The organism is Flagellimonas pelagia (genome assembly GCF_003584135.1).
GTDB lineage: Bacteria > Bacteroidota > Bacteroidia > Flavobacteriales > Flavobacteriaceae > Flagellimonas > Flagellimonas pelagia.
Genome location: NZ_QXFI01000005.1, coordinates 1 through 50,204, shown reverse-complemented (window position 1 = coordinate 50,204; position 50,204 = coordinate 1). Strand labels below are relative to the sequence as shown.

Sequence of the window (50,204 nt, the reverse complement as noted above, 5' to 3'; positions counted from 1 at the left end):
TGTAGATACCCCGATCTTTAGGACAGTTTTTCTACAAAACCAATATAATTATCAAGCTGCTCTCTTGAATAGATCGATGGGTCTTTCATAGTCGATGGACTGATGTCTTCTTTCATGGTTGTAATAATCAAAGTACTCTGCCAATAACAGATAGAGTTCCATACCATCCTTTGGAGGGTTCAGATAGATTTTCTCATACTTTACATTCCTCCAAAGCCTTTCGATAAAGGCATTGTCGGTGGCCCTTCCCTTGCCGTCCATGCTCAGGCGTATTCCCTGACCCAAAACATAGTTGGCAAACTCCTCGGCAGTGAACTGGCTCCCCTGGTCCGTATTGAGGATCTCCGGTGTCCCGTGCTCACCTATGGTCTCTTCCAATGTTTCCCTGCACCATTGGGCATCCATGGAATTGGACACGCTCCAGTTCAGGACATAGCGGCTGTGCAGGTCGATGATGGCCACCAGATAGAGATATCCCTGTTGCATGGGGATATAGGTAATATCTGTGGCCCAGACCTGATTGGGCCTGTCAACGGTCAGGTTCCTCAGCAGGTACGGATACGTTCTGTGGTCCTTGCACCTTCGGGAGGTATGTTTTCCCGGAAGGACGGCCCTGAGGCCCATTACCTTGTAATAGAGCCGTTCGATACGGTTCCTGCTCACCTTGTACCCTCTGTCCCTGGTCAGCCAGATGTGCATCCGCTTGGCCCCTTTGAAGGGATGGTGGAGGTAATGCTCGTCCATCTCGCGCATGAGCCTCAGGTTCAGTTCGCTCTCGCCCCTTGGCCTGTAATAGAGCCCCGAGCGATGGACCGACAATGTTCTGCACTGCCTTGCAATGCTCATCTTGGAATGACCCTTGCGTATCATTTTTCTGCGTTCGGAGAGTGGTCTCAGCGCAAGGCGTCCTTTAAAAAATCGTTCTCGACCTTCAACTGGCCTATGGCCTTTAGAAGTTTGTCCTTCTCCCTTTCGGTCTCGCTGCGGGCATCCTTCTTGCCCGATTCGAACACCTGCTCGGCCCCATCAAGGAAATCGCGCTTCCAAGCGCTGATCTGGGTAGGGTGTATCTCGTACTTCTGGGCAAGTTCGGCAAGGCTATGCCGTTCCTTCAAGGCTTCCAGGACCACTTTGGTCTTGAACTTCGGGGTAAACTTTCTTCGTGTCATATTCAGTAAATTTAATGATTAAACTTACTGCCCTAGTTTTTGGGGTATCTACAATGTCAAATTTTAATGATATTCAAAGATTAATTTATACTTCAGTCTTAGAAAATAATCCGGAGATTATTGCTCAAAGAAAACAAATTAACGACCTGAAAAAGGGACTGAAAAAGTCACAAAATCACAAAGAACTGAATAAGTTAAAAGCAGCTGAAAAATCATTTGATAACATTATCGAGGAATATTCAGAAGCACAGTTGCTTGATGAAACTTTTGTAGAGAGGGTCAAAATATTTTTAGATACATTCTCACCAAATCGATTGAATTTTAGACTAGCACCGTTTGATGGCTTTCCTGAATTTCAAATTTTAGCGAATCTAAAAAGTCAATATTTAGTAAATGGAGACTTCGAAAATGTGATTTTTACATATGGTAGTAGGCCTAATATTAAATTGTCTGTTTTTGGTGTTATAACATCTTGTCCACAAGAACAAGATATTCGAGTAAATTTAAATGACGAATATCTTGCTTACGACGAAGATGAATTGACCGAAGAAGCTGTTTATGACAAGGTATTTCGAAATGTGTTTGCATCATTTGAAAACTTTGAGAAATTCTTCTTTGTACCAAGCTATCCGAAAATAGCAATAAGTCCAATAGGAATTTATAGAGAAGTAATTATGGAATAAAGAACGTTGCTCAAGAATTGCCCATACTCCAGACCATTAGTAAACAACCTCTGAATACCTCCATACCATGAAATTCGGTAAAGTAGACCATCCCGAACGTATTGATTTTATCATCCCGAAGGACCATCCGGATACGCCTGTGGTCCTTTCCAAATATAGGTCTGGAGGGAAAACCAATGTATATGTGGGCTGTGCCAAATGGAACCGACAAGACCTTAAGAATTTTTACCCAAGGGGCACCAAGGATGAATTGCAATACTACTCGTCCCAATTCAATTGCATAGAGCTTAATGCCACGTTCTACCGCATCTTTCCTTCGGATACCTATGAAAAATGGTACGACAAGACCCCGGAAGGTTTCAAGTTTTTCCCAAAAATGACAAACGAAGTAAGTCATCTCCGCCGATTGAACGAACAGGTATACCCCGTAGTCGACCGTTATCTGGAAGTGACCTCACTCCTCAAAGAAAAATTAGGGACCATCTTTTTGCAGATGCATAACAATTTTGACCCTAAAAATTGGGATAGGGTGGTGCGGTTTGTGGAATATTGGCCCAAGGAGTTTCCTTTGGCCATGGAGTTTCGCCATACGGATTGGTTCAACGATGAAACCGTGGCCCAAGAGCTGTATCATTTGCTCGAAGAAAACCAAATCACCAATGTGTTGGTGGATACGGCAGGCAGGAGGGACCTCATGCATATGCGGTTGACCAACAATGAGGCCTTTATCCGATATGTAGGCGCCAACCACCCATCCGATTATCCACGACTACAGGATTGGGTAAACCGATTGTCTACATGGAAAACTCTGGGATTGGGAAACATCCACTTTTTTGTGCACCAAAACTTGGAACTGGAATCACCTTTGTTGTCCGCCCATTTGATCAAGCAATTGAACCCTGCCTTGGGATCCTATCTTCACATTCCGGCAACTTTGAACGGCCCACAGAAGGGTCTTTTTGGTTAAAGCCCAAATTTTCATGGATTTAAAAATCCAGCCACTTCAAAATTAAATAGTCCGTAGTGCTTGGTAATGAATTGTTTGAAATTGATAATTACACAAAATTAGTAGGGTAGTGGAGCAACAATCTAGCGGGTATTGAAGTAACTTTGCCCTGTATTTTAAAAAGTTTCAATATGCGATTTCATACACGAAAATGGGTAAAGCCAGAAGATTTGAACGCCAATGGAACACTGTTTGGCGGGAAGGTCCTTTCCTGGATCGATGAGGAGGCTGTCCTGTATAGCATCATTCAGTTGGAGAACAAGAAAGTTGTTACTAAATATATGTCCGAAATCAATTTTATGAGTACCGCCATTGAAGGTGACATCATCGAAATTGGTATTGACGTTATCAAATTCGGGGTCACCTCCATTTCCCTCAATTGTGAGGTACGCAATAAGATGACCCACGAAAGTATTGTTACCGTGGACAATATCATCATGGTCAACCTTGATGATAAGGGCAATCCCAAGGCCCACGGTAAAACAAAAATTGAGTACGTTAAGGACCGTTTGGCCAAAAAGGAAAAGGAGGAAAACGCCTAGTTCAACGTTTTGGCTATGGCCTGGACTTCATCCAATACCCTTAGAAGATTGCCTCCCCAAATTTTGGCGATTTCTTCTTCGGTATAGCCGCGTTTTACCAGTTCCAAGGTTACGTTAAAGGTTTCAGAAGCATCCGACCAGCCTTCAATGCCACCACCTCCATCAAAATCGGAGCTGATGCCTACATGGTCTATTCCCATTATTTTCACCATATGGTCTATGTGATCCACAAAATCGGACACATTCACCGCTGGTGGGGCATTGGGGTCTTTTTTGGCAAGCTCTTCGGCAATGCCCATAACTTTTTGATAGTTTTCAAAAAAGGTTTCACGCTGCTCGGGGGTCAAACTTCTGAATTGGGACCTTTCGTACCATTCAATACCCAAAGAATCGGCCACTTTTTTATTGATTCCATTAAGATATTCGGAACGGGCCTCGCTTTTTTCCGCGTTTACATAGGAACCCAAGGCAACGGCCTGTACCACACCACCATTCTTCTTCATCATCAACAGTTGCTCATCATCCAAGTTACGACTATGATCACACAATGCTCTTGCGGAGGAGTGCGATGCAATGATGGGAGCTTTGGAAAGCTCTATCATTTGTACCATGGCTTCCCTTGATGGGTGGGAAATATCGATCATGATCCCCACACGGTTCAATTCTGCAATGGCCTGTTTGCCCAAATCACTTAGACCATGGTAAAGCCAAACACTGTCCCTTTCACCAGTATTGGAGTCACTGAATTGGCTGTGTCCATTATGGGCCAAGGACATGTAACGGGCACCCATTTTTTGGTACTCCTCTATTTTGGAAAGGTCCTCACCGATGGGATAAGCGTTTTCTACACCGATCATAGCAACTTTTCTTCCTGATGCGGCTATTTTCCTAACATCGTCCGAGGTAAGGGCCAACCCGATTTGATCAGGGGCAATCTCCTCACAAAGTCTGTGTATGGCATCAAATTTGGCCATGGCATTTTCCGATGCTTTGGCATAACCCTCGGTAGTGAGGGTATCTTGACCGGTATATACGATGAACCAGGCCACATCCAAACCGCCTTCTTTCATTTTGGGCAGGTTTACTTGTGTATTTAGTTTTTGGGTGTAGTTGATACTGTCGGTGAAATTGGTCACATTGATGTCGTCATGGGTATCGATCGTGATGACAGAATCATGGATCCTGTGTGCCAATTCTTCCAAAGTTTCAGTCTTTTTGGGTTCTTTTTCTCCGCAGGAAATAAAAAGGAGAACGCTACAGATGAGGTAGATATGTTTCATTGGTTGGTTTTTATACATACAAATAAAGCAATTTGACAACAAAAACCGAATCCTACGGAACAATAAATTGTAATCCCTCTTTTTATTGAACATTTTTAAAGAATTAACAATTATTGTACACTAAATTTGGGAACACGGGAATTACTCAACTATCTTGAAAAACTGGAAATCGGACTAAGTTCCTTCTCTTATGAGGAACTGGGAGTTGTAGAGGCAGGTGAACTTAAAAAATCGTTCGAGGTCTTCAAGCACGGACTCGAAGACAAAGTATTTGGCACATCGGAACTGAAGCAACTGGAGAATATATACAAAAGAGTAGGTATCTTGGAGCCTACCGGAAAAAAATCCGATGCCACAAAACCCAATAATCATCTTTTACAATTGTTGGATGCTTTGGAAAACACCCCTCTGAACAAAAAGCAACAAGATCTGACGGATACGTTGAGAACAGCGATCCAAGAACTGATCCATCCAAAAAAACATACCCCCGAAACTATGTCTACGAACTTTCAATATATCGAGAAAAGCCTAGTATCAGGCTATTCTGAACACAAAATCAACCTAAAACCAGTCCTTGAGGACTGCATGGGCCGTATGGAACTCTTGGAGGAAATGGTACGGATGTTCAAGCAAAATGTACTGGAATTCATTGGGAGTGCCAAAGTACATTTGATGAACGAGGATTTTGCTGCCTTGGAGCTGGCCTGCCAAAAAATAGGCCCCAACCTCAAGATGATGAAAACCTTTGATCTGTTGGAAACCATTCAACAGATGGCCCTGTTGAGCAAAACCGATAACGATGCCAAACACCTGGCCTTTCTCTACGAACAATTCGTGACCGAATACCCTTTGGTGCAAGAGCAGGTGGATTTTGAAATGGAACTTTTCAGAACGATGTAAAAAACCAATACCGTGACAAACGCCGGACTACCAACATACTTACAGAGCATATTTTATCCTTTGTTCCAACATGCCAAGGACTTGGAATGCAGATTGATGCTGTTGGACCAAATGTTGGAGGTAGGGGACAAGAAAGAGATTCCTTTCTTGGCGGAATTGGAGACACACGAAAACCCTAAAATCAGCAACAAGGCGTTCGAGATCAAAACAGCCTTGCAAAACAAACTTGGAGTAATAACGCCAAGCGAAAGGAGCAGGTTGCCGATGAAACTATGTTTCATTTATGATGAATTCAACATAAGGCCGAGCAAGAAGGACCCTGATCTGGACTTTGAGGTGGCCTTGGATATTTTGGATACCGATTGACATGTTCATTTCACAACTTATGGTAAGAATTTCACCACAAAAAATTGTATTGACATAATCTTTCCAATAGATTCACGTTATAGGAAATACCCAAACAACAAAACCCCGAAATTACAATGTTATACGACACCTACGGAGAAGAATATTTGGCATTTCTGCAGGAACTGAACGAAATCCTGAGCTTGAACGAACTTGCCGAACTTGATTACCTATAGTTGACCAAAACCCCAAATTTTGTTTCGATGAAAAATTTTAACCAAGAAAACACAGCGTACTTAAACTTTATTCAAGATTTGAACGAAATGCTCACAGATTTTGATATCAATCTGTTGAGTCACCCATAACTAATGTTTAAGTGAATATCATGGAAAAGGGGATGTCAAAAAACATCCCCTTTTCTATTTTTTGATTTCCCTATTTATCCCAGATAGGATTTCAGGATTTTGCTTTTTGAGGTATGCCGTAATTTTCTGATAGCCTTCTCCCTGATCTGCCGTACACGTTCCCTGGTAAGGTCAAAAGTGCTGCCAATCTCTTCCAGGGTCATGGAGGGTTGGTTGCCGATGCCATAATAAAGTCTTACCACATCAGCTTCACGTGGTGACAAAGTATCCAAGGCCCGGTTGATTTCCGTATAGAGGGATTGGTGCATCAATCCTTTATCGGGTTTTGGGGAGTCCCCGGCCCTGAGTACGTCATATAAATTAGAGGTTTCCCCTTCTTTTAAGGGTGCATCCATGGAAACATGTCTTCCCGTGTTCCGAAGTGATTGTTTAACCTCCGTAACCGTCATGTCCAGTTCTTTGGCAATTTCTTCCGCGGATGGTGGTCGCTCATGCGCTTGTTCCAAATAGGAAAAGGTCTTCTTTATTTTATTGATGGAACCAATTTTGTTCAAGGGTAAGCGTACAACACGTGATTGTTCCGCCAGTGCTTGAAGAATGGATTGCCTGATCCACCACACGGCATAGGAGATGAACTTGAATCCCCTGGTTTCATCAAACCGCTTGGCCGCCTTCACCAAACCAACATTACCCTCGTTGATCAAGTCTGGTAAGGTAAGTCCTTGGTTTTGATATTGTTTTGCCACGGACACCACAAACCTCAAATTGGCATTGGTGAGTTTTTCCAAGGCAGCTTGGTCACCGGCCCTGATCTTTTGCGCAAGTTCCACTTCCTCCTGAGCCGTGATCAAATCAATTTTACTGATGTCCTGAAGATACTTGTCAAGGGATTTGGATTCGCGATTGGTGACCTGCTTGATGATTTTTAACTGCCTCATTCGATAAATGGTTTCATAGTGTTACAAGCTTTCATTATACGTTTTTACGGGTAGAATTCCAAGTGGAAAATGTTATTCTTATCAAAATGTTATGAGCCAAAATGCATTATCCATAAAAATTTCTGTTAAACTCCAATTGTTGATAGTATCTTAATAGAAAACCATGGGCATCTCTTCCCACAAGCCCAAAAAACTCCTAATTTTGTAGGGTTTTTTAATTTGAAACCCATAACCATTTTCTTTTGGAGGTAAACAGAAAAAATCACAAGAAAACCCTATACGATTACCAGCAAGAAGACCTTAGAAAGATCTTTAAGCATTTGGACGACCTACCACAGGGCACCAATATCTTGTATCAATTACCGACAGGAGGAGGAAAGACCGTTGTGTTTTCCGAGATTACCCGTAGGTTCATCAACCAGACAGGGAAAAAGGTTATGGTTCTTACGCATCGCATAGAGTTGAGCAAACAGACATCCGATATGCTCCACGGGTTCGGGGTGCCCAACAAGGTCATCAACAGTGAGGTGAAGGAACTGTACGACCAGGATGATTATATGTGTTTTGTGGCCATGGTGGAAACCTTGAACAACCGATTGCAGGAGGAAAAGGTCAGCATCAAGAACATAGGGTTGGTCATTATAGATGAGGCCCACTACAACTCCTTCAGAAAACTGTTCAAATATTTTGAACATGCCACTATCTTGGGGGTCACGGCTACTCCGTTGAGTTCCAACATCAAACTTCCCATGAAGGATCACTATAAGCATCTGATTATTGGGGAGTCCATAAAATCCTTGATCGATAAGCAGTTTTTGGCCAAGGCCAATCTCTATAACTACGATGTAAGCCTCAAGACTCTAAAATTAGGGATCCATGGGGACTATACGGTAAAATCTTCGGATGAGTTTTATGGCAACCACAGTATGTTGGGCAAACTATTGTCCGCTTATGAGGAAATAGCGAAAGGAACCAAGACGTTGATCTTCAACAATGGTATCAATACGTCTTTATACGTGTATGAAACCTTCAAAAAGGCTGGGTACAATATCCGACACTTGGACAACAAGAACACGGCCACCGAACGAAGGGAAATCTTGGACTGGTTTGCAGAGACACCCGACGCCATTCTTACCTCGGTAAGTATCCTGACCACTGGTTTTGATGAGCCTTCGGTAAAATCCATTATCCTGAACAGAGCGACCAGATCGCTTACCTTGTATTTTCAAATGATCGGCCGGGGCTCTAGGGTCATTCCCGGAAAAGATGAATTCAACGTCATCGATTTGGGAAACAACCTTGCCCGTTTTGGTCCTTGGGATGCTGCCGTGGATTGGCAGGAGATTTTCCACTTCCCTGACTTTTATTTGGAGAACATCAAAAACGATGAGGAAATTGAACGGGACTTTGTGTATGAAATGCCCGAAGAACTTAAAGCCAAGTTCAGCAAATCTGACAACATTACCTTTGATGTCAAGGAAGAGTACAAAAAGATATTCGCCGAAGGAAAAAAATCCAAGCTGGTCTTGGAACGCAGCATAGAGCAACATGCCCAGATTTGTGTGGAAAACAGCGAGGATGTGTTCGATGCTCGGATCTTGGCCAAGGAACTCAAGGAAGAGATTGCCTATCGGGTAAAACAATATTCCTATTGCATCATGAACAACACCAAAAACTACAAAGAGTGGTTGGAAGAGGATTATGAACGTAAGCTCCGCTCCAGTATTTCCAAGAAATTTGCCATGCGGATGTAGCAGTCTGGACAATTAGCAATGGGCAATTTTCAATTAGCAATTGACAATGAGCAGTCACCAATGTCATTCTGAGTGTACGCTGTTAGGCAGGGAACGAAGAATCTCTTTTCGCGAACAGCCAAGGCCATGATTGTTGGATTGTTAGATTTTTGGATTGTTGGGCTCTTGTTCCCAATACTCGATTCCGAAAACCAGCGTCATGAGTCTTGACCCTTGTTTCTTGGCCCATGTGTTTGTTTCTTTTAACTTGTCCCACTTCTTCAAAGCGTACTAAAGTATGACCAAAACTGTACTTGTTATTGGCCATGTGTGGCCAGAACCCAGCACCACAGCTGCCGGAGGGCGAATGCTTCAATTGTTGGAAGCTTTTTTAGGCTTTGGTTACCAAGTATCCTTCGCTTGCAGTGCAAGCAAAACCGAGTATAGCAAGAGCCTTTCTGAGATAGGAGTAAAGGAAGAATTCATTGAGCTCAACAATCCTAGTTTTGATGCTTTTATTGAAAATTTGGGGCCGGATATAGTTCTTTTTGACCGTTTTATGGTGGAGGAGCAATTTGGTTGGAGAGTGGCTGAATTTGCCCCTCAAGCGATTCGAATATTGAATACCGAGGATTTACATTCCTTGCGAAAGGCTAGGGAAGAGGCAATAAAAGATGGTATCGAATTCAATTTAGGGCAATGGAAAACCCATCCTTTGACCTTGAGGGAAATTGCCAGTATCTATCGTTGCGATGTATCGTTGATGGTTTCCACTTTTGAGATGGATATTTTACTGGAGCAGCTACATATTCCCAAAAATCTTTTGTTCTGTTTGCCTTTGATGATGGAAGTGCCTTCGAATCCAAAGATTAATGACTGGCCCAGTTTTGAAGAAAGACAACATTTCATCACTTTTGGAAATGGAAAACATGCCCCAAATGTGGATTCCATCAAAATATTGAAGGAAGAAATCTGGCCTCTTATCAAAAAACTATTACCTGTAGCTGAGATACATATTTATGGAGCCTATTTACCTCAAATGGTGCAAGAAATGCACAATCCCAAGTTGGGATTTCATGTTGATGGATGGGAGGAAAATCTTGATAAAGCCTTGCGGAACTCCAGAGTTTTGTTGGCTCCTATACAGTTTGGGGCCGGAATAAAAGGAAAATTACTGGAAGCCATGAGAAATGGCACCCCCAGTGTTACCACATCTATTGGTGCAGAAGGAATGCACGGTAATTTTCCTTGGAATGGAAGTATTGAAAATGATCGGAAAGCTTTTGCCAATAAGGCGGTACAGCTTTATCAGAATAAATTGAAATGGGAGAAATCACAAACCCATGGAATTCAATTGTTACGTGCCTTTTTTGACAAGGAAAAACTTCAGAAAAGTTTAGTTGATCTAATTGATAATCTCGAAAAACAACTTGTTGAGCATCGAGAGCAAAACTTTATAGGAAGGTTATTGCAGCACCAAACCTTGAACAGTACCAAATACATGGCCAAATGGATCGAGGCCAAAAACAAGCACCAAGGCTGATTTTTTCCCTGGCTACCTTTCTTCCAGATAGGAGGTAACTTCTTTATGCCCGTCCCGTTTCGCAATGCTAAGGGCCGTATCGCCATTTTCCATTTTCAGGTTGATTTGGGCTCCATTTTCCACAAGTAAAGTTACCATTTCCAAATTCCCCCGATGCGCCGCAGAGTGTAGGGCCGTTACATTTTGCATTTGCGGGGCATTGACGTCTGCACCTTTTGCAATCAGCAATTGACACAACTCAATATTTCCCTTGGCCACTGCAGCATGCATGGCATTCACCTTGGAAGGATTGGTGGCATGTAAGTTGGGGTCGGCCCCTTGATCCAGAAGCCATTTGGTCATTTCTGATTTATCAAAAAACACGGCAAGGGAAACAGGAGTAAAGCCATCATTGGCATGTTGGTTGATCAATTCTGGATTTTTATCCAACAAGCTTTTGGCAAGTTCCAACAAACCACAAACTACTGCCTCGTGAAAGGAAAAGGATGGCTTCAAGTTTATTGCCATTTCCAATACTTCCGGCATTCCGGCATAGGCAATGACCAATAAACCAGAAGTGCCACTTTCGTCCTGTTGGCCCAAAACCTCAGGGGTTTCTCTGATCAAGTTCAGGATTTTGTCCGTTTCTTTATTCTTTATAAACTCCTTAAGCTTTTCAATCATCACTCAATTTGTTGATTTTGAATCCATTCGAATATAAGAAATACCAGCTTGATTTTATTTTCTAAATTTACTTGAAGGGAATCCTCTCCTTTGTTGATCAAAATAATTGTTCCTGTTTATGATTAGGAGTTTTTCTCCATGGTTAAGAAGAGATTCTTCGCTCCGCTCAGAATGACAATAGCAAATTGATTATTGTTAATTGTATATTGTTCAATTTGTTAATAAAGCTGGATCATAGGTTGCTCCCTTGGCCACCTGCACCATGGTAATCCGTACCTTGGTAGGAAAGAACTTTTCAAAATCTTCCCGTTTATGGGCATGCCCTTGTCCACCACTGTCATCCTTGATGACCAAATCCATCTGTTTGATGCCTTCCGTCCAGATAATGGATTCATTTTCCCAGAATTCCGTCATGGGGACATCTTTTTCATAAACCCCTTCATCCAAATAAAGATCCGTGGAAGTACAGCCATACCCATTACCCTGTCCATGGTTGGGAATATAGCAAAGCGTCCATTTTGTTGGTTCCTTGCCCGGTGGTTTTTCCAACACTTCAATGCGAATATGTACTGTTCCGTTCCGGTAATCCACAGGGGAGGTCCAATCATTGGGTCGGTTGGGGTTGAGCATGTCCCCGGTCACATAATAATGGGATTTACTGGGCGTAGCAGTGTCCGCATCCTGTTTCGTATAGGTGAAGGTAACATCAAACAATACAAATTGTGTGGGTTCCGAGAGCATTAAATAAGCATCGAGTTTGAGGTTGTTAAAAACTTAGGAAATGGCTAATTGAGAAATCAAGGCCATAATAATCCATAAAATACAAATTCCTATTGTTTCAGTTTAACAAATAATTTATATAGTCAGAAATATGAAAAAGAACATAAAAAAGCTGCAGTTTCAGGAAAATTAACCTTAACTACAGCTTAATATATGGCAATTTCAAAACTTAATTAAGACCACCACCAGGGTTCCAGCCTCCTCCTAAACAATATTTTTCAACCTTAAAATCGTAATATTCATTGGCTCCGATAGCTGGTGCAACATTCAGCTCTTCAGAAGAATTAATGTATTCCGCACTTTCCAGCGTAACCCTAAAGTATTTCTTTTTTGTTTCAGTTACCTGACCACATACAACATAATCAACCAAGGAACAACTGGCATCCAAAATTACCTTTTTGGTACCTGCAGGTACGTTTACGATAACCCATGGGGAAATTGTAGGTTGAAAACAACACTTGTTGCCAGTATATTCATTTTTGGTAAAGGTTTGTAGTGATAAAGATAAAAATACATCATGCTCAAAAGGTTGGGCAAACAATACTTCAATATCTTTGTTATTTGTGTATGGATAATTTTGATTGCATATTGGTATGGTAGTTGCCTCATTGATAACATAAGTGTTCACAGTACTGCCTGTTAGGGCAGTATAACTCAAATTGTCCTCTGGTGACAAAGTCTCATTTTCAGAAGAACATGAAACAATAATTAAGCCTAGAAGTAAAGCAAATTGTTTTTTCATAATTTTAAATTATAATGTTTAGTATTTAAATTCATATGAAATATATAAGTAATTTCCCACTTATAAAAACAATTAATTAAGAAACAATACTATCGTTATAAACATTTTATTCTTTGCTCCATCCCGGTCCACGTACCACTTGCCCTGGAAATTCCCCGGTATGCTCGCCATCTTTCAACACCTGGGTACCGTTTACAAATACATGGACCATCCCTTCGGCATATTGATGGGGGTTTTTAAAAGTTGCCTTGTCGATGATGGTTTCGGGATCGAACAAGACCACATCAGCATAATTGCCTGTGGTCAAACTTCCCCGTTTTTTGATTTTCAAGTTGGTCGCCGGTAATTGTGAAAGTTTACGGACAGCTTCTTCCAAGGAAATCACCTTTTCCTCACGCACGTATTTACCCAACAGTCGGGCCACATTGCCATAGGTTCTTGGGTGGGTGTTGGACTTTAAAAATACACCCTCGGTGGCCAGAGAACCCGCATCGGAGCCAAAACTCATCCATGGGAGGGCAATCTGTTTTTTTACGTTGTCCTCGGACATCAAAAAGTAAATGGTGCCCACACGACTACCATCCTGTACCACAAGGTCCATGGCCGTTTCTTCTGGGGAAGTCCCCCGTAATTCGGCCACTTCCTTCAAGGTTTTACCTGTATACTGTTTAAGCGTATCATTTTTGAATCCGACCAGCAATATTTTGCTCGGGTCCCCAGCCGCTTGCATCAAGCTTTCCCACTCATCCGTAGGGGTCATCATTTCTTCTTTGACTTTCTTTCGAATAGCGGGGTCCTGTAAACGCTCCGCCCATTTGTCATATCCACCTTCCTGTACCCATGGGGGCATGGCGGCATCCAAGCCTGTTGCCCCGGCCACGTAGTTGTACATATCGGCCGTAATGTGAAGCCCAGCCGCCCGGGCTGAATCTACCTTGGCCACCACATCATCATATTTGTCCCAATTATCCTTTCCGCTCTCTTTTAAATGATAGATTTCAGCTCGTATACCCGCTTCATGGGCTATACGGATGAGTTCATCCAAACTTTCCAATAATCGCGACCCTTCACTCCGCATATGGCTGATGTACATACCGTCATACTCTGCCGCCACTTTACAAAGTTCTATGAGTTCCTCGGTACTGGAATAAAAGGCCGGTGCATAGATCAGTGAAGATCCCACACCCAAGGCACCTTCTTCCATGGCCTGTTTTACCATCAATTTCATGGAATCCAGTTCCTGTGGAGTAGGGGCCCGGTCTTCATAACCTACCATATTGATCCTTAATGTTGTGGCCCCCACAAAAGAAGCCACGTTGGGTGTAATCCCTTTATGGGTCAAATATTCCAGATATTCGTTCAGGGTGTTCCAAGTGATGTCAAATTTGATGTCGCCTTGGCTTTCCTGTTCTTGTTTCTTCATCTTTTCGTTAAGGGGACCCATGGACCATCCTTCACCAAAAACTTCAAGGGTTACGCCTTGTTTAATGTCTCCCATGGACCTGCCATCCTCTATAAGGGATTCCGTGGCCCAACTCAGCATATTGATGAAGCCTGGGGCGACCACCAGGCCAGAGGCATCCACTTCAGTATTACCGGTAGCTTTTTCCAGATTACCAATAGCTGCAATGGTATCGGCATTGATACCTACATCACCCACATAAGAAGGTCCACCGGATCCATCCACGATACGGCCGTTTTTTATAAGTACATCAAAATTTTGGGGCTTGCTACAACTAGCCATAAGCAGCATGGCAAGAAGGAAGGTGGTCAAGATTGGCTTCATAACTCGGTTATTTGGTGAGAGATAACCAAGTTAATCCTTTTTTGTTTAAGGGCAAGTGACCATTTTATTTCCTCAGTTGTTCCAATCGGTCAATGGCATTTTGGTTTTGTGGATTTAAGTCCAAGGATTTTTTAAAGCTAGTGACCGCCTTGTCTTTCTCTCCCAAAAATAAGTAGGCCTCTGCCAAACTATCATAAAGGTTGCTTGAATTTGGATAAAGGGCCGTTGCTAATAAAAACACATTGATTCCGTAGGCAGATGTTTTTGGGTTGAACACAAACTGTAACCCAAGATTGTTGAGTTTCCCTTCTGGCAATTCCAAGATAGGATGTTCTTTCAAAAGCGACTCGTAAAGCGCATTCAGATTGCCATAGTTTTGTTCCGCAGCCAATTCATTGAAATCATTGAAACCAAATCCTTTTTCTTTTGGCTCTTTGGTTTGATAATCCAGTACATCCTTTGCTATTCCATTTTGGGAAGGATCGTTATTTAAAAATTTAAGGGCTTTCGGGTCATTCTTCAAAAATGCATCCAAAAAATTCAACGCATACTGGGATACCAACCTATAGGATTCCATGATTTCGAGATCACTTTTATCCTGTCTTTTATCCCTTGATTGAAACAAGACCCCCAAGGTACTGAAATAGGAATGCGTCATGTTATGGAACTTCAATTGGTAGGCCTTACTATTGGTGAGACTATCATAAAATTCAAACTTGGTGTTGAGTTCCGGGTCGATCTTATCTTCAGCCAAAACTTGCTCTGGAATGTTCTTTTGGGCCATATGGATGAAAGGAACATTCACTTTATCCACATTAAAGAAAGGGGATTTTTTCAACGTGTCATATTGATATTTTATACTTCCATCCAAACTGACAATGGCCATGATGTTCTCATTTCTCATTTGTGACAAAACGTTGGACAGCCCTCCAAAGCTAAAACCCATGGTAGCCATATGGTCCGTTTCCGCATAAGGCAATTTTTGGACTTCTTTGATCAGAAACTCAATATCCCTAGCCTGTGTTTCCAAGTCTTTTGGGGTGTCTCCCTCAAAAAATCGATTCTCAGTACCTCTACTTGGACTAGAAATCACTACATATCCGTGACTGGCCAGATATTCGCACAAAGCAAAATTTTCTATGGATGACGCTTGATAACTTGGGGCATAAACGATCACAGGAAATATACTCTCAGCCGGCTTTATCCCGTATTGCGCAGTTGTCCATTCTTTTAGATGGTTTTGGTTTGCCAAGTTGTTCGGATAATAGAACCAATTCAATATTTGGTCATTTGGCAAGAATTCCCATTCCTCTTCTTCTTTAAGGATTTCCATATAATCCAATACGTTCATTGGCTCAGTGTTATTCGAGGTTTTACCGGATGGATACCAAATACTAATTGGGATGGGCCTTGGAATACTTTTGTTGTTCCAGTCATAAATTCTCCTATATGTTCTGGTACTGTCGAAGGTTAGGTAGTGTTTAAACCCTACGGGGTAAACTCCACTTTCTATACCAATTTTCTTTAAAGAAGTCTGCCCTAAAACCAGACCTGTCTGGATAAATACTAAAATAGAAAGTGTCAATACCCTCATTATCAATTTTTAATGTTCTTCTCAAAAGATACATAAAATGATAACTTGTTACAGCAAGAGCAGTATGTAATTTAGATTACCCTGTTGATTCAACCAACAATAATTCTAATCAATCCCATACAAATTTCCAAGATTGATCCGGCTGTCTTTTCCAAACGGTATGAAAAATTCCTGTGTTTTGCACTTGGGCACCTGTGGAATCTTTATAGGTCAATTGATATTTTCCATACGTGTAACCCAAATCCCCGGACGAAGAAACATCCACAAAATCGGGCTTCCATGAAAGCTTAAAATTGGAAGAAGAAGTTTGATGGGAAAAATAAGCCTTCAGACCATCTTTCCCTTTTACCAATTTGTTGTTCCGCATCATAACCACATCATTGGCGCAATAGGTTTCAAAAGCTTTTGCAACACCTTCTTTTTCGGATAATTCTGAAAATGCCTTCTCTGTTGCAAGAATCTCTCTTTTCCATGACTCCAACATGGAAATATTAGTTTCCTTCTTGCATGAAAAGAAAAAAACAAGAAGCACCATAAATGGCAAGCTAATTTTACTTCTCATACCCATTCGAGTTGGTTCATCATATAGGTATCTGCTGACTCAAGCAGTGCAAGGTGCCAAATCCCCAAATGAGGTCGATGGCACTGATTCCGATCACTTCCCTATCAGGGAACACATCTGCCAATATGTTCAAGGCCTCACGGTCCCTTGAGTCGTTAAAAGTAGGAACCAGAACAGCTTTGTTCAAAATGAGGAAATTGGCGTAACTGGCAGGGAGTACCACTCCATCAAAATCGATTCGCTTGGGCATGGGAAGGGTAACAATTTTTGGCTTGGCACCATCTTCTAAAATCGCACTTTCCAAACGTTTCAAATTCTCTTGTAGGACCCCATAATTGGCATCCTTCTTATCGGATTCCACAACCGTAACAATGGTGTTTTCATTGACAAATCGTGCCAGATCATCAATATGTCCATGCGTATCGTCTCCTTTGATGCCATCACCCAACCAAATGGTATGGGTCACCCCAAGGTATTCCTCAAAAATGGCTTCATAATCAGCCTTACTGAACCCAGGGTTACGCACTTGTATCTTTGGATCCAACAAACATTCTTCCGAAGTAATCAAGGTGCCCTTACCGTTCACGTCAATGGCTCCTCCTTCCAATACCACGGGTTTGCCCTTGTATTTGACCTGTTCCAAAGGAATTTTTAGCGATTGTGACACTTTTTCGGGAACGTGCCGATCCAATTTATAATTGGAATATTTGGCCCATCCATTAAAATTGAAGTTGAGGGCCTTTCTTTCCTTACCATTTTTTACGATGATAGGGCCAGAGTCGCGCATCCAGCTTCGGTTGGTCTTGTGGATGATGAAAGAAACCTTATCCACATTTACGTGGGCCGTTTGAAGAAGTCCCAGAACTTTGTTTTTGAGTTCCTCGGAAGCCATTACCAAAAACACCTCTTCAAAAGTGGCCACTTTCTTGATAAATTCCACAAATGCCCATTGAATGGCACCGTATTTACCGGGCCAATCGTTTCCATTGTGGGGGAAACACAGTAAAATGCCCTGTTGTTTTTCCCATTCCGCGGGAAATCGCCATGCAGCTTTAGCCATATCAGTCGATTGCCCTTTTGGTTATTTCCCCATACATATCAATCCTTCTATCTCGAAGGAAAGGCCAGTTTTGGCGCACATTTTCCTGAAGGTCCAGATCCACTTCGGCCAATAATATTTCTTCTTGATCATGGGAAGCTTGTGCCAGAATTTCCCCTTGTGGACCACAAATAAAGGAGGAACCCCAAAATTCGATTCCGGCAGTATCAGGCAAGTATTTTTCCAATCCGATACGGTTGGCGGCAGCCACATACACTCCGTTGGCCACGGCATGACCTTTCATGACGTTCATCCAAGCACCGTGCTGTTTTTCGCCGTATTCTTCTTTCTCCTGTGGATGCCATCCAATGGCAGTAGGGTAGAAGAGTACCTCGGCACCTTGCAGGGCAGTCAATCGGGCCGCCTCAGGGTACCATTGGTCCCAACAGATCAAGGTACCCACCTTTCCCTTTTTGGTTGGGATAGTCTTGAAACCAAGATCGCCAGGGGTAAAATAGAATTTTTCATAGAAATGGGGATCGTCCGGAATGTGCATCTTACGGTACAATCCCGCTTCGGAACCATCAGAATCTATAATGTAGGCGCTGTTGTGATACACACCCGCCATGCGTTTTTCAAAAAAGGGAACAATGATCACCACACCGAGTTCCTTGGCCAAGGCACTGAACGCCTCAAAAGAGGTACTGTACAGCGGTTCAGCAAAAGCGAAATTTTCCGTGTCCTCACTTTGGCAGAAATAGTGGCTACTGTACAACTCTGGCAGCGAAATAATCTCCGCGCCTTTGGCTACTGCCTTTTTAACCCACTCCGCACATTTTTTCAAATTGTTTTCAGGGGTATTGTTCAGGTTTAATTGGATAACCGAAACGGTGTATTTATTTTTTCCCATGTGTAATGATCAACTGTTCTCAAAAATCAAGGTAAAGATAATTGTATTGTTTTCAAAAAAGGTCATTTTTTGTCGTATGGGATATAATTCTCCCATTCCCAAGGGGTATAAATGTCAGCCATGGCCACTTCTAAAAGTTCTTTGAAAATACTGTTACCATTTTCGGAATTGGTCATGATCATGATGCCTTTCCCCACTTCTGGAAACAATACGGAGTGATGCACAAAACCACTGCCATGCCCTTCCTTGAAAACTGCCTTGCCGTATGGTGTTTCAAAATAACCCCAACCCAAACCATATCCTAGGTGAATAGAGTCGTATTTGTCGGTAACAATTTGGGCGCCTTCACTAAATTGTTTTTCGGTACGAATCCTGATATGAGGGGTGAAAATCTCATCATAAGATGCCTCGCTAATGATTTTTTTGTGGAGCACTGCGGTCAAAAATTTGGTGTAATCCTCGGCAGTGGTTTCCAAAGTACCACCAGCGCGCGGCTCATTGTCCTTGTCTTTTTTCAACGCTTCGCCCTTTTCATTATGGCCCACCGCATAGTCCTTATCAAATCTGGGTTTCCATTCGTATGCGGAATTTTTCATCCCCAGTGGATCAAAAACAATTTCCTTTGCCAATTGATCCAATCCTTTACCTGTCAACTTTTCCAAAACTACCTGCAGGTAAATAAACCCTTCACCACTATAGCCAAATTGAGCGCCCGGGGTACCATGGACCCTCAGTTTGTAATTGGGTTCGAACCATCTGTAATTTTTGAAACCAGTGGTATGATCTAAGCACATACGAGCCGTAATCTTATGGTAAAGAGAGTCTTCCTTTAAACTGGAAAAGTCATCATGCCAGCGGGTCTTAGGCTCATATTCGTATATTTTTTGGGGCAGATAGGATTCCAGAGGTGTATCCAAATCAATGACACCATCTTCTACCAATTTCATGACCAAGACCCCAAAAACAGCTTTGCTGAACGAAGCACCATAGATATTGGTGGAATCTGTTAATGGATATCTTTTAGGGAAATCCTTGTATCCAAAAACACGTTGGTAAACGGGTTCATTATCATTGAAAATAGAAACGGCCATTCCGGTGATCTTGGCATCGGCCATCAGTTGATCTATTTTAAGGCCAAGGGAATCCTTCGTAATCAGGGAGCCATCCAACCGTTCAATGGTTTCTGCCTTTTGTCCCGTGCAGCTTGCCAAAAGCGAGATTCCGATAAGAAAGCACAATGCCTTAGGCACATTTTTCTTCTTCAATTTTAAAAATGGAATGGACAAAGGGTAGTAGCACTTATCCTTCTGCAGCACGTAAATGATGTTGAAAATGACAATACCTACACAAATGGGCACAATAGAAATAAAGAGGATGAACCCAAAAAGGTCCACGGTCATTAAGCTTATGAAGGACAGGACCGCTAACAGCAATGCCGTGATCTGAAAGTTGATCACCTTAATGCCGTGCTCATTATAGATAGGGTTGTCGTCCTTTTTGTGGATCCAGAGAAAAAGGGGTGCAAGCACATTGAGTAATGGAATAAAAATGCCCAAAAGGGGAGTAGCATGAATAAGCAGTAACCATTTTTTCTTCAGGGTCTCTTCCCTTGGGTCATCCAAAGGCAGTAAATCGCTTACTTCGACTTCCAAGGCGGCCGCCAAAAGTTTAACCGTGTTCAGATGGGGGGAAACTTCTTCGTTCTCGATGCGTTGAATGGTGCGTACGGTGACATTGGTCCGTCCGGAAAGCTCTTCTTGGGAATATCCTTTGATTTTCCTCTGATACTTAAGACGCTCTCCAATTGATGTGTTGTTCATGACTTTTTTGTTTTGATTCTAGGACAAATGTATCTCGGGAACCTTGTCAAGACCACGACATTTGGATGTCACCTTTATGTCAATACCAGTAAAATCAACAGTTTGAAGCATATTTCAATTCAAAACACGAATGCGACCATGAACTTAGGGCTATATTATCACAATACCTAAATTGAAAGGGAAAACCTCATCCAAATTTTAGAAAAGCAAAAAGCTCCATCAATTTTGGTGATGGAGCTCTAACATTTCTGCTGAAGTGATTTCTTTAGAACATAAATCCAAGTCCCGCAGAAAATACGGAATTATGGACATCCACATCCTCGACCATTTCCGAGAATCCATAGGAATACCTACCCTGAATGAAGAATCCAGACGGAAATTTGTACTCAACGCCTGCCGCTCCTTGAAAATCAAAGTCGTTCACGGAATCGGTATCGAAACTCCCCGAATCCTCATTGGGATCAAAATCAAATTCTTCATTTACCTTAAAACCAAACTGTGGTCCGGCCTGAATGTTCAAACCATCGGCAATGTAAAATTTCAGCAACAGTGGAACTTGAATGTAATCCACCTTGAATTGTGCATAATCAACATCAAATCCCTGACCGGAATAATATACCTCTGGTTGCAACGATACATAATCGGACAAGGGTGCTTCCGCCAACAAACCTAAATAAAAGGAAGTCCTAGAGTCAGGGCTGTCGTAGTCATCGCCGGCCACTGTGGCAAAGTTGGCACCCCCTCTCACACCTAGTTGGACATTGTTGGAATTCTGAGCGAAACCGATCGCTCCAATAAAAAGAATAGCTATAATTAAAATACTTTTTTTCATCACGTTAAAAATTTAGGGTTTAAATCTGTGACGAAATTAGAAGAGGTAAACGGGGCAGCTTGATTCAAATCCTAAAAATGTTGACGCAAAAAGTAAATCCCTGATTCGGGAAGCCAATGAAGAAAAATGTAGCGTGGGTATTGCTTTATTTTAGAATTACTTCTTTTTTCCCAAAAAGCGGACCACGGAACCTTTACCGATGTGTCCATATCCTTCGTTAAGTTCAATGACCGTTTCCTTCAGTTCCAAAATCTCATACCCCTCAAATTCGGAAAGGATCTCTTCAGTAGAGAACAAAGAACCCAAATCCCTTGGCCCTCCCACACTTTCATTTTTAAGTTGATACTCCAAATGGGTCTTGCTAAAGGCTTCAAAAATGAGAATCCCTCCCTTTTTCAAATAGGCGCTCAAAAGTTGGTGATACCCCTTTCTTATTTGTGGTGGAAAATGGGCATAGATCAAGGCGATGGCATCAAATTGTTCCTCTTGATACCCGAGCATTTGTAGTTCTCCAATTTGATAATCGATGCCAACCTGGTTTTGATCGGCCAGTTTCAGTGCCTTTTTTCGACCTTCAGTGCTGATATCGAAAGCGGAAACGTTCCAACCCAACTTCGCTGCATAAACGGCATTACGTCCTTCGCCTTCTGCGGGAAATAGAATATTTCCTGGGGTAAGTCCTACTAATTTTTCCTTTAGATATTCATTGGGTCGGGTGCCATAGGCATATTCCTCTTTTCCAAATCTTGTGTCCCATTTATTAAGCCAATCGCTCTCCATAATCATAAATTTTTGATACGTAAATTTACGGAGATACCCTAGAACATGTGGTTGCAAAATCAATCCAGTGCGACATTGGTATCTACAACTTCGTTGCCGGCTATGGATTTCCCTTCTAAAAAAGCCATCACCGCTTCCTTAAAGGCATCTGGAGCGAACAAAGCAATAAAATGGGGGGCATTCCTTACGGTTACAAACTCAATGGAACCTTTGTCCGATAATTTTTCTACGTGTCTTTTGGCTCCTTCCCAATGTGTTTTGGGATCCAAGGAACCATGAATGATCAACGTTGGAGGCATTTTCTCGGGAACACCCGCAAAATAGGCATCGTGATCATAGGTAGGCATTGTGTTTTCGGCTATCAACTTGGGCAAAGGGCTTGTAAAAAGCAGGCCTTTGGATTCCTCTACCACTTCACTCTTTTTTAATTGAGGTCTTGGATTATTCTCAGATGCGGTGATCACTTGGGCAAGAGGGATGGAATTGGAAGATGTACTATACTTTTCCCCATAATCCCTATAAAATGCTGTAATTTCTGCTATGGCACTGTTCAACGGACCAGCATCATCTTTGGAAAGTGATCGTATGATTTCTGGAATTTTTCTTCTGACCGTTGGTAAGTCCAGCATCATCCCAAACAAAATCGATATGTCCTGCTTTGGTAGGTTTTGGGCAAAAGCGTCATCGCCTTTGGATCGCTTGATGATTGTTTTCAACTGTTCGGATAGGGAAGGGGACTCCTTTCCTGCTTTTCCATCGTAATACTCCAATAGTTCTTGCCCAACACTATGGGTCACAAACGAACGATGGCCCAGGTCATATTCCATGTCATCTTGAAGAGGGACAAGGGAATCCAAGAATACCCCATCGAGTTCCAAAGGACCCAATTGCAATAAACGTAGCACCAATTGTGTGCCATACGAAACCCCATAAACGTAATGCTTGCCTTCACCACTTAATTCATTGATCAAATAACCTAGGTCTTTGGCCGCGTTGGTTATGGAAAACGTCTTCACATATTCTTGATGACTGAACATATACCCAAAACATGATCCCCATTCCTCGCCAACCAGTGCAATTCCACCAACAGATTCAACCGATTCTTCTTTTGGGCAGATTTTTCCAGAGAGTCCTGTTCCCCTGTGATCGGGCACAAAAATGTCAAGATCGGGAAACAGTTCCGCAAACTGACCCACCACCGGGTAAAGGCTGGCACCTGATTCCCCAGGACCGCCAGCCACCAACCAAATAGAACCTTTCCTCTCTTTTTGTGCCGGGAATTTTCGAACGAACAGTTCAATGGTTTCATCCATATCCGTTCCATATGCCAATGGCACATTGAGCGTAACGCAAAGCGAACTTTGCAATTCGGGTGTTTTGTTATAGTCTTCACAAACTGAAAACTGTGCTTTCCCATTCATCAAAATGAAAAGGAAAGCGAGAACCGATAATTTTTTCTTCATCAAATCAATATTAATCCTTTTGGGCCTCCTTCACCGGTCGGGCAAAGTTTCCATGGACTAGGTCAGTGATCGACCTTTAAACTTACACTCTGTGGATTCTCATTGGGGACCATTCTAAAAATATAATACGCAAATCCCATGGCCAACACCACATGGACAATACTATTGGGGATAATCCCTGAAATCTCGGTAATGGTGCCTTTTGCAAAGGCCAAGACCTCAACCGCCAACAGTCCCAATTGAATAAGGACATTGCCCAAGAACAACACAAACAAAGTAGGGGAGGACGGGTGTTTTCGAATCAAGAAATTAATGACTCCCAACACAATGAGCAAAATGCCCACTTCGGTCATCCAGACCTTGACCCCATCGTCAGGAAACACTCCTTTGCTTACCAGCAGTAGGGATGGGAAAAAAGCGGCCGTTACCCCGACCATAAGGGCAATCATTGAGGCTATGGTCAAAAAAGTCTGTCTTTTCATGTAAAATGTCTTTATATTTAGGTAAAGTTCATCAAAGACCTTTTAAAAGCACTTGATGTGAAATCAACTATTTTGAAAAAAGGCTAGGCTATTTTAGCCCTCGGGCTTGCGTAAGATTTTCGAATCCGGCTCAAATGTTCCGGGGTAATGTTGAGGTAAGAAGCCACCATTTTTAAGGGCACGCGCTGAATGACTTTCTTTGCATGTTCCATGAGGTACCGATAGTTTTCCCCAGCGGATTGGTTGCTCTTCCTCGTCATGGACTCATACAGTTCAATATAGCGGCATTCCACAACAATTCTACCCAATCTCTCAAAGGATTTGTATTTGTTGAACATGAGGTACAGGGCACTCCTGGGAATCAATAACAGGTCCGTATCCTCTAAGGTCTGATAGTTATTGAAACATGGTTTTTGGGAAATAAAGCTGTAGTCATCGTAGAACAGATCGGAATCAAAATAGAAATTGTTCGTCAACTCATTACCATGGGCCATGGAAAAACTCCGAACCGCCCCTTTGACAATAAAGACCAAATGTTTACACACCTCTCCATTTTCCCATATCATCTCATTTTTAGCGATACTCTTTTCTATGAAAAAATGTTCAAACTCTTCCCAGACCTCATTTTCCAAGAAAGAATAGCTACTCAGAGCAGTTCTTAACAATTGTCCGTTTTTGTTCATTTTTTGACCTTTATTTCCGTAAAAATCAGACTATAATCAAATAAGGACATCCGTGATAGCTGCGGAGTGGCTTTAAAATTAACTCAAGGGGACAAATGGAAAGGTGAAACGTTTGTCCATAAATCTATATCTGTCTTTGACAAAAACAATTTAGGAAGGTCATTTGGTCTTTTTTTTGCCAAAAATCAGTTTTAACAATAAAAGACCTAGAAAAAATCCAACAATAAAAATGAGTGTGGTATTCATGATTGATGATGTTTATTTTTTAAAACTATTACATTTCTTCCAAATCATTGCATTGACCCCTTAAACAGTTGAAAATCTAGTTCTCATCCAGATCATCCACTCGAAGCAAATGCATAAGCCGATGTGCAAAAGGGGCAAAGAAAATGGCCACGGTGCTCAAAAATACAACCCCACTGAACAAAGCGTAGGCCGAAGCAAAAAGTTTGGCGGCATCCGTTTTCATTTCATCAACAGGTCCCATACCCGTTAAGATCATGGAGGCATTGTAAATACTATCTACCCAATCTAAACCGCCAATAAAATGATAACCTAAAACACCTATTCCCAAGGAAAAAATCAAAAGTCCCAAGGACACTACGGTATACGTAATCACCCGTTTTGCAAATTCTTTTGGAGATAAAATATTGATATTCCTTTTCTTTATCATGGTCAGGCAAGATTTACATGGAACAAATAACCCACGAATGCGGTAAGTCCCATGGCCACAGTTCCCCAAAAACTTATCCTGAGTATGGCTTTCATTATATTTGAACCCCCTGTTTTGGCTGCAACCACACCCAATAATATCAAGAACAAAAGAGCAAAACCATAAAGGGAATATTCCATTGCCGGCAGAGGGGCCAATATGGTGACCAAGAGCGGAAGAAAACCACCCAGACTAAAAGCGGCACCTGATGCCAAGGCTGCCTGTATCGGTTTGGCATGGCTGATCTCGTTCAGACCCAATTCATCGCGGACATGGGCCCCCAAGGCATCTTTCTCGGTCAGCTCCTTGGCCACCAAAAGTGCGGTTTCTTTTTTCAGGCCACGGCTTTCATAGATTTGGGTCAATCGTTGCAATTCAATCTCGGGCATATCTTCCAGTTCCTGCTTTTCCCTTTCAATATCGGCATGTTCAATATCGGTCTGTGAACTTACCGAAACATATTCCCCGGCCGCCATGGACAGGGCCCCGGCGACCAATCCCGCCACAGTGGCCAGAATAATAGGAGGTCTGCCATCACTGGCGGTAGCCACCCCAATGGCAAGACTCGCTGTGGACAAAATACCATCATTCGCCCCAAGTACGGCAGCTCTAAGCCAATTACTGCGGTTAATGTAATGGGGAGCGAGATATGCTTCGAGTTCTTCCTTATGGTCTGGCATGGCTATACTTTTTAATCTACGGTAACTAAGTTCGAAGATCGGTGCAACAAAAACAACAGACTAAAAAAATAAAGATGTGTTGAATTTCTTAGCGTGATATTATTTAGGGAAGATTCCCAATCTATCTTGCTTTCCAATGGCTCCCTTTCCCCTGTAAAACTGTAATGAATCCCCCTTAGGGGAACGAAGTAGTGTATTCGCTTCCCAACTATACCCAAAACCGCCACCTGTGCTGCTCATCATGGACCAATGTATTTGATAGTAGGGAAACATTCCCTCTTTTTCTTGATGATATGCCTGATAATCCTCAGGTATTTCGATACGGTATTGTACGGTGCGATATTCTTCGAACATTTCCTTGCCCAGCACTTTCCCAACAACAAAGAGCTTATCGGTGTCTAAATTTCTCAAAATGAACTGGTCGGAAGCATCTACCTGGAATCCATACTCCGAACGGTACAGTGTACAGTATAGTTTATCTATATCGACGCTTCTGCTCAAGCCCAGTTTGTAGCTGCCCCTCTTGAATTGTGGTTCAAATTCCATGGCATATTTGGATACGTTGATCATGATTTCCCTAAAGGGAATCTTGTCGGTTTTGAGCAAAAAATACCTGTCCGGGTTAATTTTACGCGAAAGCACCAAATAGAAAAGCAGACCTAAAACCATTATAATCCCAAAAGCAATCCACATTTTTTTGAAGCGTGACATTTAGGAAAGATACTTCTAAATATTGTGCAGTTTTAAATGCAATTGATGGATAGTGACCATGATCTTGTGGATGGCAGCAATTAGAATACCTTCAGATTAAAATCGAGGAATTCCATGTCATTCTATTTGTTGTTTAATCTTTCTTATCAAAATTTCAGTTTGCTTTTCCAAAGGTTCATAAAAGGCCCTGTTCAGATTTATGGAAGCAACGATGAAGAGAAAAAGATTACTCTCAAATTCGGGGTTGGTCAAGAAATTGAAATCATTGTTCGGGAACCTGCTTGGGGTGGCATCCAGGAGGGCATCATCTATGATATCCAAATGCCTCCTGAAATTGGCATACTTGATAAAATAATCCTGGCTAATATCCCTTCTTTCCACCACATATTTCTCTTGATTGTGAACCAGTTCCAATTGTGAAAGCCACTCCGAGATGGACTTTCTCAAATCCTGATCCGTAATCAGAGACAATTTCCCTGAATTGTTGATTTCATTCATGGTTCCCAGATTAGGAACGAATCTCGGTTCAAATTTAAATGCCCCGACCATATGCATGGATAGATCCTTTTCATTCAATGTTGGCAATGACGGCCCTGTAAAATCTCCTATTTTAATCGCGGTTTCATAAATTCTTTGGTTTGCCAACCGGGTACTGTCCAAAATTTTAAGATTGGTCTCGAATTCCTGTAAAAGAGCCGTCAACAATTGATGCTCAATTATTTTATTTTTCTTGATATCGTTCCAATTGTTGATCTGGAGGGCGATCAAAATCCCAATGACCACAAGGACAATTTCACCAATGGCATATTTCAGATACTTTCCCGTCTTGTTTTCAAAAAGTAGATTCTGCCTTATTCTTCTGAAGAATTTTATCATGGTTGTAAGGTTGGTCAACAAGTACCTCATCACTAAGGACTCTTTTGAGGTTTGACTTGTATATCTCTAAGTTCGCCGAAAAAATCACTTGTCAACAGACATACACCATTACCTTTTCAACCTATTTTTCAACAATATCAATTTATGTATCAACCCGTTACCTTTTACCAATCTCTTAAAACCATCATAACCCAGATTTTCCGTTATTTTGTAGTCCAACAATACAATACCTATGGAATCACCCAACTGGCAGACCGCCATGGAATTTGAGGATATCACCTATAAAAAATGTAATGGGGTTGCCCGAATCGCCTTTAACCGGCCTGATGTACGCAATGCGTTTCGGCCCAAAACCACCAGCGAACTGTACAAGGCTTTTTATGATGCCCAGGAAGATACCTCCATTGGTGTGGTACTACTTTCTGGGGAAGGACCTTCCTCCAAGGATGGCAAATGGGCCTTCTGCAGTGGGGGGGACCAAAAGGCCCGTGGCCATAAGGGCTATGTGGGTGATGATGGTTATCATCGCTTGAATATTTTGGAGGTGCAGCGCCTTATCAGGTTTATGCCCAAAGTGGTGATTGCCGTGGTGCCTGGTTGGGCCGTTGGGGGAGGGCACAGCCTACATGTGGTCTGTGATATGACGTTGGCCAGTAAGGAACATGCCATCTTTAAACAGACCGATGCCGATGTCACCAGTTTTGATGGGGGATATGGTTCGGCATACCTCGCCAAAATGGTGGGACAGAAAAAGGCCCGTGAAATTTTCTTTTTGGGACGAAGCTACTCCGCACAAGAGGCGTTTGACATGGGCATGGTAAATGCTGTTATTCCCCACGATGAATTGGAGGATACCGCTTACCAATGGGCTCAGGAAATATTGGCCAAGTCACCTACATCCATCAAAATGCTGAAATTTGCCATGAACCTCACTGACGATGGCATGGTGGGTCAGCAGGTGTTTGCCGGGGAAGCTACCCGTTTGGCCTACATGACTGACGAGGCCAAGGAAGGTCGCAATGCATTTTTGGAAAAGCGCAAACCCGACTTTGGCAAGGACAAGTGGATTCCATAGTACAATTTCCAAACAACAATAGTCAATAATCAATTAAAAGTAATAATTGTACATTGTTTATTGTCAACTGCTTATTGAATAAAGATTCTTCACTTCGCTCAGAATGACCGTGGTAATAATTGATGTCATTCGCGAAATTCGTGTCCAACAGAAAGGTATAAAACCAAAAAGAGCCTTGCCACTTGGGTCAAGACTCTTTTACGAGAACACTATATGAAAATGAAAAAATTACTTTCTTAATTAATTACATGGTAAAAGTAGTTTGCGTGTTCCCGCAGATGAAATTATTGTTGTGAAGTAACTCGTAGCTGTGGTAATCCCATGCTTTTGTGAAATCCACCCCTCTTTTTCCCATAAAATCCATCCTTAAGAAATTCTTCGCTATGCTCAGAATGACCAGAGGTATCCATAATTGGTGTCATTCGTGAAATTCGTGTCCAACAGAAATGTATTGTGGAAGCATGGGATTCTTCCCTGCACTCATAATGACCAGAAGTATCCATGATTAGTGTCATTCGTGAAATTCGTGTCAAACGGAAAGCTTATTTGTTTGTTGGCAAGAGATTCTCCTCTTTGCTCAGAGTAACGAACAGAGTCTAACTTGGTGCTATTCATGGAATCCGTGTCCAACAGAAAGGTATAAAACCAAAAAGAGCCTTGCCACTTGGGTCAAGACTCTTTTACGAGAACACTATATGAAAATGAAAAAATTACTTTCTTAATTAATTACATGGTAAATGTAGTATCAGGGTTCCGGTAAATGAAATTATTGTTGTGAAGTATCCCTTTGTTGTGGTTTGCCCACAATTTTAAGGCATCTACTCGATTTACTGTAGCGCTTTTACGATGTTTGACAATACACTGTTCACATCAAAATCGGGTTCTTCGGCCAATCCGGTACGCACAACCACCAAATCCTTGGACGGAATCATGAACACATATTGCCCTTGATAACCATTACAGGAAAACAAATCTTTGGGCACATCGGGATACTTGCCTTCGGCATTGAGCCAAAAATGGGCCCCATAAGTACCATCAGAATGTATTGTTGGCGTAGTAATGTAATCCACCCATTCAGGATCAAAGAGTTGTTCCCCGTTCCATTTTCCTTTGTTTAGGTACAATTGGCCAAAACGAGCCCAGTCCCGAGTACTGGCCCAAGCATAAGAAGAACCTACATAGTTGCCGGCGATATCAGCCTCCAAAACCATGGAGTACATGCCGATTTTATCGACCAAAGCTGCGTAGGGGAAGTCCAAATATTCCTGATGGCTTCTGAACTGTTGCCGAAGAATTCCTGACAATAGGTTGGTGGTCCCGGAGGAATAGTTCCAAATTTCCGTGGGCTTGGCTATGGCCTTTTTCTCTTTTTGAGCCACAGTCATGTCGCTATCCAAAAATAGCATTCTGGTAACGTCCGAGATACCCGAATAATCTTCATCCCAAGCAAGCCCACTTTGCATACGGAGCAGATGGTTCAACGTGATGTCTTTCCGTTCGTCATCTTTCCATTCCGCAATAGGTGCGGGCCATTCCACATTCAATTTACCTTGATGCTGTAAAACCCCAAAACAAGTGGCCAGGACACTCTTGGTCATCGACCATCCCAAAATAGGAGTGTTCTCGTCAAATCCATCCACATATTTCTCCGCTAAAATCTGCCCTTTGTACAATACCAAAAGGGTCCGGGTCTTTTGGGTTTCCGGATTGGCAAATGCTATGGCAAGGGCCTTGTTGATCTGATCCATGTCCACATCTGGAAAAACGGAATCCAAGGGAGCTGCCTGACCGTATGGATAGGGAATGGTATCCGAAGGTTGGTTACGCTGGGGCCGGATGGTAAGTTTAGAAGGGTCATATTCATCATTGATGAGCACGGCACCCAAACCATCCCGGTACACTGCTGTTCTTTTCATCAACCCATACACGGTGGAAGATGCGGATTGTTCACTTTCATCCACTTCGGTAACGGCCAGTTCCACCAAAGGGACATTGTTGTCGATTTGGTTCATGGAGGCCGCTGATCGATGGGCCACAAAAACTCCGGAGGCCACATTTTTGGCTGCATAGCCGGAAATAATGTTCAATTTGGGGTAATTCAGGTAGACTACTACTCCTATGACGATGACAAGGAGTAGTAAAACACGCTTAAGTAGTTTCATGGTTATGGTATGTATTTGTAACTTTCTGCTTTTAAAGATAAGCATTTAGCCCATGTCAAACATCGGATTGATCATTGAGGAACGCAGCAGGGATATTGGCGATTTTTTGGTCGGCCGCCTTATCCCGTTCCGTAAAAAAAGAATGATAGGCCCCTTCATTTTTATCGATCATATGGGGCCAACCCAATTGGGACCTTCCAAATATATGGATGTAGACCAACACCCGCACATGGGACTTTCTACCTTGACCTTTATGTTGGAAGGTGACATCATCCATGAAGATAGTTTGGGTACCCACCAAAGAATCAGTCCCGGTTCGGTCAATTGGATGACAGCAGGAAAAGGGGTCACCCATACCGAGCGAACTCCGGAAGACTTGCGCAACGGAAAAGTTTTTACAGCCCATGGGTATCAGATTTGGGTAGCGTTGCCCATAGCACTCGAGGATATGGACCCTGAATTTCACCATATTGATGCAAAAGATCTTCCCCAATGGAAAGAGGGCAATACCCAGTTCAAACTGGTGGCTGGGGAGGGATATGGAAAAAAGTCCCCCGTACCGGTGCATTCCCCATTGTTTATGGTGGAAGTTATCAATCAGGAGGCCTATACCCTCAATGTAAATGGAATGTTAAAGGGGGAAATCGGTATTTGTATTGTGGAAGGCGGTATTGAGGCCTGCGGGGAAACCGTGGAAAAAGGAAATATTTTGGTCTCCAAGGTAGAGGATACCTGCAATATCAACTTAAAACCAAATACCCATTTATTGTTGTTCGGAGGTGAGCCGTTTCCTGAGGAACGTTATATTTATTGGAATTTTGTTTCCTCGGACCAAGAGAAACTGGAATCGGCAAAAAAAGCATGGGCCGAAAAATTATTCCCCATGATGGAAAACGACGAAACCTATGTACCCTTGCCGAGTTAGGCAAACAAATACATACTTTTAAAGCTAAATGGATACCTGTATTGAAGAAACTAGTACTCATTTTTATTATTATAACGTCCTGCTCAAAAAAGCCTGAGGTCAAGGAACCTATCCTGTACGAATGGTTTGGCCGCGAAGTGACAGCTTCGGCCTACAATTCAGTACATTGGCAAACGGACAGCATCAGCCCTTCCATAGCGGCTTGGGGTGACACCCTTAAACCAGGCATGAAGAGCATTGCGGTTTCCCGTGACCTTATAAAATTGGGATTGGCACACAATACCATGGTTAAAATCGATACCTTTCCGGATACTTTCTATGTTTTGGACAAGATGCACTACAAATGGCGCAATCGGATAGACATTTACATGGGGAAAGATATTAAAAAGGCCAGGGAATGGGGCAGAAAAAAAATCATGGTCTGTTATGCCGTCCCCTTGGATACCACATTAAGTACTATTGAATGAAAAAGTTTGGAATTATTGCAATACTGGCCTTTATGATGGCCTGTTCCACCCAAAAAAAGATTGTGGACATCCCCATCATCTTTGATGATCAGCGTATAGAGCTGACCAAGGAATATATGGCCCAACGCTATGGTCTTGAAAAGGATTCCACCCAAATTACCCCAAAAATGGTCGTGTTACACTGGACAGCCATCCCATCTCTAAAAAAATCTTTTGCGGCCTTTAACCGATCCACCTTGCCCAATTGGAGGCCAGATTTGGTAAACGTCAGTGGACTCAATGTATCTTCCCATTTTTTGGTGGACCAGGACGGCACTATTTATCGTTTGATGCCCGAAACCACTATGGCCCGCCATACTATCGGCTTGAACCATTGTGCCATTGGCATCGAAAATGTAGGGGGAACCGAAGGACTTCCATTGACCAAGAAGCAATTGAAGGCCAATATTTTTCTGGTCAAATATTTGGCGTCAAAATATGATATCGAATATGTCATCGGCCATCAAGAATACACTTTATTCGAAGGACACCCTCTTTGGCTGGAGGTGGACGATGGATACCGGACTACCAAAACAGATCCAGGGATGGATTTCGTGGAAAAAGTCCGCAGAGCGACCAAAAAATTGAATTTTAAACCCGTTCCAACAAAATAACATGATGATCAAGAAACTTTTGCCTTTGGCAATTTCATTATTGTCCCTTACCATCACGGCCCAAGATGCCCTAACTTCCAAATTGTACGAAACCTATGAAAAGTACAAGGAGCCTTCTTTGGAGAAAAGGCGTATCAAACATAACGACCTAAAGCCCCTGATTGAACAACTGAAGTCCAATCCTAAATTTGAAGTACAAAAGGTGGGCGAATCCATCGAAGGTCGTGACCTGAATTTGATCAGTATAGGTTTTGGCAGTGAGAATATTTTTCTTTGGTCACAGATGCATGGTGATGAACCTACCGCGACCCAAGCCATTTTTGATATTTTCCACTTTTTGGACTCCCCGGATTTCAAGGAGGAGAAAGAAGTCATCCTTTCCAAATTAAAACTTCACTTTTTGCCCATGTTGAATCCTGATGGGGCAGAGGTGTTCCAACGAAGGAATGCCTTGGGTGTGGACATCAATAGGGATGCTCTCCGCTTACAATCGCCTGAAGGACAGACTTTAAAGAGACTCCGTGATAGTCTGGACGCCTCCTTTGGCTTTAACCTACACGACCAAAGTAGGTACTACAATGCGGAACGCACCGAGAAACCTGCTACCATTTCGTATTTGGCTACCGCCTTCAATTACGAAAAGGATATTAACGACGTCAGGGCCAAGGCCATGAAAGTCATTGTTTTCATGAACAAAATCATCCAAAATTATGCTCCCGGTCAAGTGGGTCGCTATAGTGATGATTTTGAACCGCGTGCTTTTGGGGACAATATCGCCAAATGGGGGACAAGTCTTATTCTGATTGAATCCGGAGGATATCCCGATGATCGTGAAAAGCAGGAAATACGAAAATTGAACTACGTTTCCATCCTGTCTGCACTTTATACGATTGCCACAAAAAGTTATGAGAACATTCCGACGGAGGATTATGAGAAAATCCCAAAGAATGACCGCATGTTGTTCGACCTAAAGATTACCAATGCCACCTATGGGCTTTTGGGCAAGGATTATATCCTGGACTTGGGCATCATGCAATATGAAATAGACAAAAAAGGTCATAATGATTTTTACTACCGAAGCTCCGTCAGCGACCAAGGGGATTTGAGCACCTACTATGCTTATGAGACCTTTGATGCGACAGGATACAAGATCATACCACCAAAAGTGGTTTCTATGGAAACTGTTTCAAGTCCTTTGGAGCTTTTGCATCAAGGCATTGCCTATGTTAAGGGCAAATTGCCTGAAGAAGGGGCCTATGTAGAGATGCCTCTATTCAAAGTCAGTGAAACTTTTGAACTGGGAGATTTTAATCTGCAGCCCGGAGTGAACCCGACCTTCTTTCTGGAAAAAAACGGAAAGTTGACCCATGCAGTGATCAACGGTTTTCTAATCGACCTGAATAAACCTTTAGAGAATCAAGAAACCGGAAACGGACTCATTTATCGTTAATAGCCATAATGAAAGGTTAATTCGGAACCATGGCTCAGCAAAAGGGCCAACATGATCAATAAAATGCCCACGATAACTCCGAATAGAATCAGTACGGCACTTTTATAACCATAAGAAAGGGGTCCTATGGCACTATTTTGAATAATTTCCTTTACAACATCCATAGCGAATCTTTTTGAGGTTGAACTTCAGTTATTGATAGGATGTCAGTAGTTGTTTGTATTGGTAAAACAACTATTGGGCCAAAAACCCTACATTTTTGACGGTATTGGGAGAGAATTATATATCTTTCTTGTTCAAATTGACTACATAATGAAAAAACTTATTGCATTTGCTTTTTTATCCGTTTTGGTAACTAAAACGGTATCGGCCCAAGAAGCCAAAGACCTTTTTAATGGTAAAAACCTGGACGGCTGGGTAGTCCATGGGGAAGAAAAATGGTATGTTGAAAACGGTGAGCTTATCTGTGAGAGCGGGCCAAGGGCCGAGTACGGATATTTGTCCACCAAGGATTTTTACAAAAATTTTGTGTTGACCCTTGAATTCAAGCAGGAAGCCAATGGAAATAGCGGGGTTTTCATCCGTTCCACCTTTGAAGGCACCAAAGTCAGTGGTTGGCAGGTAGAGGTTGCTCCTCCCGGAAAATATACGGGGGGCATTTATGAATCCTATGGTCGTGGTTGGTTGATCCAACCGGAACCGGAAAAGGAAAAAGTGCTTAAAATGGGGGAATGGAATACTATGAAGATCAGAGTGAATGGGTCAGATATCGTGACTTGGCTGAACGGGGTTGAAATGGTACACCTTACCGATGAGAAAATTGGGGAAGGTGTAGGTGCCATTGCCCTTCAGATACATGACGGTGGCGGCATCAAGGTAAAATGGAGAAACATTAAGATCAAACCTGCCGAGGTGCAGTAAAAATAAAAGCCCGATTTTATCGGGCTTTTTTATGCTTGTTTGTTGTTGTAAACTATTCTTTACGTGGGGTCACCACAAAGCTTCTGTATTCAATGGGACCGTGATCCCCCTGGATCATAAATGGCCCCGGTTCACCTTCTTTGCTATCTATGGCCCCTCCAGTAATACCCGGAATGGTTGCATCGCAAATCACTGTTTTACCATTAAGGGTTACGGTTACCCTTCTCCCGATCAAGGTAATGTCATACGTTTGCCATTCACCGGCTGGTTTCGAGGCATTCTCGTTGGGCTCCAAAAATCCGTAGACCCCACCTAGGTAAATATCCATTGGTTCCAGGCCTTCGCTATCCACAATCTGCACCTCATAACGACCACGAAGGTAGATACCACTGTTGCTTCCCTGTGGGTAACGGAACTCCACATGCAATTTAAAATCTTTGAACTTTTGATCAGTAACCAGGTTGGAACCGGACTCTGGACTGGTCAACACACCATCATTGATCACCCATTGGTTTTTTTCTCCGTCCACATGCCAACCGGTCAAATCCTTTCCATTGAAAACATTGATGGGCTTGTCCCACTTGGGATTTTCAGTATAGGCCAATTCAGGTGCCTTCACACCGGTCCAATGCATAACGGAACCATCGGTGAAGATCATGGTGCCTTTCATTTTGCCATCGGTCAGTTCACCATGAAAGATCATGTCACTTCCCTTGGGTTCCCACTGATTGGGAATACTAAAAGTGAATTTATTGTCACCGTAAGTTTTCACTTCAGAAATAGGTCTGGCACTACCAAAGGCGAATACAAAGCGACCCAACAACGTTGCCGTACCGGAATGTCTGATTTCCAACCACGATGGGACCGTCTTGCCCATAAAGTCCATTTCCAAGTCCCATCTTCCTTCCAAAGGACTGATATGCTGTGCATAGGTATTGAATGCGGCCCCAAAAATGAAGCACAAAAAGAGAATGCGAAAAGATTTTTTTCGGAATGTCATAGTTTGTTCAGTTTTATTGACATCCAAGATAAGGATTTATACAAAAAACACCCCGGTGTTTACGGATTCAATTTTACTCACATCCGCCCGTAAAACCTTTGGCGTTGAATTTGGTCTGCACAGCTCCCTTAAGACCACCATGGCTCAACCGAATGACCAGATTGCTCTCGCCACTGCCATCACGTTTGGGCGTACAATACTCGAATAGGTAAAAACTGTCGGCCTGCTCGGCAACCCGTTCCGAAATTTCATTGAAGGTAAGCTCCAATTCTTCCTTGTTGGCCGCAAAGACACTGGCCGTCTTACCGATTTCGGACAATACTTCGGTATCTATTTCCGCCCCAAGCCCAATAGTAAAATAAGAAATATTCCTGCTGGCTTCATCCACTGCCTTCAGCGCATCGGATTCTTTGTAACGGCTTGCCTGATCGGTACCATCCGTAAATAGTACCACAGAAGAGGCACCGATTACGTTGGAGTTGGCCTTCAACAAGTCTTCAGCTATTTTGGTGGACTTGATCACCGCACCGTACAGATCCGTACTGGGATCGTTGCTGATATCCGCCGTAATCCCGTCCACGGCAGCCGTTAGCTCGGTAGCCGAAGAGGATAGGGCGTTGAGCAAATGCAGTTCGTCCTCACCATCAAACCAATAAATGGCCATTTTAAACGATGGGGTTTCAGGAGAGGGCATTACGTTGTTGATGAAACTGGTGGAAGCTGCCTTCAATTCATCCAAACTGCTTTCCAGAACACTGTTGCTCAAATCCAGCACCAAAAGGGTATTGTTATTGAACACCTGTGAATTTGGCGAAATCCTGGCTTGGGATTCGGAAGGGGATATCAAATTGAAGCAATCGTCATTCCTTCCTTGTTCATAAATGGTGAACTCATCAGCAGTGAGGCCCGAAATGGGATTTCCCAAAAGATCGGAAACCTTAAAAAGAATGGAGACCTTTCCGGGTAGGGTAGTGAATTCGTCCTGTATGGAGAGTAACAACTCATTTTCACCAAAACCAAGGCAATCATCCGGTTCTTCACCAAGCCCCAATTCACTGTTGTTGATGTCGAAGCGGACATCATCATCCGAATTGCCACACGAGAAAATAACAAGGGTCAAAGAAACTAGGAAGAAATATCGAAATACATTTTTCATTTTCAAAAAAAGTTAAGGTTCTGCATGCAAAACGCACAAATTGCCTGAAAAGTATTTTGGGCCACTGGAATTGATTTAAAGAAAAGTTAAAAAACCATGGTGTTTGTTAAAATGATAACCGCTTGTACAATTTTTAATAATTTCACCCGCCGATGGGATGCGCTCCCTGTCCAAACTACATACCAACCTAGCTAACCAAAATCAAAGACAGACTTTTATTTTAATTAGGTTGATATTATGACGATACTTTTGTACGGAACCGCCAAAGAGATTGTGGGCAGCCCCACGTTGTCCGTTCCCACATCCAGCATAACCGGAAAGAAATTACCCAATACCGTTGGGGAATTGAAGGCATTTTTGGCCAATACCTACCCGGAACTTAAAAAACTGACCTCAATGGCCGTGGCCGTAAACCACAATTACGCCAAGGACCACGAAATCATCAACTCCTACGATGAGGTGGCCTTAATTCCTCCTCCGGAACGGGTATGGATGTAAATCCTTTGTAATAATCGGCTTCCTGTACTTATCTTTAAGGAATGGGAGCACAGGTTCCAAATACTTTATACGGCTTGGTCCTTGATGGGGGCAAAAGTTCCCGCATGGGTTTCGAGAAAGGTCAGATTATGTATCATGGCCAACCACAACGAGATCATTTAATGCAGCTTTTGGAACAGGTTTGCGAAGCAGCTTTTCTCGGTATCCGCAAAGCACAGGCTTTGGAAGCAAGGAATTTTTCGGTCATTGAGGATGAGGATCAATACCAAGGACCCCTCAACAGTATTTTAAGTGCCCACCATCAATACCCGAATGTGGCCTGGTTGGTAATTGCCTGTGATCTTCCCTTCGTGGACCTTTCGGCCCTTAAAAAATTGGTCAATGAAAGGGATACGAACAAAATCGCCACGGCGTATGCCCACCATAACGGACATGTTCCGGAACCCTTGTTTGCGATTTGGGAGCCGATGGGACTTGAATCGGCCAAAGCATATGTGGAAAAGACCCGGAAAAGTTCCCCGCGCGATTTTTTAATGGAATCGGATATTAAATTGGTCCATCCGAAAGATGACATCATCTTGTACAATGCCAACAACCAGACCGATTTTGAATGGGTCAAACAAAAATTAAGCTCAAAAGGGGAGTAGGCTTATTTTTTGGTCATGGTCTTTTTGGAATCCAAGTCCAAAACTTCCAAATCTTGGAAAATACCACAGGAAACTTGTTTTTTGACCAATGATTGGGATTTTTTGCGTTTCGAAAGGGCTTCGATTTCCTTGTTCAAGAATTGCATGGCAAAGTGTTTTAACCGAAAACGAAATTACACTTATTTTATTTTGATTGTCAACAGATTAACCTTTTTTAACGTCCATTTGGGCTTCCATTAACTCCAAGATGGCCATCCAGTTCATTTTTAATATCAGTGCAGCGGTGGGAACATTGTCTTCCTCAATCGCTTCAACAATGGAACGTGTCTGACGTACCAATTTTTGAATAAAATGAGGTTCCTTGATCAGGTGGTGCTCGTAAAATGATAGTCGGAGTTTAAGATCTTCCAAAACCTGCAGCAATACCTTATTTTGGCAACCTTGCACCAGTAAACTATGGAATTGTAGTTGCAATTGGAGTCCATCCTCAGCATTCGGGGTGTTTTCCATGGTCTGCTGAACCTTTTTTAGGATTTCCACAGTTTCCTTTTTGAATGGTGACGCTTCCAAGGCCATAACCTCCAATTGGGCAATGGTGCCAATGATATCCTTGGCTTCTTCCTTGCTCAACGAGGCCACTACAAAACCGCGGTTGGGTATCGCCTTGATGACCCTGGCATGCTCCAATTGGCTCAAAGCCTCCCGGATAGGGGTCACACTTATCCCCGTTGCCCGTGAAAGGGCCGCCAAATTGATAGTCTTGCCAATCCCCAATCGTCCTTCCCGTATTAGAAAAAGAAGATGTTCCTTGATCTGGTCCCTAAGTACCGAATTATTGGCCATGTCCTTAAATTACAAATCGTATACGATTTAACGGAACCAAATTGCCGTTATTATCCTATATTTAAACATAGTTTAATACCAATACAATGAAAAAATGGTTATTCGGCACCCTGATTGTAGTCTTCTTCATAAGTTGCAAAACAGATGCCCCGATCAAGACCGATTCGGTCAGCTTTTATGATACCCAACTGTTTAAGGACGTGCAGATGTCCGCCATTTTTGAAGACTCCAAAACCTTTGTGGACCTGGTACCCAAAAAGGATATAGCGACACTTGAAGAAGAATACCTTCAAAGCAAAGATAATCAAGGATTTAGCCTTAAGGATTTTGTACTGGAAAACTTTGAGGACAAGTCCATGAGGGGACTTCAATTTGAACTGGATACCACCCAAAACATGTACACCCACATTTCGCATATGTGGGACAAGCTGAAAAGAAGTCCGGACAGTGTCATCTCCCATTCCACCCGAATTGCTTTGCCCTATAACTACATTGTTCCCGGGGGACGTTTTCAGGAAATCTATTATTGGGACAGTTACTTCACCATGGAAGGACTGTTGGTGGACGAACAGCAGGAAGTGGCCCAAAGCATGGTCGATAATTTTGCTTTTTTGATCGATTCCATAGGATTTATACCAAACGGTACAAGGGATTACTATAAAACCCGTTCCCAACCGCCTTATTTTGCGTTAATGGTCGATGCCATTGCGAGAAAGGACCAACAACTCCTTGTAAAATACCTTCCGGAAATGACCAAGGAATACAACTATTGGATGGAAGGCACTAGGGCAGGGGACAGCATCGACCCAGAAAAAAGAGTAGTCAACCTGAACGGTGGCATCACCCTTAACCGTTATTGGGATGCAGGCAACACGCCAAGACCGGAATCCTACAAAGAGGATTTTTTACTGGCCAGTTCTTTGCCATCAGATTCGTTGAAACAATTATTGTACAAAAACCTTCGGTCCGCCGCGGCATCTGGTTGGGATTTTAGCTCCCGTTGGTTTGGCGAGGAAGGGGGGCTAGGCTCTACCGAAATCCTTTCCATCTTGCCCGTGGATTTGAACTCCCTGCTTTATTTTATGGAAAAGACCCTGGCCAAGGCCAATGGATTGAAAGGGGATAAATCCGCCCAAAATCATTTTCAGGAGCTTGCCGAAACCAGAAAAAAAGCAATTCAGGAATATTTCTGGAACGCGGAAGATGGCTATTTCCACGATTTCAATTTTGAGAAAGGAGCCATGACTCCTTCGCCAACTTTGGCAGGAGTATCCCCCTTGTTTTTTGGTATTGCCACGGATGAACAGGCAGAAAAAGTGAAAGATGTGCTCATGTCCACTTTTTTAAAGGATGGGGGGTTGGTCACCACGCTGGACCACTCCGGTCAGCAATGGGATGCCCCAAATGGCTGGGCACCGTTACAATGGTTGGCTGTTAACGGACTGTTGAACTATGGCTACGTGGACGAGGCCAAGGAAATCATGACAAGGTGGCTCACCTTAAACGAAAAGGTGTATGCCAATACCGGAAAAATGATGGAAAAATACAACGTGGAAGACCTTTCCCTACTTTCGGGAGGAGGGGAGTACCCCACACAGGATGGTTTCGGTTGGACCAATGGCGTGGCCCTTGGGTTCAAACAACTATTGGAAGACCTCGGACGTCCAAATTAAAACTATTGTCTTTTTACATAGACGTAGGATTTGATTCCCGGTAAATCTTCCCCTTCGGTTTTGGTGATGCGATCATTGCTAAACTGTAGAGTGCCCAGTAAGGTACTTCCCTGAAACGCTATCTGTACCCCATCACTAGCCCAGGCACCGGTGCCCAAACTGCTTCCTTCACAATCGACATAATATTGGTTGTTGGTAATGCTGGTCACCGTAAAATTGGTCTGCTCAAACTGCCAGGTCATGTTTTCGCGGATAATCAACGTACCCGAAATGCAATCGGCTTCATCCATCAAATTGGTAGAGGAGGACCCATCTCCATCCACATCCACAGCGGCACTTACATTTACTTCCTGCAAATCGTACGTTCCATAAATATCCACCTCCGTAGTTGTTGAACCACCGTCGTCGTCACTACAGGAAAGAAAAAGGGAAATGGAAACTGTGAGCAGGAAGAAAATTTTATGGGCCTTCATGGGGAAATCGGTTTAAATTGATTCGGAAAGATACCACTATTCGCCGAAAATCGGATTGAGGGGCACGGCATTTTATCGATCTGTGCATTCCAAGTACACTAAACCTGCCCAACCTCCGTTTAACCACCGTAAACACTTAACTGAAGTAACATGATCAGACTTACACAAAAATTTTATGCTGTCACCCTTATGGGAGTGGCCCTTTTGGGTTTTCAATCCTGTAGCGAAGATGGCATGCCAAGCGAAGACGAAAAACTATCCCAAGCAGAACTACAGACCATTTTGACCACCGATGAGGTGGCCGGGGTTGCCGATAACGCCTTGGCGGAAATCTATGCCGGAAGCACCGCAAAGATATCCACAGCAAAGATCAGTGATTGCTATACCGCTGAATTCACCGAAACCGGTTTTGTGGCCACTTTCAACAATTGTGTGCTCAATGGTACCGACAATATCAACGGAACCGTTACCGTAACCTATGAAGCCGGAACGGAAACCGCATCGTTCACCGCTACGTATGTGGACTTTTATGTGGGCACCATCAAAATAAATGGTACCCGTACCTATGTAGTGAATACCAGTGTGGAGCAGTCCACCGTTTCCTTTACCGTGACCAGCGACATGTCCATCGAAATGGAAGATGGTAGCGTGATCAGCGAAGCGGGTGAAAAAACATTTGGTATCACCTTTGGTGAAGACCTTGCCAGCACCGTGTTCAGCTTGTCCGGTCACTGGACCGTGGAAGCCGATGACAATGTATATGCCGTGGAAACCTTGGAAGACCTTCAAGGTAGTGCCGCCTGTGAGTATTTGACCACAGGGGTGATGGTGGTCTCCAAAAACGGACTGGCCGTAACCATTGATTTTGGCGGAGGGGAGTGCGATGATGTAGCCACATTGATCTATCCTAACGGAGCGAGCGAAGAAATATCCTTATAATCATTTTTGGAAAGATGTTAAAAAAGCACCGATAAACTCGGTGCTTTTTTTATACCATATCCTTAGGAAGGTTTGGCTATATTTAGGGAAACAATTGAAATATGATCAAGCAGTTGGTACAGGACCAGAATGATTTTTTTGCGACACATAAAACCTATGAGGTTGCCTTCCGAAAGCAATACCTAAAGCTTCTGTACCAGGAAATTTCGGATAGGGAGGATGCCATTTGCGATGCCCTTTATGCCGATTTTAGGAAACCCCGCTTTGAAAGTCTGGCCACCGAGACCCAATTTGCCCTGGCCGAATTGAAATATGCCATCAAACACGTGGAACGTTGGAGCCAACCGAAGCGGGTAGCCTCGTCCTTGACCAATTTTCCATCTAGGGAGTGGATTCAATCCGAGCCTTTTGGCAAGGTATTGATCATCGCGCCTTGGAACTATCCTTTCATGCTGGTGATCTCCCCATTGATTGGGGCCTTGGCGGCGGGTAACACGGCCGTAATAAAGCCTTCGGAACTGAGTCCCAATACTTCTAAGATCATTGCGGAAATCATGAAAAAGGTGTTCCCACCCGAATATGTGGCCGTTGTGGAAGGGGGAGTGGAGGTCTCCACCGAACTTTTGGCAGAAAAATGGGACTACATCTTCTTTACGGGAAGCACGCAGGTGGGCAAGATCGTGTACAAAAGTGCCGCGGAACATTTGACGCCCGTGACCTTGGAACTCAGTGGCAAGAATCCCTGTGTAGTGGATGAAACGGCCCAAACAAAACTGGCCGCAAAGCGAATTACCTGGGGAAAATTCCTAAACGCGGGGCAGACCTGTATCGCCCCGGACTATATCTTGGTGCACGAATCCAAGAAAGAGGCCTTGGTGCAGGCCTTGAAGGGTAAAATCACTGAATTTTATGGTGGAAAAATTGAGGAATCGACTGATTTTGCAAGGATTACCACGGCAAAGCACTATTTGGGACTTAAAGCAAAACTTGAAAGGCAGAACATTCTTTTTGGCGGACATTGGAACGATGACACCCAATATATAGCGCCCACATTGGTGGAAAGTCCGGGTATGGACAGTGCCTTGATGGCCGGAGAGATTTTTGGACCCATTTTACCGATCATTCCTTATACAACAGAGAACGAAATGCATGACATCATCACACGTTATGGAAAACCCTTGGCGTTTTATGTGTTTAGCAATAACAAAAGCTTCCAGAAACGGATGATGGCGCAATATCCATTTGGCGGTGGAACCATTAATGACACGGTGATCCATATCAGTAACAAAAAATTACCGTTTGGCGGCGTTGGTGGTTCCGGAATTGGTGGATACCATGGAAAATTTAGTTTTGATCTGTTCTCACACAAAAAATCCATTGTAAAGCGGGGTACCTGGTTGGATGTTCCCATTCGCTACGCGCCGTACAAGATTCCGTTACAATGGGCCAAACGTATCAAACATTTGTTTTAAATACATATTGGCGGGGAGGGTTTTGAATATTCTATTTTACATAACGTAAATTATAGTACAAATGCCGTCATATTGTATTTTAAGGGTTTCGCCATCCGTAAGCTATAATTTTCCATTATGTAAAATATCCCTCATATGAGCGTCATGGATTGAAATTTGCAACGGGGTCATGAAACATTCACTTGCGGTCGGCTGCGCCGCATCTTTGCATTTGTATCTATAATTTGTCGCTATGTAAAATAGCCGCTCGGCCAATAGCACATTGCTTTCATAAAAAGTAAATGCCCTTGCATTTATTTTTATACGCAATTCTCAGCCACTTGGCCAGCGCCATTAAAAGCTCAGCTTTTCGTATTTGTTGAAACCTTTGGTTTACTTGTGAATTTGGAAAAGAAAAATTTCAGGAACTTTCCATCAGCTTGTCGCAAAAGCTTAAAATTTAGCTAGCGCATAAATTTCTAAGCACTTGCTAACTTTCCCTTTTTTAAAATAGCTTTTAAAAAGTTGTATTCATGAAAATAAAACCTGTAATGAGATTCGCAATGATAAATGCGGTGCCAAAAATATATTTCCATTGGGGTTTAGTAATCAAAACGACCAGATAGATGACAATGAGCAGCAATCCAACCAAAGTTGGTCCGATGACATAAATCAATCCTCCATGGCCTGAGCTAGCAGAAATATCTGCCATTAAAGCAATTGAAATTGAAAAAATAATAGAGATAAAGATTAGAACAATGAATGTGATACTAACTTCATCAAAGCTCTTTACCGGTTTTTCTAAATTCATTTCTATCAAAATTACGCTATATTCTCCTATCTTTTTTCTTGATAAAAAAGAAACAAAAAATCAAGAAGAAAATATGCTTCCACGCGTTCTTTGTGTCTTATAGCTTCGCTGCCCAGGGCAATGGCTCATTGTGTCCAGCCACAAATTCACTCCAACGCCGGCCCGCATTTTCTTCACAGCTCGACCAAAAAAGTTTGAAATCCTGCTAACCATTAAAATTTTTGATTATCATATAATCATCGGCTTTTATAACAATTGTATTGATTTTAAGCCGTTCGTATGTTTTTTCAGCTTTATACTTACACCTATCGTCATTTGTAACAAAGTAGTCACAATGGGCAGCATAAAATGTATGGAGAGAATCATCAAACATGTTGTTATAATTTGCATCTGTTTTATAACCTTTTAAATCATACTTATAAAATACATCTAAAATTTTCGAGTAGGCTTCATTTTTGACGTATTTGTTTTTTGGAACATGCAATTCAGATAGTTCAAATATATCCAGATGCTTAGGTAACTCATTAAAGTTTTGTTTTATAGAATTTAAATATTCTCTACTATTTTTTAGCTTATTAATACTTTTACCTAAATGGGATTTATATTTTTTATAAAGTGAATAATCCGGCTTTAGTCTTTTCTGAAATTCATAAATATCCTCCATTACTGCATAGACAGTGTTTTCTTTTTTTGATTTTGGAAACATTAATTTGAACATTGGATCATAATTATATGCTTGTTTCCATGATTCGTCCAGCTTGACAAATTTATATGGAAGAAGTAAATTAGGTAATCCACTTTGAGTAAATAGTTCTTCAAAAGTTTCTGGTTCAAATTCCCAATCTGATTTTTTCTCTTCAAAAAATTCGAATATTTCTCTAAAATGCCAAACAGCTTGTTTTTGGTTCCAATATTGACATATACAGAGGTTTTTTGTCAAACGCTCTATATTTTTTAAATGTCCTTCAATGAAATTTGGATTTTTTTGATATCCTCGAAATAAATCATTTAAGTGTGCATTTGAATAAGGAACCGTAATTTGTTCTTCAACAATTAAGCTTTCTAATTCAGAATAAATGATTTTTTCCTGTTCAGGAAGATTGCATTTCTTTTCGATTCTGTCGAAAATGTTTAAATCAAAATATACATTCATTTATTAAGGAATGTCACTATAATAAAACCTATAAAATGTTTTGGTCAAGCTTTTGTAGGCACTAGTAATTCACGAATATCAACTCCTAAAACTTCTGCAATTTCACGAAGTGTTTCTAAAGAGGGCTGCATTTCATTTGTACACCATCTGGATACAGTGGTTCTACTCTTACCTACTCTTTCTGCCAACCACTTATTGGTTCTGTCTTGTTCTGCAAGGACCACTCTAATTCTATTGATTGGCTTTTTAGTGCTCATTTGAATCGTTTTACGTTAAATCTGTATCATTTTAAACAAACTTAGTTCTCTAATTCGTTTTTAATAATTAACTTTAAACGATATTTATGATTCATATTAGCTAATTATTGTATCGTTTTAATTAAATATTTAATAATCAAACGACATATTTTTTTCTTTTTCGGTTTTTTCAACAATTTAATAACCAACTATATGACCCCCAATGAAATTAACCTACTCCCCCTCCTCTCCTACTTTGAAGAATGCCACGAAGGAGATTTACTTTCCTTTACACAATGGTTGGACAAGGCTATTTATATGCTCCATTACCTACCTGCAGATTCTTTTTCAGAAACGGAGCGCCAAAATGTTTGTCATGTGCTTATGGAACTCAAAGAGACGGTTATGGAGATTTATCTAAATAAAAAGTAATGGTTTAGTTTAACCATCATGTGTAATGTTCTACTACCTCCAAGGATTCGATATGCCCATTTGGAAGAGATTTAAAAGCCTCAAGCCAACTATTTGTATCAGAGTCGAGTAACCCAATACAACCTAGTGTTCCAGGTACATTTCCGTCTGGATGAATGCCAAGTTCCGTTCTATCTGTTATGAATTGCGGCTCGATATATTGAAACCAACAGTTTCCTGATAAGTCACAGAAACCTTTTTTTCCATATTTATTCATTAATCCGCTTCGAGGAACATTGTAAATACCATTTGGCAGCTCTCCTTTTCCATATGGCCCAGAAATAGCTTGACTTTCCAATCCCATTTCAGGCCAAATCAAATAACCCTCTGCTAAATCACTCTTAATACTTTTAATTAAAAAGACCAAACCCATTTTCTTGCTATTTTTTAGTTGGAAGAAGCTAAAAGTATTGTTTTTCAGTTACTCTATACCATTTGCAAAAACGTCGCTCAAAACCTCGAATGTATTCGATTCTTCCGTAATCGTCTTCAATACCTTCGGATGCAAAAAAACAATGCTTTTTTGAAGCTCCGACCACTCCTTTTTGTTTCCAAACATGTTTTCTTTTAGTGTTTAATATGTTATACTGGAGACCAATCCAATCAGGACCATGTCTATAATATTCACCGTCATTCAATGTCTCAATGGCTTTTTCAAAAGTCATATTTTCAAAATCATCGTTTTCTTCCACTTGAGCTCTTTTTGCCATTACCGTAAAGCATAAATTTGCGTAGTCAAAAATTTCCTTATTGTTTAACAGCTGGAATTTAGATCCCTTCTCGCCTTTAATGAATTCTTCTCGGGTAAATGATAACTCGTACCCATCCCTCATAGTAACTTCACATATATCATCCACCCATAAATGATTAAATACTTTATCAATACCAAAAATTTGAATCCCAGCTTTTATAATTGCAATTGAAACACAATTACCTGTTTTGCCTTGTTTAAATGCTTTTATTAATTCTTTTGTTTCCATACTACACTACTCTTCTAAATTTTTTAGTGAATTATAACTTTTTTCAAAAGCTTAGAATCGGTCGTTGATTGCAACACCCGCTTCAAAGGTTTTTAATTGGTAGTGGTTTGGGGTCTACTATGAACTGACTTTCATCCTTATACATTTCTATTATAAGATTGGAAATATCTTGTAAAAATTCTTGATAAGTATCTTCGGATAGCCCTCCTGATTTGCTCAATCCAGCTACCCCTGGCCCTGTAATACCAAATGTTTTTAGACTATATGTCACTTCTGCCCTTCCAAAAATGGCACTAGCAGTTATTTGTTGTGGAGTATTCAGTTTTGCATTACGTTTCGATTTTGTTACTTTCATCATAAGTCTAGCACCTACACCATATTTATAATTTTCACCATCACAACGTTGAGTTCCTTCCTGTGAATATTCAACAACAATTACCTTTTGTTTTTTTGACAATTCAACTCCAAAAAATCCAAGCAAACCTAATTTTCCTTCATCACCTTTCTCAAAAGAATAAGCATCGATAAGAACACCATCTGTTAAATCTTCAATAGATTTAGGTCTATCTTCCCAGCAATCAGCCGGTACCAAATAGTCTATATCTTCTTTTTTTATTGCGGCATTAGATAATTCTAAGTTTTTTAGCTGTTCTGTGAATTTGTCCATATCGTAGTCTGCCTCATCTATTTTTATTAAAGTTGAGCTTTGGGGCTCAAAAACACTCTTGAAATTCTCATCAATTTTTATTTCCACGTCATCCTCCTCTATTTTCTGAATGCTTTCTTCATTAGAAGGAGTATAATTCATTGTAATTAGGTATGTAATCAGGGCTCCAATTAAAATACCAACCAGAATCAAAACTGTTTTTTTCATATCTAATATTTTTTAGTTAATTAAGTATTATGCTCATATAGTTTATAAATCCAATGTTTTTATGATGTAATATTTCCTTGTAACTTAATAAGAGAAAACAAATCACGGAATACCCATATTTGGGTATTTAAAGGGGGAAGTAAGTCGTAGGAAGTCAATAACTTGGAGTTCTTAAATATAGGAATTGAGCACGAAAACTTATTACACAAAAACCTTAAAAATTCTAGGGTTTTTACCCATTCCATACACTTTCACTTTCACCTCCCCCACTCCCCTTCGACTTCGCTCAGGACAGGTTCGGGTTCGGTAAAACAGTATTCCATTACATTTATTAAAAGAAAGTTTTTAGCCCAACTTTTCAGGGAATTTGAGAAAGTAAGCTTTGCTTATACCTAAGCAAAGAAACATAACGCGAGAACATTATAGAACAGATACTATAGTGAGGCAAATTGCGTATAGCTGTGCTATTTGATATAAAATCAGTTCTGATGCTTTAGCGTCATAACGACACCGATTTTATGTCAAAGCAATTTGCTTTAAACATTCTGTAAACGTCAATTTGAAATCAAGACAGTTATATTTTAAAATCTATACGGTTTTTGATTAAGTCTAAATTTTAAATATTTTATTAAAATAATTCGTGAAAAAGCCGTGAAAACTAAAATTATATGGACGCGAGAACATCATAAAGCAAAAATGAAATAAGCTAATTTTATTTATCTTTTTAATGTAAAATGACCATTTTTCACAATACCATCCATAAAAACAATTTTAAACCAATAATCATTAGATGGCATGGGAATTCCATTAAAAAAACCATCCCATCCGACATCATATTGAGATAGTTGTTTTAATAGTTTACCGTACCTATCGTATATATATATGTAGTAGCTTTTGTTGTCGTCTCCTTGTAATTTCCAATAATCATTCAGACCATCATTATTTGGAGTGAAAAATTTGGGGTAGTCCAAAATTCTAACATCTATCTTTAAAACACCACAACCTTCTATTTCACGGGCATAAACTTTGTAATCACCACCAACGAGATTCATGAATAAATTACTGCTCTGATAATTTAATCCATCCAAAGAAAATTCAAATGCAGAATTGGTATTTATAATAACTTCTATACTATTGTTTTTACTTAGTTCGACAATATTGATATCATAATCTGTTATTGGGGTCACATTGGTTTTTTGAACCAACACACTTGAATTGTCAGAACCACAAATACCGTTTGATACTGTATATGTATAAATACCCGCAAGGTCTATTGATGGGTCGAACACCCCTGTTCCACTGGAAAGACCCGGCGACCAGGTACCACCCATGTCCGGTGTGCCCCCAAGGCTGTCGAAAAGGTCCACGGGCATACTGTTCTCACAGATAATCAGTTCCCCATTTTCACCAGTATCGGGCAACAAATCGATTGCCACGTTCACCTCTGCCGTGTCCATTCCACAGACTCCGCTAGTAACCGTATAGGTGTAGACACCGGCGACATCCGTTGAAGGGTCAAAAACCCCTGTTCCACTGGAAAGGCTTGGTGTCCAAACGCCTCCCAAATCAGGTGTGCCCGAAAGGCTGTCGAAAAGGTCCACGGGCATATTGTTTTCACAGATCTCCAGTTCCCCATTTTCCCCTGCATTGGGCAACAAATCGATTACCACGTTCACCTCTGCCGTGTCCATTCCACAGACTCCGCTAGTAACCGTATAGGTGTAGAC

55 protein-coding genes are annotated in these 50,204 nt (G+C 41.8%); 19 read left to right on the top strand and 36 right to left on the bottom strand.

Going from position 1 to position 50,204, the window contains the following annotated elements; translation table 11 throughout:
• Positions 1–51: 51 nt before the first annotated feature.
• Both D2V05_RS00305 and D2V05_RS00300 read right to left on the bottom strand, forming a co-directional pair.
• Positions 52–870, bottom strand: a complete 819-nt coding sequence (locus D2V05_RS00305) for an IS3 family transposase (RefSeq protein ID WP_119645567.1) — start codon at positions 868–870, stop codon at positions 52–54.
• 23 nt (positions 871–893) lie between these two features.
• Complete coding sequence (locus tag D2V05_RS00300; RefSeq protein WP_072882405.1) at positions 894–1,169, bottom strand: transposase; 276 nt, start codon at positions 1,167–1,169, stop codon at positions 894–896.
• Between the two features lie 14 nt (positions 1,170–1,183).
• Here D2V05_RS00300 and D2V05_RS00295 point away from each other — a divergent pair, with 14 nt between their 5' ends.
• From D2V05_RS00295 to D2V05_RS00285, 3 genes are all read left to right on the top strand, one after another.
• Positions 1,184–1,852: a hypothetical protein gene (locus D2V05_RS00295; RefSeq protein ID WP_119645565.1), complete on the top strand. Its 669-nt coding sequence runs from the start codon at positions 1,184–1,186 to the stop codon at positions 1,850–1,852.
• Positions 1,853–1,919: 67 nt separating this feature from the next.
• Entirely contained in the window at positions 1,920–2,819 is a 900-nt protein-coding gene (locus D2V05_RS00290; protein ID WP_119645563.1) for a DUF72 domain-containing protein, read from the top strand.
• A 170-nt stretch (positions 2,820–2,989) separates the two neighbouring features.
• Positions 2,990–3,400 carry an acyl-CoA thioesterase gene (locus tag D2V05_RS00285; protein WP_119645560.1) on the top strand — a complete coding sequence of 137 codons (411 nt, stop codon included), beginning with the start codon at positions 2,990–2,992 and terminating at the stop codon, positions 3,398–3,400.
• Here the strand turns inward: D2V05_RS00285 and D2V05_RS00280 are convergent.
• The gene (locus D2V05_RS00280; protein ID WP_119645579.1) at positions 3,397–4,680 is read right to left on the bottom strand and encodes a dipeptidase; all 1,284 of its coding nucleotides are present in this window, start codon (positions 4,678–4,680) and stop codon (positions 3,397–3,399) included. The genes D2V05_RS00285 and D2V05_RS00280 overlap by 4 nt on opposite strands.
• Positions 4,681–4,806: 126 nt before the next feature.
• Here D2V05_RS00280 and D2V05_RS00275 point away from each other — a divergent pair, with 126 nt between their 5' ends.
• Both D2V05_RS00275 and D2V05_RS00270 read left to right on the top strand, forming a co-directional pair.
• Positions 4,807–5,580: a hypothetical protein gene (locus D2V05_RS00275; RefSeq protein ID WP_119645558.1), complete on the top strand. Its 774-nt coding sequence runs from the start codon at positions 4,807–4,809 to the stop codon at positions 5,578–5,580.
• A gap of 12 nt (positions 5,581–5,592) precedes the next feature.
• Positions 5,593–5,946 (top strand): hypothetical protein, encoded by a 354-nt coding sequence (locus D2V05_RS00270; RefSeq protein WP_147378197.1) that lies wholly within the window; start codon positions 5,593–5,595, stop codon positions 5,944–5,946.
• Positions 5,947–6,364: 418 nt separating this feature from the next.
• On the opposite strand, the gene D2V05_RS00265 is transcribed toward D2V05_RS00270, so the two are convergent.
• Positions 6,365–7,228, bottom strand: a complete 864-nt coding sequence (locus D2V05_RS00265; protein WP_119645554.1) for a sigma-70 family RNA polymerase sigma factor — start codon at positions 7,226–7,228, stop codon at positions 6,365–6,367.
• Between the two features lie 242 nt (positions 7,229–7,470).
• Between D2V05_RS00265 and D2V05_RS00260 the strand changes: the two genes are divergently transcribed.
• A complete protein-coding gene (locus tag D2V05_RS00260) occupies positions 7,471–8,982 on the top strand; it encodes a DEAD/DEAH box helicase (RefSeq protein WP_119645552.1) in 1,512 nt (503 codons plus the stop codon).
• Positions 8,983–9,259: 277 nt separating this feature from the next.
• Positions 9,260–10,504, top strand: a complete 1,245-nt coding sequence (locus D2V05_RS00255) for a glycosyltransferase (RefSeq protein WP_119645550.1) — start codon at positions 9,260–9,262, stop codon at positions 10,502–10,504.
• A 12-nt stretch (positions 10,505–10,516) separates the two neighbouring features.
• Here D2V05_RS00255 and D2V05_RS00250 read toward each other — a convergent pair whose 3' ends face one another.
• From D2V05_RS00250 to D2V05_RS00165, 18 genes are all read right to left on the bottom strand, one after another.
• On the bottom strand, positions 10,517–11,167 hold the full coding sequence (locus D2V05_RS00250; protein WP_119645548.1) for an ankyrin repeat domain-containing protein: 651 nt from the start codon (positions 11,165–11,167) through the stop codon (positions 10,517–10,519).
• Between the two features lie 210 nt (positions 11,168–11,377).
• Positions 11,378–11,908: a hypothetical protein gene (locus D2V05_RS00245; RefSeq protein ID WP_119645546.1), complete on the bottom strand. Its 531-nt coding sequence runs from the start codon at positions 11,906–11,908 to the stop codon at positions 11,378–11,380.
• Positions 11,909–12,116: 208 nt separating this feature from the next.
• The gene (locus tag D2V05_RS00240; RefSeq protein ID WP_119645544.1) at positions 12,117–12,689 is read right to left on the bottom strand and encodes a hypothetical protein; all 573 of its coding nucleotides are present in this window, start codon (positions 12,687–12,689) and stop codon (positions 12,117–12,119) included.
• A 106-nt stretch (positions 12,690–12,795) separates the two neighbouring features.
• Complete coding sequence (locus tag D2V05_RS00235) at positions 12,796–14,475, bottom strand: N-acyl-D-amino-acid deacylase family protein (RefSeq protein WP_119645542.1); 1,680 nt, start codon at positions 14,473–14,475, stop codon at positions 12,796–12,798.
• Positions 14,476–14,539: 64 nt separating this feature from the next.
• The gene (locus D2V05_RS00230) at positions 14,540–15,826 is read right to left on the bottom strand and encodes a tetratricopeptide repeat protein (RefSeq protein ID WP_235855346.1); all 1,287 of its coding nucleotides are present in this window, start codon (positions 15,824–15,826) and stop codon (positions 14,540–14,542) included.
• Positions 15,827–16,178: 352 nt separating this feature from the next.
• The gene (locus D2V05_RS00225) at positions 16,179–16,631 is read right to left on the bottom strand and encodes a YybH family protein (protein WP_183114754.1); all 453 of its coding nucleotides are present in this window, start codon (positions 16,629–16,631) and stop codon (positions 16,179–16,181) included.
• A gap of 19 nt (positions 16,632–16,650) precedes the next feature.
• The gene (locus tag D2V05_RS00220) at positions 16,651–17,691 is read right to left on the bottom strand and encodes an agmatine deiminase family protein (protein WP_119645536.1); all 1,041 of its coding nucleotides are present in this window, start codon (positions 17,689–17,691) and stop codon (positions 16,651–16,653) included.
• Position 17,692: 1 nt separating this feature from the next.
• Complete coding sequence (locus tag D2V05_RS00215; protein WP_119645534.1) at positions 17,693–18,580, bottom strand: carbon-nitrogen hydrolase; 888 nt, start codon at positions 18,578–18,580, stop codon at positions 17,693–17,695.
• A gap of 62 nt (positions 18,581–18,642) precedes the next feature.
• Positions 18,643–20,400, bottom strand: coding sequence for a serine hydrolase (locus tag D2V05_RS00210; RefSeq protein WP_119645531.1), 1,758 nt, complete (start codon positions 20,398–20,400; stop codon positions 18,643–18,645).
• 265 nt (positions 20,401–20,665) lie between these two features.
• The gene (locus D2V05_RS00205) at positions 20,666–21,232 is read right to left on the bottom strand and encodes a porin family protein (RefSeq protein WP_119645529.1); all 567 of its coding nucleotides are present in this window, start codon (positions 21,230–21,232) and stop codon (positions 20,666–20,668) included.
• Positions 21,233–21,388: 156 nt separating this feature from the next.
• Positions 21,389–22,012 carry a class I SAM-dependent methyltransferase gene (locus D2V05_RS00200; RefSeq protein ID WP_119645577.1) on the bottom strand — a complete coding sequence of 208 codons (624 nt, stop codon included), beginning with the start codon at positions 22,010–22,012 and terminating at the stop codon, positions 21,389–21,391.
• A 59-nt stretch (positions 22,013–22,071) separates the two neighbouring features.
• Positions 22,072–23,475 carry an alpha/beta hydrolase gene (locus D2V05_RS00195; protein WP_119645527.1) on the bottom strand — a complete coding sequence of 468 codons (1,404 nt, stop codon included), beginning with the start codon at positions 23,473–23,475 and terminating at the stop codon, positions 22,072–22,074.
• A gap of 62 nt (positions 23,476–23,537) precedes the next feature.
• A complete protein-coding gene (locus tag D2V05_RS00190; protein WP_119645525.1) occupies positions 23,538–23,957 on the bottom strand; it encodes a hypothetical protein in 420 nt (139 codons plus the stop codon).
• Positions 23,958–24,040: 83 nt separating this feature from the next.
• Entirely contained in the window at positions 24,041–24,640 is a 600-nt protein-coding gene (locus tag D2V05_RS00185) for a Crp/Fnr family transcriptional regulator (RefSeq protein WP_119645523.1), read from the bottom strand.
• 322 nt (positions 24,641–24,962) lie between these two features.
• Complete coding sequence (locus tag D2V05_RS00180; protein WP_119645521.1) at positions 24,963–25,313, bottom strand: hypothetical protein; 351 nt, start codon at positions 25,311–25,313, stop codon at positions 24,963–24,965.
• Positions 25,314–25,315: 2 nt separating this feature from the next.
• Positions 25,316–26,032: a VIT1/CCC1 transporter family protein gene (locus D2V05_RS00175; protein WP_119641575.1), complete on the bottom strand. Its 717-nt coding sequence runs from the start codon at positions 26,030–26,032 to the stop codon at positions 25,316–25,318.
• A 99-nt stretch (positions 26,033–26,131) separates the two neighbouring features.
• Complete coding sequence (locus D2V05_RS00170; RefSeq protein WP_119645518.1) at positions 26,132–26,743, bottom strand: hypothetical protein; 612 nt, start codon at positions 26,741–26,743, stop codon at positions 26,132–26,134.
• Positions 26,744–26,860: 117 nt separating this feature from the next.
• A complete protein-coding gene (locus D2V05_RS00165) occupies positions 26,861–27,619 on the bottom strand; it encodes a DUF6090 family protein (protein WP_147378196.1) in 759 nt (252 codons plus the stop codon).
• Positions 27,620–27,851: 232 nt separating this feature from the next.
• Between D2V05_RS00165 and D2V05_RS00160 the strand changes: the two genes are divergently transcribed.
• Positions 27,852–28,694: a 1,4-dihydroxy-2-naphthoyl-CoA synthase gene (locus D2V05_RS00160; RefSeq protein WP_119645513.1), complete on the top strand. Its 843-nt coding sequence runs from the start codon at positions 27,852–27,854 to the stop codon at positions 28,692–28,694.
• 827 nt (positions 28,695–29,521) lie between these two features.
• On the opposite strand, the gene D2V05_RS00155 is transcribed toward D2V05_RS00160, so the two are convergent.
• Positions 29,522–30,856 carry a serine hydrolase domain-containing protein gene (locus D2V05_RS00155; protein ID WP_119645511.1) on the bottom strand — a complete coding sequence of 445 codons (1,335 nt, stop codon included), beginning with the start codon at positions 30,854–30,856 and terminating at the stop codon, positions 29,522–29,524.
• A 52-nt stretch (positions 30,857–30,908) separates the two neighbouring features.
• On the opposite strand from D2V05_RS00155, the gene D2V05_RS00150 reads away from it, so the two are divergent.
• The 4 genes from D2V05_RS00150 to D2V05_RS00135 are packed head-to-tail and all read left to right on the top strand — an operon-like array spanning position 30,909 to position 34,351.
• The gene (locus D2V05_RS00150) at positions 30,909–31,781 is read left to right on the top strand and encodes a pirin family protein (protein WP_119645508.1); all 873 of its coding nucleotides are present in this window, start codon (positions 30,909–30,911) and stop codon (positions 31,779–31,781) included.
• Positions 31,782–31,822: 41 nt separating this feature from the next.
• Complete coding sequence (locus tag D2V05_RS00145) at positions 31,823–32,248, top strand: 3D domain-containing protein (RefSeq protein ID WP_235855345.1); 426 nt, start codon at positions 31,823–31,825, stop codon at positions 32,246–32,248.
• Complete coding sequence (locus tag D2V05_RS00140) at positions 32,245–32,901, top strand: peptidoglycan recognition protein family protein (protein ID WP_119645506.1); 657 nt, start codon at positions 32,245–32,247, stop codon at positions 32,899–32,901. Before D2V05_RS00145 ends, D2V05_RS00140 begins: the two co-directional genes overlap by 4 nt.
• Before the next feature lies 1 nt (position 32,902).
• Entirely contained in the window at positions 32,903–34,351 is a 1,449-nt protein-coding gene (locus D2V05_RS00135; protein WP_183114753.1) for a M14 family zinc carboxypeptidase, read from the top strand.
• Here the strand turns inward: D2V05_RS00135 and D2V05_RS19600 are convergent.
• Positions 34,348–34,515, bottom strand: coding sequence for a hypothetical protein (locus D2V05_RS19600; protein ID WP_183114752.1), 168 nt, complete (start codon positions 34,513–34,515; stop codon positions 34,348–34,350). The two genes, D2V05_RS00135 and D2V05_RS19600, sit on opposite strands and share 4 nt — an antisense overlap.
• Positions 34,516–34,663: 148 nt before the next feature.
• On the opposite strand from D2V05_RS19600, the gene D2V05_RS00130 reads away from it, so the two are divergent.
• Complete coding sequence (locus tag D2V05_RS00130; RefSeq protein ID WP_119645570.1) at positions 34,664–35,272, top strand: 3-keto-disaccharide hydrolase; 609 nt, start codon at positions 34,664–34,666, stop codon at positions 35,270–35,272.
• A 52-nt stretch (positions 35,273–35,324) separates the two neighbouring features.
• On the opposite strand, the gene D2V05_RS00125 is transcribed toward D2V05_RS00130, so the two are convergent.
• Together D2V05_RS00125 and D2V05_RS00120 are read right to left on the bottom strand one after the other, a co-directional pair.
• Positions 35,325–36,272 carry a 3-keto-disaccharide hydrolase gene (locus D2V05_RS00125; RefSeq protein WP_119645503.1) on the bottom strand — a complete coding sequence of 316 codons (948 nt, stop codon included), beginning with the start codon at positions 36,270–36,272 and terminating at the stop codon, positions 35,325–35,327.
• A 73-nt stretch (positions 36,273–36,345) separates the two neighbouring features.
• On the bottom strand, positions 36,346–37,428 hold the full coding sequence (locus D2V05_RS00120) for a vWA domain-containing protein (RefSeq protein ID WP_119645501.1): 1,083 nt from the start codon (positions 37,426–37,428) through the stop codon (positions 36,346–36,348).
• Between the two features lie 237 nt (positions 37,429–37,665).
• Between D2V05_RS00120 and D2V05_RS00115 the strand changes: the two genes are divergently transcribed.
• Together D2V05_RS00115 and D2V05_RS00110 are read left to right on the top strand one after the other, a co-directional pair.
• On the top strand, positions 37,666–37,926 hold the full coding sequence (locus D2V05_RS00115; protein WP_119645499.1) for a MoaD/ThiS family protein: 261 nt from the start codon (positions 37,666–37,668) through the stop codon (positions 37,924–37,926).
• Between the two features lie 41 nt (positions 37,927–37,967).
• Complete coding sequence (locus tag D2V05_RS00110) at positions 37,968–38,573, top strand: NTP transferase domain-containing protein (protein WP_119645497.1); 606 nt, start codon at positions 37,968–37,970, stop codon at positions 38,571–38,573.
• Positions 38,574–38,575: 2 nt separating this feature from the next.
• Here the strand turns inward: D2V05_RS00110 and D2V05_RS19595 are convergent, their stop codons facing one another.
• Both D2V05_RS19595 and D2V05_RS00105 read right to left on the bottom strand, forming a co-directional pair.
• Positions 38,576–38,719, bottom strand: coding sequence for a hypothetical protein (locus D2V05_RS19595; protein WP_182859199.1), 144 nt, complete (start codon positions 38,717–38,719; stop codon positions 38,576–38,578).
• Between the two features lie 58 nt (positions 38,720–38,777).
• Positions 38,778–39,416: a GntR family transcriptional regulator gene (locus D2V05_RS00105; protein WP_119645495.1), complete on the bottom strand. Its 639-nt coding sequence runs from the start codon at positions 39,414–39,416 to the stop codon at positions 38,778–38,780.
• A gap of 86 nt (positions 39,417–39,502) precedes the next feature.
• On the opposite strand from D2V05_RS00105, the gene D2V05_RS00100 reads away from it, so the two are divergent.
• Positions 39,503–41,089, top strand: a complete 1,587-nt coding sequence (locus D2V05_RS00100; RefSeq protein ID WP_119645493.1) for a trehalase family glycosidase — start codon at positions 39,503–39,505, stop codon at positions 41,087–41,089.
• Between the two features lie 2 nt (positions 41,090–41,091).
• On the opposite strand, the gene D2V05_RS00095 is transcribed toward D2V05_RS00100, so the two are convergent.
• Positions 41,092–41,562, bottom strand: a complete 471-nt coding sequence (locus D2V05_RS00095) for a hypothetical protein (protein WP_119645491.1) — start codon at positions 41,560–41,562, stop codon at positions 41,092–41,094.
• Positions 41,563–41,712: 150 nt separating this feature from the next.
• On the opposite strand from D2V05_RS00095, the gene D2V05_RS00090 reads away from it, so the two are divergent.
• Positions 41,713–42,501 (top strand): hypothetical protein, encoded by a 789-nt coding sequence (locus D2V05_RS00090; RefSeq protein WP_119645489.1) that lies wholly within the window; start codon positions 41,713–41,715, stop codon positions 42,499–42,501.
• A gap of 101 nt (positions 42,502–42,602) precedes the next feature.
• Entirely contained in the window at positions 42,603–43,973 is a 1,371-nt protein-coding gene (locus D2V05_RS00085; RefSeq protein WP_119645487.1) for an aldehyde dehydrogenase family protein, read from the top strand.
• 496 nt (positions 43,974–44,469) lie between these two features.
• Here D2V05_RS00085 and D2V05_RS00080 read toward each other — a convergent pair whose 3' ends face one another.
• The 3 genes from D2V05_RS00080 to D2V05_RS00070 form a co-directional block, all read right to left on the bottom strand.
• The gene (locus D2V05_RS00080; protein ID WP_119645484.1) at positions 44,470–44,763 is read right to left on the bottom strand and encodes a hypothetical protein; all 294 of its coding nucleotides are present in this window, start codon (positions 44,761–44,763) and stop codon (positions 44,470–44,472) included.
• A gap of 205 nt (positions 44,764–44,968) precedes the next feature.
• Positions 44,969–45,916 carry a hypothetical protein gene (locus tag D2V05_RS00075; protein WP_119645481.1) on the bottom strand — a complete coding sequence of 316 codons (948 nt, stop codon included), beginning with the start codon at positions 45,914–45,916 and terminating at the stop codon, positions 44,969–44,971.
• A 44-nt stretch (positions 45,917–45,960) separates the two neighbouring features.
• On the bottom strand, positions 45,961–46,173 hold the full coding sequence (locus D2V05_RS00070; RefSeq protein WP_036385062.1) for a helix-turn-helix transcriptional regulator: 213 nt from the start codon (positions 46,171–46,173) through the stop codon (positions 45,961–45,963).
• A gap of 192 nt (positions 46,174–46,365) precedes the next feature.
• On the opposite strand from D2V05_RS00070, the gene D2V05_RS00065 reads away from it, so the two are divergent.
• A complete protein-coding gene (locus tag D2V05_RS00065) occupies positions 46,366–46,584 on the top strand; it encodes a hypothetical protein (protein WP_119645479.1) in 219 nt (72 codons plus the stop codon).
• A 16-nt stretch (positions 46,585–46,600) separates the two neighbouring features.
• On the opposite strand, the gene D2V05_RS00060 is transcribed toward D2V05_RS00065, so the two are convergent.
• The 4 genes from D2V05_RS00060 to D2V05_RS00045 form a co-directional block, all read right to left on the bottom strand.
• Entirely contained in the window at positions 46,601–46,996 is a 396-nt protein-coding gene (locus tag D2V05_RS00060) for a hypothetical protein (protein WP_119645477.1), read from the bottom strand.
• A 28-nt stretch (positions 46,997–47,024) separates the two neighbouring features.
• Positions 47,025–47,603, bottom strand: a complete 579-nt coding sequence (locus tag D2V05_RS00055) for a hypothetical protein (protein ID WP_119645474.1) — start codon at positions 47,601–47,603, stop codon at positions 47,025–47,027.
• 82 nt (positions 47,604–47,685) lie between these two features.
• Positions 47,686–48,477, bottom strand: a complete 792-nt coding sequence (locus tag D2V05_RS00050) for a hypothetical protein (protein WP_119645472.1) — start codon at positions 48,475–48,477, stop codon at positions 47,686–47,688.
• Positions 48,478–49,193: 716 nt separating this feature from the next.
• On the bottom strand, positions 49,194–50,204 hold a 1,011-nt coding region (locus tag D2V05_RS00045), incomplete at its 5' end, for a T9SS type B sorting domain-containing protein (protein WP_147378195.1).

Excerpts from the sequence above, each read along its gene's own strand:
- D2V05_RS00305 (WP_119645567.1), bottom strand. The coding sequence starts at position 870 with ATGATACGCAAGGGTCATTCCAAGATGAGCATTGCAAGGCAGTGCAGA.
- D2V05_RS00300 (WP_072882405.1), bottom strand. The coding sequence starts at position 1,169 with ATGACACGAAGAAAGTTTACCCCGAAGTTCAAGACCAAAGTGGTCCTG.
- D2V05_RS00295 (WP_119645565.1), top strand. The coding sequence starts at position 1,184 with ATGATTAAACTTACTGCCCTAGTTTTTGGGGTATCTACAATGTCAAAT.
- D2V05_RS00290 (WP_119645563.1), top strand. The coding sequence starts at position 1,920 with ATGAAATTCGGTAAAGTAGACCATCCCGAACGTATTGATTTTATCATC.
- D2V05_RS00285 (WP_119645560.1), top strand. The coding sequence starts at position 2,990 with ATGCGATTTCATACACGAAAATGGGTAAAGCCAGAAGATTTGAACGCC.
- D2V05_RS00280 (WP_119645579.1), bottom strand. The coding sequence starts at position 4,680 with ATGAAACATATCTACCTCATCTGTAGCGTTCTCCTTTTTATTTCCTGC.
- D2V05_RS00265 (WP_119645554.1), bottom strand. The coding sequence starts at position 7,228 with ATGAGGCAGTTAAAAATCATCAAGCAGGTCACCAATCGCGAATCCAAA.
- D2V05_RS00255 (WP_119645550.1), top strand. The coding sequence starts at position 9,260 with ATGACCAAAACTGTACTTGTTATTGGCCATGTGTGGCCAGAACCCAGC.
- D2V05_RS00250 (WP_119645548.1), bottom strand. The coding sequence starts at position 11,167 with ATGATTGAAAAGCTTAAGGAGTTTATAAAGAATAAAGAAACGGACAAA.
- D2V05_RS00245 (WP_119645546.1), bottom strand. The coding sequence starts at position 11,908 with ATGCTCTCGGAACCCACACAATTTGTATTGTTTGATGTTACCTTCACC.
- D2V05_RS00240 (WP_119645544.1), bottom strand. The coding sequence starts at position 12,689 with ATGAAAAAACAATTTGCTTTACTTCTAGGCTTAATTATTGTTTCATGT.
- D2V05_RS00235 (WP_119645542.1), bottom strand. The coding sequence starts at position 14,475 with ATGAAGCCAATCTTGACCACCTTCCTTCTTGCCATGCTGCTTATGGCT.
- D2V05_RS00230 (WP_235855346.1), bottom strand. The coding sequence starts at position 15,826 with ATGAACGTATTGGATTATATGGAAATCCTTAAAGAAGAAGAGGAATGG.
- D2V05_RS00225 (WP_183114754.1), bottom strand. The coding sequence starts at position 16,631 with ATGAGAAGTAAAATTAGCTTGCCATTTATGGTGCTTCTTGTTTTTTTC.
- D2V05_RS00220 (WP_119645536.1), bottom strand. The coding sequence starts at position 17,691 with ATGGCTAAAGCTGCATGGCGATTTCCCGCGGAATGGGAAAAACAACAG.
- D2V05_RS00215 (WP_119645534.1), bottom strand. The coding sequence starts at position 18,580 with ATGGGAAAAAATAAATACACCGTTTCGGTTATCCAATTAAACCTGAAC.
- D2V05_RS00210 (WP_119645531.1), bottom strand. The coding sequence starts at position 20,400 with ATGAACAACACATCAATTGGAGAGCGTCTTAAGTATCAGAGGAAAATC.
- D2V05_RS00205 (WP_119645529.1), bottom strand. The coding sequence starts at position 21,232 with ATGAAAAAAAGTATTTTAATTATAGCTATTCTTTTTATTGGAGCGATC.
- D2V05_RS00200 (WP_119645577.1), bottom strand. The coding sequence starts at position 22,012 with ATGGAGAGCGATTGGCTTAATAAATGGGACACAAGATTTGGAAAAGAG.
- D2V05_RS00195 (WP_119645527.1), bottom strand. The coding sequence starts at position 23,475 with ATGAAGAAAAAATTATCGGTTCTCGCTTTCCTTTTCATTTTGATGAAT.
- D2V05_RS00190 (WP_119645525.1), bottom strand. The coding sequence starts at position 23,957 with ATGAAAAGACAGACTTTTTTGACCATAGCCTCAATGATTGCCCTTATG.
- D2V05_RS00185 (WP_119645523.1), bottom strand. The coding sequence starts at position 24,640 with ATGAACAAAAACGGACAATTGTTAAGAACTGCTCTGAGTAGCTATTCT.
- D2V05_RS00180 (WP_119645521.1), bottom strand. The coding sequence starts at position 25,313 with ATGATAAAGAAAAGGAATATCAATATTTTATCTCCAAAAGAATTTGCA.
- D2V05_RS00175 (WP_119641575.1), bottom strand. The coding sequence starts at position 26,032 with ATGCCAGACCATAAGGAAGAACTCGAAGCATATCTCGCTCCCCATTAC.
- D2V05_RS00170 (WP_119645518.1), bottom strand. The coding sequence starts at position 26,743 with ATGTCACGCTTCAAAAAAATGTGGATTGCTTTTGGGATTATAATGGTT.
- D2V05_RS00165 (WP_147378196.1), bottom strand. The coding sequence starts at position 27,619 with ATGATAAAATTCTTCAGAAGAATAAGGCAGAATCTACTTTTTGAAAAC.
- D2V05_RS00160 (WP_119645513.1), top strand. The coding sequence starts at position 27,852 with ATGGAATCACCCAACTGGCAGACCGCCATGGAATTTGAGGATATCACC.
- D2V05_RS00155 (WP_119645511.1), bottom strand. The coding sequence starts at position 30,856 with ATGAAACTACTTAAGCGTGTTTTACTACTCCTTGTCATCGTCATAGGA.
- D2V05_RS00150 (WP_119645508.1), top strand. The coding sequence starts at position 30,909 with ATGTCAAACATCGGATTGATCATTGAGGAACGCAGCAGGGATATTGGC.
- D2V05_RS00140 (WP_119645506.1), top strand. The coding sequence starts at position 32,245 with ATGAAAAAGTTTGGAATTATTGCAATACTGGCCTTTATGATGGCCTGT.
- D2V05_RS00135 (WP_183114753.1), top strand. The coding sequence starts at position 32,903 with ATGATGATCAAGAAACTTTTGCCTTTGGCAATTTCATTATTGTCCCTT.
- D2V05_RS19600 (WP_183114752.1), bottom strand. The coding sequence starts at position 34,515 with ATGGATGTTGTAAAGGAAATTATTCAAAATAGTGCCATAGGACCCCTT.
- D2V05_RS00130 (WP_119645570.1), top strand. The coding sequence starts at position 34,664 with ATGAAAAAACTTATTGCATTTGCTTTTTTATCCGTTTTGGTAACTAAA.
- D2V05_RS00125 (WP_119645503.1), bottom strand. The coding sequence starts at position 36,272 with ATGACATTCCGAAAAAAATCTTTTCGCATTCTCTTTTTGTGCTTCATT.
- D2V05_RS00120 (WP_119645501.1), bottom strand. The coding sequence starts at position 37,428 with ATGAAAAATGTATTTCGATATTTCTTCCTAGTTTCTTTGACCCTTGTT.
- D2V05_RS00115 (WP_119645499.1), top strand. The coding sequence starts at position 37,666 with ATGACGATACTTTTGTACGGAACCGCCAAAGAGATTGTGGGCAGCCCC.
- D2V05_RS00110 (WP_119645497.1), top strand. The coding sequence starts at position 37,968 with ATGGGAGCACAGGTTCCAAATACTTTATACGGCTTGGTCCTTGATGGG.
- D2V05_RS19595 (WP_182859199.1), bottom strand. The coding sequence starts at position 38,719 with ATGCAATTCTTGAACAAGGAAATCGAAGCCCTTTCGAAACGCAAAAAA.
- D2V05_RS00105 (WP_119645495.1), bottom strand. The coding sequence starts at position 39,416 with ATGGCCAATAATTCGGTACTTAGGGACCAGATCAAGGAACATCTTCTT.
- D2V05_RS00100 (WP_119645493.1), top strand. The coding sequence starts at position 39,503 with ATGAAAAAATGGTTATTCGGCACCCTGATTGTAGTCTTCTTCATAAGT.
- D2V05_RS00095 (WP_119645491.1), bottom strand. The coding sequence starts at position 41,562 with ATGAAGGCCCATAAAATTTTCTTCCTGCTCACAGTTTCCATTTCCCTT.
- D2V05_RS00090 (WP_119645489.1), top strand. The coding sequence starts at position 41,713 with ATGATCAGACTTACACAAAAATTTTATGCTGTCACCCTTATGGGAGTG.
- D2V05_RS00085 (WP_119645487.1), top strand. The coding sequence starts at position 42,603 with ATGATCAAGCAGTTGGTACAGGACCAGAATGATTTTTTTGCGACACAT.
- D2V05_RS00080 (WP_119645484.1), bottom strand. The coding sequence starts at position 44,763 with ATGAATTTAGAAAAACCGGTAAAGAGCTTTGATGAAGTTAGTATCACA.
- D2V05_RS00075 (WP_119645481.1), bottom strand. The coding sequence starts at position 45,916 with ATGAATGTATATTTTGATTTAAACATTTTCGACAGAATCGAAAAGAAA.
- D2V05_RS00070 (WP_036385062.1), bottom strand. The coding sequence starts at position 46,173 with ATGAGCACTAAAAAGCCAATCAATAGAATTAGAGTGGTCCTTGCAGAA.
- D2V05_RS00065 (WP_119645479.1), top strand. The coding sequence starts at position 46,366 with ATGACCCCCAATGAAATTAACCTACTCCCCCTCCTCTCCTACTTTGAA.
- D2V05_RS00060 (WP_119645477.1), bottom strand. The coding sequence starts at position 46,996 with ATGGGTTTGGTCTTTTTAATTAAAAGTATTAAGAGTGATTTAGCAGAG.
- D2V05_RS00055 (WP_119645474.1), bottom strand. The coding sequence starts at position 47,603 with ATGGAAACAAAAGAATTAATAAAAGCATTTAAACAAGGCAAAACAGGT.
- D2V05_RS00050 (WP_119645472.1), bottom strand. The coding sequence starts at position 48,477 with ATGAAAAAAACAGTTTTGATTCTGGTTGGTATTTTAATTGGAGCCCTG.